Below are 56,209 nucleotides of genomic sequence, written 5' to 3' on the forward strand. Positions count from 1 at the left end.
CGCACTGGCGCAGCGTGCTGGCCGGTGTGGAAGAACCGACGCGTCTTGCGACGGCGCTGGTGCCACCGGTGACGCCGCGCTCGGGCAAGGCCCGCCAGCGCCTGGCCTTCGACACCGAAGCCACGCGTGGCCTGCGCGAGGCCGCGCGCGCCGCGCACGTCACCCTCAACACCTTTGTGCAGGCCGCCTGGGCGCTGCTGCTGGGCCAGCGCACGCGCACGGACACCGTCGTGTTCGGCGCCACCGTCGCCGGCCGCAACGCCGAGATGCCGGGTGCCGAGCACATGCTGGGCCTGTTCATCAACACGCTGCCCGTGGTCGCGCGCCTGCGGCCCGGCCAGTCCGTGGGCGACTGGCTGCGCGAACTGCAGGCGGCGCAGGTTGCGTCGCGCGAACACGAGCACACGCCGCTGCACGAGATCCAGGCCTGGGCCGGGCTGGGCGGGCAGGGGCTGTTCGACACGCTGGTGGTGTTCGAGAACTACCCGGTGGATGCGGCCTTGCGAGGCGACGCTGCGGCTGGCCTGAGCTTCGGCGCGGTGCATACGAAGGAAGAAACCTCGTACCCGCTGACGCTGATGGTGCATGACGATGCGGCGCTGCACATCGACCTCGTGCATGCGCTCGACGTGTGCGACGAGGCGCAGGCCGCCGCGCTCGTGGGCCAGTTGCGTGCGGCGCTGCTGGCGCTGGCCGGCGATGCGGCGCAGGCCGTGGGCCAGCTGACGTTGGCCGATGCGGCCGAGCGCGAGCGGTTGTCGTCTTGGTCGCGCGGTGCGTTCACAGCGGAAGCGGTCGCGCCTGTCCACCACCTCATCGAACAACAGGCCAAGGCCAACCCCGACGCACTGGCGCTGGTCACGGCCGAGCATCGCCTCACCCACGCCGCACTCAACCGACTCGCGAACCGCTGGGCGCACCGCCTGATTGCGCAGGGCGTGCGGCCCGACATGCCGGTCGCGATCGCGGTCGATCGCTCAGCCGAGACCGTCGTCGGCCTGCTCGCCGTGCTCAAGGCCGGCGGCGCGTACGTGCCGCTCGACCCGGCGTTCCCGCCCGAGCGGCTGGCCTACATGGTCGAGGACAGCGGCGCTTCGCTGCTGCTCACGCGCCGCGCGCTGATGCCGCGCCTGCCCGACGCAGCGAGCGTGCAGCGGCTGGCCTTCGACCTCGACGCGCCCGACGACGGCATGGCCGCCTGGCCCGACCACGACCCGGCGGTGCCGGTGCATGGCGAGCAGCTGGCCTATGTGCTCTACACCTCGGGCTCCACCGGCCGCCCGAAGGGCGTGGCGATGCGCCACGACGCGGTGGCGCGCCTTATCGCGTGGCAGCTGCAACGCCTGCCGGGTGCGAGCCGCACGCTGCTGTTCGCCTCGCCGTGCTTCGACGTGGCGTTCCAGGAAATGGTCAGCGGGCTTGCCGGCGGCGGCTGCCTCGTGCAGACCACCGACGCGCAGCGGCTCGACCTCGATGCGCTCGAGGCGTTGGTGCACGGAGAAGGCGTCGAACGCATGTTCCTCACCTTCTCGGTGCTGCAGCATTTCGCCGAACAGTCGCTGGCCTCGGGCCGGCGGTTGCCGGCGCTGCGGCAGATCCTCACGGCGGGCGAGCAGCTCAAGCGCACGCCCGCGCTGGCCGAGTGGCTGGCGCGCGAATCGCAGTGCACGCTCATCAACCAGTACGGGCCGACCGAGACGCACGTGGTGAGCGAGTTCGTGCTCGACGGGGCAGGCCATGAAGACCTGCCGCCCATCGGCACGCCCGCATCGAGCGCGCGCCTGCATGTGCTCGACGCGCAACTGAACCCCGTGCCTGTCGGCGTAGCCGGCGAGCTGTGCGTCGGCGCCGAGGTGCTGGCGCGCGGCTACCTGCACCGGGCCGGCCTGACGGCGCAGCGCTTCGTCGCCGACCCGTTCGACGCGCACGGCGGGCGGCTCTACCGCACCGGCGACCTCGTGCGCTGGCGCGCCGACGGCCAGCTCGAGTACCTCGGCCGGCTCGACCACCAGGTGAAGGTGCGGGGCTTCCGCATCGAACTCGGCGAGGTCGAGTCGCAGCTGCTCGCGCAACCCGGCGTGCGCCAGGCCCTGGTGCTGGCGCAGGACGGGCCGGGCGGTGCGCGGCTGGTGGCCTATGCCGCCGGCGCCGAAGGCCAGCCGCTGCGCCCCGCAGCGCTGCGTGCGGTTCTGGCGGCGGCGCTGCCCGACTACATGGTGCCGAGCGTCATCGTCGCGATGCCGCAGGGGCTGCCGCTGAACGCCAACGGCAAGGTCGACCGGCAGGCGCTGCCACCGCCCGAGGCGGCGGAAGAGCGCGCCCACGTGCCGCCGCAGGGCGCCACCGAAACCGCGCTGGCCGGCCTTTGGGCCCAGGTGCTGGGGTTGTCGCGCGTGGGGCGCGGCGACAACTTCTTCGAGCTGGGCGGGCATTCGCTCGCGGTGCTCAAGCTGCGCCAGCAGGTCAAGGCGCAGATGGGCATCGACCTGCCGCTGCAGCGCTACTTCGAGCTGCCAGACCTGGCGGCGTGCGCGCAGGCGCTCGACGCGCAAGGGCCGGCGCAGGCGCAGCAGGCCGCGCAGGCCGAGAGCGATCTCGATCGCATGGATGCATTGTTGGAAAGTCTGGGGGGTTGAGTGAGCAGTAGCGAACGCAGTAGGGCCATCGCACAACGGCTGGCGGGTTTGCCGCCGGCGCGGCAGAAGGAATTCATCGCCGCGCTGCGTGCGCAGGGCATCGATTTCGGCCGCCTGCCGATCGTGCCCGACCCGGCCGCCGTGCCCGGTGCGCCGCGGCCCGCCTCGTACGCGCAGGCGCGCCAGTGGTTCCTCTGGCAGATGGACCCCGAAAGCACCGCGCAGCACATCACGGCCGCGCTCACGCTGCACGGCGCGCTCGACCATGCGGCGCTGCGTGCGAGCCTGCAGGCGCTGGTGGCGCGGCATCCGTCGCTGCGCACGCGCTTCGGCATGAGCGACGACGGCGTGCCGCAGCAGACCGTGTCGCCCGAGGCGGTGCTCGACCTGCGCGAAGCCGATCTGCGTGCCCACCCCGCGCAGGTGCGCGACGAGGCCGCGCGCCTCGTGCGCACGCCCTTCGACCTCGCGAGCGGCCCGCTGCTGCGCGTGGGCCTGCTGCGCACCGGCGAGACCGCGCACCTGCTGGTGCTGGTGATGCACCACATCGTGTCCGACGGCTGGTCGATGCAGCTGCTGGTCGACGACTTCGGCGCGCTGTACCAGGCGCACCGTCAAGGGAACGACGCCGCCGTGTCGCCCGCGCCCGCCCTGCAGTACGCCGACTACGCGGCCTGGCAGCGCCACTGGCTCGAAGCAGGCGAGGGCGAACGCCAGCTCGCCTACTGGACCGAACGCCTGGGTGGCGAGCAGCCGCTGCTGCAACTTCCCGCCGATCGCGCGCGCCCGCCGCAGGGGCCGTACCTGGCCGCACGCCATCGGCTCGACCTGCCGGGCGAACTGGCACAGGCGCTGCGCCGCCGCGCGAGCGCCGAGGGCGCGACGCTCTTCATGGTGCTGCTGGCCGGCTTCCAGGCGCTGCTGCACCGCTACACGGGCCAGGGCGACATCCGGCTCGGCGTGCCCGTGGCCAACCGTGACCGGCCCGAGACGGCCGGCATCCTCGGCCTGTTCGTCAACACGCAGGTGCTGCGCGCCGAACTGGCCGGCCACACCACGCTGGCCCAGGCGCTGGCACAGGCGCGCGAGGCGGCGCTGGGCGCGCAGGCGCACCAGGATCTGCCGTTCGAACAGCTGGTCGAGGCGCTGCAGCCCGAGCGCAGCCTGAGCCACCCGCCGCTGTTCCAGGTGATCTTCAACCACCGGCAGCAGGACCTGGGCGCGCTCGACCGGCTCGAAGGCCTGCGCATCGAACCCTGCGAACTCGACGAACAGGCGGCGCCCTTCGAACTCGCGCTCGACACGCTGGAGCAGGCCGACGGCACGCTCGGCCTGAGCTTCACCTACGCCCGCGCGATCTTCGAGCCCGCGACCATCGAGCGCATGGCCGCGCACTACGTCGCCGTGCTGCGCCAGCTGGCCGACGACCCTTCGCGCACGCTGCGCGAGGTGGCGCTGCTCGGTTCGCAGGAACACGCCCAGTTGCGCCAATGGGGCGAGGGCCAGGACACCGACTGGGACGAGGTGCCCGTACACCGCCTTGTCGAGCGCCAGGCCGCGCTGCGGCCCGAGGCCACGGCGCTGATCGTCGATGGCGTGCCGATGCGCTTCCTAGACTTCGACCGGCGCGCCAACCGGCTCGCGCACGCACTCATCGCGCAGGGCGTGCAGCCCGAGGACCGCATCGGCCTCGCGGTGGAGCGTTCGCCCGAAATGGTGGTGGCGCTGCTCGGCGTGCTGAAGGCGGGCGCGGCCTATGTGCCGCTCGACCCCGACTACCCGCCCGAGCGGCTCGACTTCATGGCGACCGACAGCGGCGTGCGGCTGCTGCTCACGCAGGCGCGCGTGCGCGAACGGCTGGGTGCGTCGATGCAGGCGCTGCCCGCGCTGCTGCTCGACGGCGGCGTGCTCGACAGCGGGCCCGAAGACGCACCCGATGTCGCGGTGCATCCGGGGCACCTGGCCTACGTGATCTACACCTCGGGCTCCACCGGCCAGCCCAAGGGCGTGGCCGTGGCGCATGGCCCGTTGAGCATGCACATCCAGACCATCGGCCGCGCCTACGGCATGACGCCCGAAGACCGCGAGCTGCAGTTCGCGTCGATCAACTTCGACGGCGCGCACGAGCGCATCTGGACGCCGCTGGCCTTCGGCGCCACGCTGATGCCGCGCAGCCAGGAGCTGTGGACCGTGCACCGCAGCCGCGAGGAAATGCGGCGCCACGGCATCACGGTCGCCTGCTTCACGCCGGGCTACCTGCAGCAGATGGCCGACGAACTCGGCGAGGAAGGGCGCGTGCCCACGCTGCGCTCGTACACCGTCGGCGGCGAGGCCATGGGCCGCGTGGCCTGCGAGCGCGTGATGCAGACGCTGCAGCCGCCGCGCCTCATCAACGGCTACGGGCCGACCGAGACGGTGATCACGCCGACCATCGCCAAGGCCTACGCGGGCACCGCCTTCGACGCGGCCTACCTGCCCATCGGCGCGCCCGTGGGCGACCGCCGCGCCGTGGTGCTCGACACCGACATGAACCTGGTGCCGCCCGGCATGGCCGGCGAGCTGTACCTGGGCGGGTCGGGGCTGGCGCGCGGCTACCTGAACCGCGCCGGCCTGAGCGCCGAGCGCTTCGTGGCCGACCCCTTCGACACCGCGGGCGGGCGCCTGTACCGCACCGGCGACCTCGTGCGCTGGCGCGCCGACGGGCAGCTCGAATACCTGGGGCGCCTGGACCATCAGGTGAAGGTGCGCGGTTTCCGCATCGAACTTGGCGAGGTCGAGGCGCGGCTGCGCGCGCAGCCCGGCGTGCGCGAGGCCGTGGTGGTCGCGCGCGAGCGTGCAGGCGGGGCGCTGTTGCTGGCCTACGTGTCGAGCCTCGACGCGCAACGCCCGGTCGAGGCCTTCACGCTGCGCGACGGGCTGACGCAGGTGCTGCCCGAGTACATGGTGCCGTCGGCGATCACCGTGCTCTCGGCGCTGCCGCTGAACGCCAACGGCAAGGTCGACCGCGCCGCGCTGCCCGAGCCCGTGTTCGCTGCCGCGGCCGACACCTGGGAAGCGCCGCAAGGTGCGGCCGAGGAGGTCATGGCGGCCGTGTGGGCCGAGGTGCTCGGCGCGCCGCGCGTGGGCCGCAACGACAACTTCTTCGAACTCGGCGGCCATTCGCTGCTGGCCATGCAGCTGCTCGAGCGGCTGCGTCGCCAGGGCTTCGGCGCGCAGGTGCGCACGCTGTTCCAGAACCCGCGCTTTGCCGACTTCGCGCGCGCCACGCTGGAGGCCGGCGCGTCGTCGCGCCCGGCGCCGGTGGTGCCCGACAACGCGATTCCCGAAGGCTGCACGCGGCTCACGCCGCAGATGCTACCGCTGGTGACGCTCGACGAGGCGCAGCTGCGCCGCATCGAGGCTGCCGTGCCTGGCGGCGCGGCCAACATCCAGGACATCTACCCGCTCGCGCCGCTGCAGGAAGGCCTGCTGTTCCATCACCTGATGCAGGCCGAGGGCGACGTCTACGTGCAGTCGCTGCAGATGCGCTTCGACAGCCAGGCGCGGTTGAACGCGTTCATGGACTGCCTGAACCGCGTCATCGCGCGTCACGACATGCTGCGTACAGCGGTGCTGTGGGAAGGGCTGGCGGAGCCGGTGCAGGTGGTGCACCGCCATGCGCCCGCCGAGATCGAATGGCTACCGATCGACGCCGCCGCAGGCGATGTCGCCGCGCAACTCGAGGCGCATGTGCGCCCCGGCCACTACCGCCTCGACGTGCGCCGCGCGCCGATGCTGCGCGCCATTGCCGCGCACGACGCGGCGGGCAGCGGCTGGCTGTTGCAGCTGCCGAGCCATCATCTGGCGCTCGACCATGTGTCGCGCGACCTGCTGGTCGAGGAGATCACGCTGCTGCTGCAGGGCCGTGCGGATGCGCTGCCCGCGCCCGTGCCGTTCCGCAGTTTTGTCGCGCAGGCACGGCTCGGCGCCGACGTGGCCGAGCAGGAGACTTTCTTTCGCCGCATGCTCGGCGACGTGCGCGAACCGACCGCACCCTTCGATCTGTTCGATGCGCGCGGCGACGGCACGGCCGTCGAAGAAGCGCACCTCGAAATCGATGCGGCGCTGGCGCAGGCCGTGCGCACGCAGGCGCAGCGCAGCGGCGTGAGCGCGGCCACGCTGTTCCACCTGGCGTGGGCGCTGGTGCTGGCCAAGACCACGGGCAAGGACGACGTGGTGTTCGGCACCGTGCTGTTCGGCCGGCTCGCGGGCGGCGAGGGCGCGGGGCGCGCGCTCGGCATGATGATCAACACGCTGCCGCTGCGCGTGACGCTGGGCCGCAGCCATGCACTGGCCTGCGTGCGCCAGACCCACGCCGCGCTGGCTGGCCTTCTGCACCACGAGCATGCGAGCCTGTCGCTCGCGCAGCGCTGCAGCGCGGTGCCCAAGGGCACGCCGCTGTTCTCGACGCTGCTGAACTACCGCTATGTGGCGCAGTCGCCCAATGCGGGGGGCGATGCCGGCGGCTGGGAAGGCATCGAGACGCTCGGCGCGCAGGAGCGTTCGAACTACGCCTTCGCGCTGTCGGTGAACGAACGCGCCGACGGCTTCGCACTGACCGCGCAGGTCGATGCGGCGGTGGGCGCTGAGCGCGTGTGCCAGTACATGCACGATGCGGTGCGCCGCGTGGCCGACGACCTCGCGCAGGCGGCCACGCACCCCGTCGTGGCCTTCGACCTGCACACCGCCGACGAGGCGCAGCGCCTGCAGGCCTGGGGCGAGAACACGCCGGCCTACCAGCACACCCCGCCGGTGCATGTGCTGGTGGCACGCCAGGCTGCGTTGCGGCCCGAGGCCACGGCGCTGATCTTCGGCGACCGCACGTTGAGCTACGCCGCGCTGGACGCGCGCGCCAACCGGCTGGCGCACCACCTCGTGCGCGCGGGCGTGCGGCCCGAAGTGCGCGTAGGCCTCGCGGTGCGGCGCTCGGCCGACATGGTCGTGGCGCTGCTCGCGATCCTGAAAGCGGGCGGCGCCTACGTGCCGCTCGACCCGGCGTATCCGCCGCAACGTCTGGCCTACATGGTGGAAGACAGCGGCGTCGCGCTGCTGCTGGCCGACGACGCTGTGGTGCTGGACCGCATCGGCATGGCCGGTGTGAAGGCCCTGACGCTCGACAGGCTCGACCTGTCGAACGGCCCGTCGCACGACCCCGGCGTGGCGGTGCACCGCGACCATCTGGCCTATGTGATCTACACCTCGGGCTCGACCGGCAAGCCCAAGGGCGTGGCCGTGGCGCATGGCCCGTTGGCCATGCACGTGCAGTCCATCGGCGAGGCCTACGGCATGACGCCGGACGACCGCGAGCTGCAGTTCGCATCGATCAACTTCGACGGCGCACACGAACGCACCTGGGTGCCGCTGGCCTTCGGCGCGGCACTGATGCCGCGCGACGAAGAGGTCTGGCCGGTGGAGCGCACCTGCGCCGAAATTGCCCGCCACGGCATCACGATTGCCTGCTTCACGCCCGGTTACCTGCACCAGATGGCCGAGTTGATGGGCGAGGCCGCGAGCCGGCTGCCGATCCGTTCCTACACCGTGGGCGGCGAGGCGATGCCGCGCACCAGCTTCGCGCTGGTGCAGTCGGTGCTGAAGCCGCCGCGCATCGTCAACGGTTATGGGCCGACCGAGACGGTGATCACGCCGATGATCGCCAAGGCCGCGCCGGGCGAGGGTTTCGACGCGGCCTACATGCCCATCGGCCGCCTCGTCGGCGACCGCACGGCCTACGTGCTCGACGGCGCCATGAACCAGGTGCCGCCCGGCGTGGCCGGCGAGCTGTACCTGGGCGGCGACGGCCTGGCGCGCGGCTACCTGCAGCGCGCGGGCCTGAGCGCGGAACGCTTCGTGGCCGACCCCTTCGGCGCGCCGGGCGGCCGGCTCTACCGCACGGGCGACCTCGTGCGCTGGGAGGCCGACGGGCAGATGGCCTACCTGGGGCGCATCGACCACCAGGTGAAGATCCGCGGCTTTCGCATCGAACTGGGCGAGATCGAGGCGCAGCTGCTGGCGCTGCCGCAGGTGCGCGAGGCCGTGGTCGTCGCCAGCCAGGGCGCGGGCGGCGCGCGGCTGGTGGCGTATGTGTCGCCGTTGGCGAGCGAGCGCATCGAGCCGGCGCGGCTGCGTGCCAGCCTCGCGGCGCTGCTGCCCGAGCACATGGTGCCGGCGGCCATCGTCGTGCTCGACACGCTGCCGCTGAACATGAGCGGCAAGGTCGATCGCCATGCGCTGCCGGCGCCGGTGTTCGCCGGCGGCGACGGCTACGACGCACCGCGCGGCAGCACCGAGCAGGCGCTCGCGCGCATCTGGTCCGAGGTGCTGGGCGTGGCACGCGTGGGCCGCGACGACAACTTCTTCGAACTCGGCGGCGATTCGCTGCTGAGCCTGAAGGTGATGGCGCAGGCACGGCGCCTGGGCCTGCCGGCGCTGGACCTGAAGCTGCACGACTTCCTGCGCGCGCCGACCATTGCGGGGCTGCTGGGCGGGCGTGCCGATGCGCCGTCGCTGGTGGCCCTGAACGCCGTGGTGCCCGGTGCGCCGCCTCTGTTCTGCATGCACGCCGTCCTGGGCACGGTGTACGACTACGCGCCGCTGGCGCGCCGCCTGCAGGGCGTGCGCACCGTGTACGGCCTGCCGTGCCGCATGCTTGCCGACCCCGCGCACCGCGACGTGTCGCTGGCGCGCATGGCCGACGACTACGCCCGCATGGTCCGTGGCGTGCAGCCGCAGGGGCCGTACCACCTGCTGGGCTGGTCGCTCGGCGGCGCGCTCGCGGCGGCCGTGGCCGCGCGGCTCGAGGGCGAAGGGCAGGCGGTGGCGTTCCTTGGCCTGGTCGATCCCTACGTGCCCGAGCCCGACGCGCCCCTGCAGACGGTGGACGACGACGGCCGCCGCGACTTCGCCGACTTCGTCGCCTCGGCCTGGCCGGCAGCGCGCCTGGACGGGCTGCTGGACATCGACGACTTCGTCTGCGACGAGGCGACGGTGGCCGCGCTGATCGCCCAGGCGCGTGCCAAGGCGCAGGCCCGTGGCGATGCGCTCGACATGCCGGCGCACGCGAACCTGCCCGACGACGAGCTGGCCCGCATCTTCCTCGTGAGCCAGCAGCTGAAGGCGATCGAGACCGAGGCGCTCGTGCCGCTGCGTTGCCGCGCCGAGTGCTGGTGGATCGCGCGGCGCCCGGCGGCGGACCGCGCCGCGCTCGCGCTGCAACTGGGGCGGCCGGATCTCGCGAGCGCCGCGGCGCTCGACGAGGACCACCATGCGATCCTGCGCAGCCCGGTGTTGCTGGCGCAACTGGTCGAGCGACTGGGCGAGGCCGAAGCCCTCGCGGCCTGAGGCCTCGGCATAAAAAAACGCACGACCCGGAAGCCGGGTCGTGCGTCAAGGGCACCTTCTGCCGGTGCCGCCCTAAGTCAATTCGTTGGTGCGTGTCAGAGCTTGTAGCTGAGCTTCAGCCAGGCGTTGCGCGGGTTGCCCTGCGTGTAGCCGTTGTAGGCGCCCAGGCCGTTGTAGTAGCGCTTGTCGCCCAGGTTCTCGATGTGCAGCGAGGCGCTCAGGCGGTTGTTGATGTCGTAGCGCGCCATGAGGCCGAACAGCGTCAGGCCGCCTTGCGAGGCGCGGCCGAGTTCGTTGAACTCGTCGTAGTAGATGCCGCTCTGGTAGCTCACGCTGCCGCCGATGGTGAGCTTGCTCCACTCGCCCGGCAGGCGGTAGCTGGTGGCCACGCGGAACAGGCGGCGCGGGTACTGCGGGTTCAGCAGCACGCCGTCGGCATCGCGCTTGGCGTGGTAGGTGTAGCCCGCGAGCATCTGCAGGCCCGGCAGCACTTCGCCGGCGGCGGTGAGCTCGAAGCCCTTGCTCTTGGCGCCCTGCACCGCGCGGTACGGGATGCCGCCGTCGGGCAGCAGTGAGCCGGCGCCGGTGTCGATCACGGCCAGGTTGGTCTCGCGCGTCTTGAAGATCGCGGCGCTGGTGTTGAGCTTGCCGCCGAAGTGCTCGCCCTTCAGGCCCAGCTCGATGTTCTTGCCGCGCTGCGGCGCGATGAGCGAGTTGTTGCGGTCGCGCACCGTGTTGGGCTGGAAGATGTCGGTGTAGCTGCCGTACAGCGAGAGTTCCTTGCTCACGTCGAACACCACGCCCAGGTAGGGCGTGACCACGCCGTTCTCGCGCATCGAACTCACGCCGGTGCGCCGCCAGGTGGTCCAGTCGAGCGTGGACGCATCGGACTTGTACCAGGTGCCGCGCGCGCCGACGATGAGCGACAGCGGCTCGGCCAGCTTCAGCCGGGTCGAGGCGTAGATGGCTTTCTCGGTGGTGTTCAGCGGCGCCGTGTACAGCGGGTACGAGAAGGAGGTCGGCTCGGGGAAGCTCTGCAGCTGGTAGAAGTTCAGCGGCCGGCGGTCGATCATGCGCGGCACGGCGCCACGCGTGTACACGGTGGCGTCGTAGGTGTTGTAGCTCATGCCCACCACGGCCTCGTGCGTCTGGCCGAACGCCTCGAACGGGCCCTTCAGGTGCACGTCGAGGGCCTTGTTGGCGCCTTCGGCAGGGTTCTCGCGGATGTCGATGGTGGAGGCGCCGGTGCGCGCGTTGATCGCGCGGTAGATGCTCAGGTCACCCGAGGCACGCTCGCGCTTGCTCTTGAGGTAGCTGGCGTCCACCTTCAGCTGCCAGCCCGCGCCCAGGCGCTGGTCGAGGTTGGCGAACAGCTTGTCGGAGTACATGTCCCAGTAGCTCCACGGGGCGCTGGAGTTGAACGAGCGTGGCAGGTTCGTGCGTTGGCCGTTGCTGAAAAACAGCGGGCTCTGGCCGTAGTTGGCGCCGTCGATGGCGGTCTTCTGGTGCTCGAAGCCCACCGACAGGCGCGAGCCCGCCGCGAGGTCGACTTCGAGAATGCCGTACAGCGCGTCTTCGCTGCGCTTCTTGTTCTCGATGAAGCTCTTGCCGTCGGTGCGCGAGGCCATGAAGCGCCCGCGCACGCTGCCGTCGGCGTTGAGCGGACCGCCCACGTCGATCTCGGCGTTGTAGCGGCTCCAGCTGCCGATGCCGCCCGAGATGTGGCCGGCGAACTCGGAGGTCGGGCGCTTGCGCACGAGGTTGATGGCGCCGCCTGGCGAGCCCACGCCGTTGAGCAGGCCGGCCGCGCCGCGGATCACTTCGACGCGGTCGTAGAAGGCGGTGCTGATCATGCTCGACTCGCCGGCCACGCTGTTGAAGCCCAGCGTGGGCACGCCGTCGATCATGGTGCTCAGGGCGAAGCCGCGCGAGGAGAAGGTCACGCGCTCGTCGTTGCGGTCGGCCACGATGCCGGGCGTCTGGCGCAGCACGTCCTCGAGGGTGACGAGGTTCTGGTCGTCGATCTGCTGGCGGCCGATGACGCTGACCGACTGCGGCGTTTCGCGCAGCGACAGGTCCATGCGCGTGGCGCCGGCGGCGGCGCGCGTGGTGTACGAGCCCGTGCCTTCGGTGGTGCCGTCGGTGGCGGCCTGCGCGGCCACGGTCACGGCCGGCAGCGTGGACGCGCCGGCCGTGCTCTGGCGCTGGATGGTGACGCGCGTGGGGCCGTTGCGCACCGCCACGAGGCCGCTGCCGGCCAGCAGGCGGTCGAGCGCCTGCTGGAAGCTCAGGCGGCCCGATACGGCCGGTGCGGCCAGGCCCGAGACCACGTCACCCGCGGCAAGCACCTGCACGCCGGTCTGGCGCGACAGCTCGTTGAGCGCGGCGCCCAGCGGCTGGGCGGGGACGTTGATGTCGCGTGCTTGTGCAGCGGCCTGGTCGGCGCCCTGGGCTGCGGCGAGGCCGCTCCAGCTGGCAAGGGCGGTTCCGAAGGCGGCGGCAAGCGCGGCGCTCAGGAGTCGGTGGCGAGGCGAGAAACGCATGGGTGAAGGCTCCAGACAAATAAATCGGTGCGGCATGAAACGGGGGCGCGCCGCAGCCGTCGATCGGATGCGGGGTGCTTCTGGATGTAAGACGTTTGAACTCGAAAAAGAGAGACAGGCCCGTGACACGGCATCGGCCGCCGCGTCGATGCGGGGCGAAAAATGAGCGGAAAGAGGGAGCGGCGCGCCGGCGGGCACGCCCGGGTCAGCGCGCCTGCAGGCGCACGCTGCCGTCGGGCCGGGCCACCGCCACCAGCGGCAGGATGGCCGGCAGCGCGTCGAGCAGGCCGGCCGAGTCGTTGGTGCGAAAGCGCCCCGAGAGCCGCATCGCGTCGATGCGGGCGTCGGCACCGACGATGGGCGCGCTGCGGTAGCTGTTGACCGCGGCCAGCGCGTCGCCCAGCGGCGTGTTGTCGAACACCAGCCAGCCGTCGCGCCAGGCCGAGAGGGCGGCGGTGTCGGCCTGGCGCACCGGATCGGCGTGGCCGTCGCGCACCTCGAGCATGTCGCCGGCGCGCAGGTCGACCACTTCGCCGCTGCGTTCGGTGCCGGCGTGGCGCAGCACCTGCACGCGCACATGGCCGTGCTCGACGCCCACGGTGACCGGCCCGCCGCGGTCGCGCACGGTGAAGGCGGTGCCGACCACTTCGATGATCGCCTCGCGCGTGCGCACCACGAAGGGCCGGTCGGCGTCGGGCGCCACGTCGAAGCGGACCTCGCCGCGTGCCATGTCGATCATGCGGCGGCGGCGGTAGAGCGTGACGTCGACGGCGCTCTGGGGCGCGAGGTCGAGGCGGCTGCCGGCCGAGGCATCGGCGGCATCGGCCAGCGTGACCTTGAGCATCCGCGCGTTCGGCGTGCGGTACGTCGCCTGGAACACGGGCTGCTGCCAGTACCACTGCACGCCGCGCCCCGCGACCACGCCGGCGCCGAGCAGCCCGGCGACCGACAGCAGCATCTTGCGGCGCGAGGGGTTGCGTGGGGCCGGTGCGGGCACGGGCTCGTCGAAGTGCGCGCGCAGGTCGTCGGCCATGCCGCCCAGCGCGTTCCAGCGCTCGCGCGCCTCGCGCACGGCGGCGGCGTGTTCGGGCGAGCGCGTGCGCCACTGGTCGAGCGCGAGCCGGGCGCTGTTGGCGGCCGGGCTCGGCGGCGCGATCTCGTCCTCGACGATGAGCGCGAGCGCGCGTTCGATCAGCCGTTCACGCGGAACGACCGCTGTGGCCGCACGGCTCATGAAAAGTCTTCGGCCAGTGCGGTGTCGAAACCGGCGTGGCTGTTCACCGCCTGCGGCTCGATCAGTTCATGGCGCAGCTCGGCGAACACGCGCGAGCAGTCGATGGTGGCGCGCAGCAGGTGCTTGGCGACCGCCATCTCGGTGATGCCCAGGCGCTGCGCGATCTCGGCGCGCGAATGGCCGTAGGCGCGGAACAGCAGGAACACCTCGCGCCGGCGCGGCGGCAGCTGTTCCATGGTTTCCACCACGCGGCGCAGCACGCGGTGCTGGGCCACGACGTATTCGGACGAGGGGGCCGTGAGGTGCGTGCCCACGACGGCATGCGAGACGGCCCACTCCTGCGCCACCTTGCGGTGGCGGGCTTCGTCGATGCACAGGTTGCGCGCCACGCGAAACAGCAGGGCGCGCGGCGACTCGATGGCGGCGCCGTCACGCAGGCCGAGGGTGTGCGTGTACACGCGCTCGAAGCTGGACTGCGCGATGTCGGCCGCATGGTGCGGGTCGCGCAGGTCGCGCGTGAGCTGCCGGCGCAAGTCCGCGTAGTGAGACACAAGTTCCTGGACGAGGTCGCGCATCCGGTCGCCTTCTCGCAAGCATCGACAAAGGACCCCTGGGCCGATGGCTGGTGCGCGCCGGTGAAGAGGAGGCGAGGGCGCTGGCTTCGGTGACCCCGGGGATGGGGGTGAATAAGAACTATTCTTATTGAGTGTAGCACCGAAGCCTTGCGTTTCCGTGGCTAGACCACGGGCGCGGCGTGGGCGGGGCGCTCCGCGGCGGGGGCCTGTGGTGCCTGCGCCGTGTGCCGCGGCGTGGCGTTCAGCAGCGCCTGGCCGATCTCGTCGGAGCGGATGGCGGTGACCGACAGCAGCGTGTCGCTCAGGCCGTGGCTGGTCTCGCAGGCGCCCTGCAGGAAGATGCCCGGGCGCAGCGCCGGCGTGCCCTGCACGCGGTAGTCGCGGTCGACCGAAAAATCGCCCAGGTAGGGCGCCAGCGGTGCCAGCAGCGTGCGGTGCGCGTCGCGGGCGTAGCCGGTGGCGAGCACCACGGCGTCGTAGGCCTTGTCGTGGCGCGCGCCGGTGTTCAGGTCGTGCAGCGACAGGTGGATGCCGTCTTGCGCGGCGCGCACGGCCGACACCTCGTGCCGCCGCAGGAAGCTGTGGCGCGTCGAGCCGGCCACGCGCTGGCGGTAGAACACGTTGAAGATCTGCTGGATCAGCTCCAGGTCGGGCGCGGCGTAGTTGGTGTGCCAGAACTCCTCGAGCAGCTCGGCGCGCTCGTTCACCGAGCGGTTGAACACGAAGTCGGTGAAGTCGGTGTTGAAGATCTCGTTCACGAACGGGCTGTCATCCGAGGGCTTGATGGAGCGCGCCCGCATGATCAGGTCGACCTGCGGCTTGGCCGGGTGCGACTGCAGGTCCATGAAGATCTCGGCCGCGCTCTGGCCCGCGCCCACGATGGCGATGCGGTCGGCGCCGGGGTGGCGGGCGATGGCCTCCAGGTAGGTGCTCGAATGGAACACGCGGCCGTCGTCGCGCAGCGGCTGGAAGCGCGCCGGGATGTTCGCCACGCCGCCCACGCTCACCACCAGGTTGCGCGCCAGGCGCTCGCGCACCGCGCCGTTGGCATCGCGCGAGCGCACGCGCAGCAGCGAGACCTCGTTGCCCTTCATCTCGGGCACCACCTCGAACACGGCCTCGCCGTAGGCGCAGCGGTCCTCGAACTGCGCCGCGGCCCAGCCCAGGTAGTCGTTGAACTCGTGGCGGCTCGGGAAGAAGGTCTTGAGGTTGATGAAGTCCTGCAGGCGCTGCTTCTCGTGCAGGTAGTTCAGGAAGGTGAAGCGGCTGGACGGATTGCGCAGCGTGGCCAGGTCCTTCAGGAACGAGATCTGCATGTGCGCGTTGTCCAGCAGCATGTTGCGGTGCCAGACGAAGCCCGGCTGCTTCTCGATGAACAGCGCATCGACGAAGTGGCCCTTCTGGCGTTTCTCGTCGAGCGCGATGGCCAGCGCGATGTTGGACGGGCCGAAGCCGACGCCGATCAGGTCATGGATTTGCATGGATGTCCTCCAGGGAAGGCTCGTGTCGACGAGCCGGGGCCGGCGAAGCGGCGGTGGGGTCGGCGCGCGGAATCCACAGCGCCTCGCCGAAGAAACGCTCGCGCCACAGCACGCCCAGCAGGGCGCGCTTGTGCGGAAAGTCGAACTCCTTCACATGGGCGTAGCCGCAGCGGCCCAGGCTCCGGATCATTTTTTCGTTGTCGGCGCGCGGCTCGATCACCAGGCGCTGCGTGCGCGGGTCGTCCAGGAAGAGGTAGTGCGACACCGACGGCATCCAGGCCGTGAGAAAGGGCTTGCCGCGAAAGCGCGCCTCGCCCACCAGCGCATGCCAGCCGCGGTCGTGGTCGGCCGCGTCGTAGAAGGGCGCGATGCGGTCTTCCTTGGCCCAGTAGGCCTCGAAGTAGCCAAAAGGCTCGCCGTCGAAGCGGCCGACGAGGCCGGTCACGCGCGGGTCGGCTGCGATGCCTTCCAGGTACTGGCGGTGGCGCGCGAGGTCGCCTTCCTCTTCCCAGAAATGCGCGACTACGGGGTCGTTCATCCAGCGATGGAAGGCAGGCAGGTCGCGCTCGATGTCGACCGTGTCGAGCGTGAACGTCTGGTTCAGCCACGGGATGTGGCGGCGGTACACCGTGCCCTGCGGCTTGGCGGGGCGCAGCGGATGGCGCTTGCCCTGCGTGACGACGAAGCGCTGCGCGAAGGGCTCGCGCGGCTGCGGCAGCCAGGCGCGCGGCCATTGCCAGAAGGCTTCGCGCGCGACCGTGGGCAGCGCGCCCTCGGCCGGCGTGACGATGCCCGCGTCCACGAGTCGCGTGCCGCTCGGCAATGGCGATTGCAGCGCCAAGTGGCGCGCGGCCGGGTGGCGCTGGAAGGCCGCCTCGATCGCCGCCAGCAGGTGCGCTTCGTCAGGCTCGCCCGCGCACGCGCCCAGCCATTCGAGGCGCGGCTTGCCGGGCTGCTCGCGCAGGGCCCAGGTGCTGCTGTGGCGGTCGCCGTCGTGCGGCGTCACCTTGAGCGCGCTGCCTTCCAGCCGGACGTCCAGCACCCGGCCTTCGGGATGCGCGTGAAAGCGCCATGCAGTGTCGTGGGCGGTCAAGCAAAACCTCCGGGGTGTGGTCGATGTGTGGGATGCAGAAGGAAGACGCAGGCCGCGGCCAGATGTTTAGTCGGCGGTGCTTGCACAGCGCTCCCGTTCGAACTCGGGCGAGAGCGGACACGCGCCGCAGTAGCCCAGCCGTGGCACGAGGTAGTAGAGGCAGCACTGGCGGTGCAGCGTGACGGGCGGCGCGCTGCGGTCGGCCACGCGCACACCGCGGCGCGCGGGCATGCACATCGGGTTGTCGCGCAGCGTGCCGCACGGTTGCGGCCAGGTCGGGCGGTGCAGCAGATGCTCGAGGTCGGTGGCCACGGCGGGCGCCTGGCCGCTCATGCGCAGGCCTTCTTCCAGCACCGGCTCGAGGTAGCGCACGGCGTTGCCCCAGAGGATCTTGGGCGCCAGCCGCGTGAGCTGCGTCAGCCGCGCGAACAGGGGCGCCAGGTGCGTCCACAGCAGCACGTCGTAGCGCGCGGCCGTGTCGGTGCCGGGGCACGGCGTGCCGAGCTCGACGATGTGGAAGCACTCCGGGTCGCCGTCTGCGTCATCGAGCGACACCCAGACCTGCTCGGGCCGGACCGGAAAGCCGTGCTGCAGCAAGCTCGCCGCGGCGGCCACGGGCGGCAGCAGCGCGTGCAGGTAGTTCATGCTCCAGGCGGACGCGACCGCGCGCAGGTCGCGCTCCGGCATGTTCAGCGTGCGCGCCTTCAGACGCAGCAGCGCCAACAGGCGCGGCGGGTCGGCCAGCAGGTCGGCCACGCGCACGGCGTCGGGCGGCGGGTGTGGGGCGCAGGCCAGCGTTTCGCCGTAGGGCGCCCACTCGCCCTGGAAGATCGGCGCGAGCAGCGGGATCACGGGGCGGGGCCGAAGGTGGCGTGAAGAAGAAGGCGCACAGGCATGCAGCAGAAGACGCGCCGGCGGGCCGGAAATTTAGTCCGCGCAGGCCCCGCGCCTAAACAGCGTGCCCCACGGAGCGTCTACTCACTCATCGACAGCAGTGCAGGCGTGCGAATCCCCATGAGCTTCCCGAGACACCGTCCTTCCGATCCGGCCTTCAGCATGGCCTGGCGGCTTTTTCGCGAGCTGCACGACGCACCGTCGCCCGAGCGCGCCGAGCAGCTCGTGGCCTGGCTCGGCCAGGACCCGGGCCACGTGCGCGCGCTCGACGAGGCCCTGACGCTGTGGGCGCTGGCGGGCGCCTCGGTGGTGGAGGCCGCGCGCGAGGCGGGGGCGCAGCCGCTGCTGCAATAGGCGCCGCGCCTTCCTGCTAAACAAGCAGGCGCGCCGAACGTCATTGCAGGGAGCCCGTCTCCCTTTGCAACGAACCGTCCGCCGAATGAACCTCACACCCGCCAGCGCCCCCGCGTCCGAACTCGTCCGGCTGTTGCGGCCCTACTTCCCGTGGATCGCGCTGTCGACCGTGACCGGCATCGGCGCGGGCATCGCGACCGTGGCGCTGCTGGCGACCATCAACCAGGTGCTGCATCGCCCCGGCGGCCTGGCCGGCGGACTGCTGCTGACCTTCATCGGCCTGTGCGTGGTGGCGCTGGTCGGGCGCGCCACCTCCGATATGTCGAACAACGTGGTCGGCCAGCGGCTCGTGGCGCAAGTGCGCAAGAGCCTGGCGCTGAAGATCCTCGCGGCGCCGATCGATGCGCTCGAGCGTTACCGCATGCACCGCCTGATGCCCGTGCTCACGCAGGACGTCGACATGATCAGCGACGTGGCCTTCATGATGGCCTCGACCATGATCGCGCTGGCCGTCTCCTTCGGCTGCCTGGGTTACCTGGCCTGGCTCTCGCCGCCGCTGTTCGGCCTGCTGCTGGCGGCGCTGCTGGTGGGCATCACCGTGCAGAGCCTGGCGCATGCGCGCGGCATCTCGGGCTTCTTCAAGGCGCGCGAGCAGGAAGAGGCGCTGCACAAGGCCTACCGCGGTATCAGCGAAGGCGCGAAGGAGCTGCGCATGCACCGCGCGCGCCGCGCCAAGGTGTACGAGCAGCAGGTGGCGCACACGGTCGAGCGCATCCACGACATCAACCGCCGCGCCATCAACATCTTCGTGCTGGCCTCGTCCTTCGGCTCGGCGCTGTTCTTTCTGCTGATTGCACTCATCCTCGGCTGGGCCGCATTCCGCGACACCGCGCCGGTCGTGCTCAGCGGCTTCGTGCTGGTGCTGCTGTTTTTGAAGGGGCCGCTCGACCAGGTGGTGGCGGCGCTGCCGCACCTGGGGCGCGCGAAGGTGGCCTTCGAGCGCATCGGTGACCTGTCGGCCCGCTTCGCCACGCCCGAACCGCACCTGGACCTGCACGCGCCGCCTGCCACGCCGGTGCTGCACGACGCCATCGAGCTGCGCGGCGCGCGCTATGCGTTCCCAGCGGTGGAGGGCGCGGAGCCCTTCGTGCTCGGCCCGGTGGATTTGCGCATCGGGCGGCGCGAGATCGTCTTCGTCGTCGGCGACAACGGCTCGGGAAAGACCACGCTCATCAAGCTGCTGTTGGGCCTGTACGCGCCGGTGGATGGCGAGCTGCTGCTCGACGGCAAGGCCGTGACGCCGCAGACGCGCGACGACTACCGCCAGCTCTTCACCACCGTGTTCTCGGACTTCTACCTGTTCGAAGACCTCGTGGCCGGCGAAGAGGGCGGCCACCAGGCGCTGCCCGAAACCGCCTTGCCCTACCTGCAGCGGCTGGAGATCGCGCACAAGGTGTCAGTGAAGAACGGCGCCTTCAGCACCACCGACCTGTCGACCGGCCAGCGCAAGCGGCTGGCGCTGGTGCATGCCTACCTCGAAGGCCGGCCGGTGCTGGTGTTCGACGAATGGGCCGCCGACCAGGACCCGGCCTTTCGCCATCTGTTCTACACCGAGCTGCTGCCCGAGCTGCGCGCCAAGGGGCACTCGCTGGTGGTCATCTCGCACGACGACCGCTACTTTCATGTGGCCGACCGCATCGTCCACATGAAGGCCGGGCGCATCGCGCAGGCCACCGAGGCGCCGGCGCCGAGCCTCGCGGCTTGACCCGTTCGCGAAGCGGGTGCTAGTGTGGGGTTCGCTTCGAACGAACCTCCACAACAGAAAGAACAGGCTTCCTCATGCACCTTCGCTCCACCCCGCGTTCATGGACACGCGCCGCCTGCCAGGGCGCCGTGCTGGCCAGTGCCTTGCTCGCCGTCAACGCCATGGCCCAGAAGCCGCACCAGGGCGTGCTCGACGCCGCCACGCAGCAAAAGGACGAAATGCTGCAGCTGCTGGAGCGCATGGTCAACATCGATTCGGGCTCGACCAACACCGAGGGCCTGGCCAAGGTGCGCGAGATGGTGGCGGACGAACTGCGCAAGCTCGACGCGCGCATCGAGAGCTTTCCCGCCGAACCGCACCCGGGCACCAACCTGGTCGCGACGCTCACCGGCCAGGGCAAGAAAAAGATCCTCATCCTGGCCCACATCGACACCGTGTTCAAGGACGGCACGGCCGCGGCCAAGCCCTTCTACATCAAGGACGGCCGCGCCTACGGTCCCGGCGTGATGGACAACAAGGGCGGCGTCGTGGCCGGCCTGCAGGCGCTGAAGATCCTGCAGAAGATCGGCTTCAAGGACTACGGCCAGATCACCTTCCTCATCGACACCAACGAAGAGACGGGCTCGGTCGGCACCAGCGCGCTCATCGAACGCGTGGCCAAGCAGCACGACGTGGCACTGAACCTCGAGCCGGGTCGCCCGGCCGACGGCCTCGTGGTCGAGCGCAAGGGCTCGGCCACGGCGCTCATCGAGGTGAAGGGGCTCGCGTCGCACGCGGGCGTTGCGCCCGAGGCGGGCCGCAACGCCGCGATGGAAGTCGCGCACCAGGTGCTGCAACTGTCGAAGGTGGCCGACGCAGCGAAGAAGACCACGGTCAACTTCACGGTGCTCACGGCCAACGGACCGACCAACGTGATCCCCGCGTCGGCCAGCGCCAAGGGCGACGTGCGCGCCGCCACGCCCGAGGAGCTCGACCGCGTCGAGAAGGACCTCACGCGCATCGCGCAGAACAAGCTCATCCCCGAGACAGAGGTGCGCGTGCGCCTCGTGCGCGGTCTGCCGCCGATGCCGCGTTCGCCCGCGTCGGACAAGCTGGTGCGCATGGCCGAGGGCATCTACGGCGAGATCGGCAAGAAGCTCACCATCGAGAGCAGCGGCGGCGCCGCCGACGCCAGCCTCGTGGCCGGTGTCGGCGTGCCGGTGCTCGATGGCTTCGGCATCGTGGGTGGCGGCATCCACACGCCGGAGGAATACGCTGAGGTCGAGAGCGTGGTGCCGCGGCTTTACTTGCTGTCGCGGATGCTCATGGACTTGAGCGCGAACTGATTTCGGTTCCTGGGGACGCTGGCGTGGAGTGCCAGCGTCAGGTTTTCTCGAGCTCCAACTTCAGATCGCTTGCCTTGAAGGTTTGCGGTGAGTAGCGTTTGCCGGAGAGCCGCGACAGTGCATCGACGAGCACCTGTATTTGCGATTCATCGAAGTCCGCCTTGTCGCGCTGCTGGGGGTCGCGCAATTGAGTCGAGGATGTTTCGATCTTGGTTGCAACCGCGGCGAGCGCATTGACGGTTACCGCATCCAGGGCCTTCTTGTCACTCTTGGTGCCGTCGGGCCATTTCACGCTCTGTGCGAAATCGATCAACTTCTTCGCGTCTCGATAGCGCTGGTTCTTGTTGACGCTGGCTTTCAGCGCATCGATGACCGCGACGCGCTCGGCGGTGGAAGCCTGGGCCTCGGAAGAGAGTTTGGCGGTAAATGCAGCGAAGGTGTTGGCGGGGTCGAGTGTGGCCTCCTCCTTGGCGCGATTGATCTGCACCGTGAGGTAGGTGCGATTCTTCAGCACTGAATTGCATGTCGCGTCTTCGTAGATTCGCCCATTTTTCTGGTTGAACCACCAGCGTGTCCAGGGATGCGTAGAACTGCTCCCAGAGCCACCCGAGTCCGCGAATGGCATGCGCACGAACGCGTAGTTGCCGTATTCCAGCCGACCGGAATGCAGTGAATTGATCTGCTCCGCGCCCGGGAGCAACGAGGCGTGGTACTTGAACTCGATGTCGCTCTTGTTGGCTTTGAGCAAGCCGCCGCCGATCGTGTCGAGCACCTTCAGCACTGGCGATGCCGGCGGATAGGCCACGGCGCCCAGGCTGGCCGCTGCGGTGAGCAGGCCCGAGATTTCCGTGTTCTCCTTGATGTCGAGCTCCATGATGTAGAACTCCAGGAGCAGGGGCTTGCCGTGGTATTCGATGGGCCCGTAGATGGGTAACTGGCTGAAATTCAGGTACTGCCCAGGCGCGACGCCTTCCGAGTAGTAGATGAGGCGGCCACGATCCCTTCCGGCAACACTGAAATCGAAATCGGTCTGGGCGTCTTGCTCTGCGATGCGCGCAACGATGGCGATCTCGCCGCGCTTCTTGAAGCCGAGCAGACTGGCACCGCGCTCGACGAACTCGTTGATGAAGACCTGGCTCAGATGAACCGTGATCACGTCGCCCTTCTGTATGGCGGGGTGCTGGTTCTGTGTGACCGCACTACATCTCTCGCCAGTGGCCCGAATGTCATAGGCCTGAGCATCCGTGTCTGCGGAGAAATCGTTGCCGCACACCGATTGGTATTTTCTGACGAACGGGACGCAGGAATTGGCGGTGCTCCAGTGCGCCTTCGCGTAGTCGTTGACGCCTTGGTCGTCGGCGGCGTTCGCAAAAGTGCAGGCCTGCACCAGCACGACGGCCGCCGTGCGCAGGATGATTGCATTCTTCATGGCTTCCTCCTTGTGGTTCCACGTGGATGTCGAATCCGGTTTCGTGCGTGGAGGAGGGGAAGCGTGCGCCGTATCGCCGCAGGTGTGCGATCGCGTAATTTTTGTCAGCCCCCGCAACAACGCAGAGGGACTGTTCCAGTCGCCGGAAGGGTCAGGAATCCCACAAACGAGGGAGTCGCTCGAGCAACGGGCTCGGTACGGCCGCCGCCGATGCAGACGACGGCCCCGGCAGAGGGCCGATCGAGAGGGCCTCAGCCCCGCTTCGGAATGCCTAGGCCCTTCACCACCGCCGGCCGTGCCACGAAGGCCTCGAGCACGCGCGCGACGTTCTTGAACTCGCTGAAGCCCACGAGGTCGCCGGCCTCGTAGAAGCCGATCAGGTTGCGCACCCAGGGGAAGGTGGCAATGTCGGCGATGGTGTACGTGTCACCCATGATCCAGGCGCGGTCGGCAAGGTGCTTGTCGAGCACGCCGAGCAGGCGCTTCGACTCGGCCACGTAGCGGTCGCGCGGGCGCTTGTCTTCGTAGTCCTTGCCGGCGAACTTGTTGAAGAAGCCGAGCTGGCCGAACATCGGGCCAATGCCGCCCATCTGGAACATCACCCACTGGATGGTCTCGTAGCGGGCCGCCGCATCCTTCGGAATGAACTGGCCGGTCTTCTCGGCAAGGTACAGCAGGATCGCGCCCGATTCGAACAGCGCCAGCGGCTGGCCGCCCGGGCCGTTGGGGTCGAGGATGGCGGGGATCTTGTTGTTCGGGTTGAGCGACAAAAATTCCGGCGACATCTGGTCCTGGGTCTCGAAGCTCACGAGGTGCGGCTCGTAGGGCAGGCCGCTTTCCTCCAGCAGGATCGACACCTTCACGCCGTTGGGCGTGGGCAGCGAGTACAGCTGCAGGCGCTCGGGGTGCTGCGCGGGCCATTTCTTCGTGATGGGGAAATGCGAGAGATCGGTCATGGGGAAAGTCCTTGGAAGAGGGGCGACAACGGCGAGCGCCGGATTCTGCACGGGTCAGGCGGGCGGTGTGCGCGCATGGCCTTGCAGGTGCGGCAGCACCTCGCGGCCGAGCTCGTCGACCACGTCCTGCGCGGGTCGCCGGCTGCTGCGCGCGAGGTTCAGCAGCACGTGGGCGACGCCGGCGTCTTCCATGCGGTCGAGGTAGTCGACGAGCGCATGGCGTCCGGCGCGCAGGCCGAGTTCGATGGGCTCGGCGGGTGCGTCGGCATCGTCCAGCAGGTCGAGCTGCAACGACTGGATGAAGGGCTTGGCCTCGCCGCCCGCGCGCTCGCGCAGCGCGGTCTGCCACAGGCCGATGCGGCCCTGCTGGCGCGCTTCGTCGCGGTGGTAGGTGGCCCAGCCGTCGGCGTGGGCGGCGGTCCATTGCAGCGACTGGCGCGCCGAGCCCACCACCAGCATGCCGATGCGCGCGGCGGGTGGCGCCATGAGGTCGTGGCCGCCGGTGGCTTCGTGCAATGCGGCGCGGTCGCTCGCATCGGGCGAGAGCGCCGAGCGCACGAGGTTCCAGCGTTCGCGGAAGACGTCGCCGCGCAGCGCGATGTCCTGCTGGAAGATGGCGAACTCGGCTTCGCGGTCGCCCGAGCCCAGGCCGAGGATGAAGCGGTCGTTCGACAGGCGGTTGAGCGAGAGCGCGGCCTTGGCCACGTGCAGCGGATGGCGCAGCGGCAGCACGGCGGCGGCGGTGCCGAGCGCGATGCGCTGCGTGGCGGCGGCCAGCGCGGTGAGCCAGATGAAGGGCTCGTCGAGCACCGCGGTCTCTTCGCCCTGCGGCAGCATCACGGGCACGTCGCGCGTCCACAGCGCGGCAAAGCCGAGCGTGTCGGCCAGCCGGGCCAGTTGCAATTCGATCGCGGGGTCGGCCATCGCGCCGTGCGGGCGCGCCAGCGGCGTCATCAGGCCCAGGGTGAGGCGCCCGGCGAGCAGCGTCTGCCGGTAGGCGGTGTTGAACGGCGCCATGGCGGCGTCAGGCGCGCCGCTTGCGGGAGGCCGGCGCGGTGGTTGCGGCGGGGGCGGTGAACAGCCGCTCGATCGATTGCCGCACGTCGGCCTGCATGTCGGCGATGGCCTTGGTGTCGCCCGAGAGGTGCTTGAGCAGCGCCTGCAGGAACAGCCCGTCGAAGAGGGCGTAGCAGGCCGAGGGCGGCAGGCCGGGGGCTTGACCCGAGAGTTCGGCGAAGCGGCTCATGATGCGCCAGATCATGTCTTCGAGGCTCTTGTCGATCTGTACCACGTCGTCGTGGAAGGCCGCTTCGAACAGCGCCTGCGAACGCAGGTCGTACCAGAGCCGGTGCACGTGGCCTTCGCCCAGCAGCGTGTCGCCCAGGCTCTGCAGGAAGCCTTCCATGAGCTCGTCATACGTCGTGGCGGTGTCGACTGCGTGGTCGTAGCGCGTGACGCAGCGCGCCTTGTACTGCTTGACGCTGCAGACGATGAGGTCGACCTTGTCGCTGAAGTAGTAGTGCAGCACGCCATGCGAGAACTCGGAGTTCTGCGCGATCTCGCGCAGGCTGGTGCGCGCGTAGCCGAGCGTGGCCAGCGTGGTGAGGGCGGCTTCGCCGAGCTCGGCGCGGCGCTGCTCGAACTTGTCGGCCGGTGCCTTCTGCACCCGCCCGGCGTGCTTCTTTACCCGTGAATGAGTGGTCATTTCTAGCCAGGCCGCAGAGTGCCGGCCGCTGTGTTTCCTGGTGATCGCAAACCATAGCACGCGGCGTGGGAAATCCCTCGTACGTGCATTCCAGAGGCATTTTACGAAATTTGGGCAGTCGTCAAAAAAATTCTTGACACTCGTCAAGTCGATTCCTAGCATGACCGCTCCATCTCATACACATATCCACAGGAGACAAGTGATGGCCAAGTTCGACTTGACGGGGCGCAAGGCCCTGGTGACAGGGGGTGCGCGCGGCATCGGCGCGGGCATCGCCCAGGCGTTGGCGCAGGCGGGTGCGTCGGTGATGATCGGCGACGTGCTCGCCGACCTGGGCAAGGAGACCGCGCAGCGGCTTTCCGCAGAGGGAGCGAAGGTGGGCTTCGTCCCGCTCGACGTCACGAAGGACGGCGACTGGGCCTCTGCCACCGAAGCCACGGTGAAGGCGCTGGGCGGCTTCGACATCCTGGTCAACAACGCCGGTATCGAGATCACCTCGCTGGTGGTCGACGTCGACGGCGACGACCTGCGCCGCATGCTCGACGTGAACGTGGCCGGCACGCTGCTGGGCATGAAGCACGCCTTTCGCGCCATGCGCCCCGGCGGCAGCGCGGGCGGCGGCGGGGCGGTGGTCAACATCGCCTCGGTCGCGGCCACCATCGCCTTTCCCGCCATCGCCGGCTACTCGGCGACCAAGTCGGCGGTCGACCGCGCCACGCGCGTGGCGGCCATGGAGTCCGGCAAGCTGGGCTACGGCGTGCGCGTCAACTGCATCTACCCCGGCCTCGTGCCCACCGACATGGGCATGAAGCTCGCCAACGACATCGTGGCCGCGGGGCTCGCGCCCAGCGTCGAGGCCGCCGTGGGCGACGTCATCGGCCAGACACCGCTGGGCCGCCTCGGCGAGATCGGCGACATGGCCGACGTGGTGGTCTTCCTCTGCTCCGACGCTGCCCGGTTCATCACCGGCGCGGGCCTCGCGGTGGACGGCGGCATGGGCATGTGAACGATCAACAAGGAGAGAAACAATGAGCAGCAAGAAGAAACCCGTCATCGTCTACGGCGCCTCCGGCTACACCGGGCGCCTGGTCTGCGAGTACCTGCGCGAGTACCACATCCCCTTCATCGCGGCAGGCCGCAGCGCAGAAAAGCTCGAAGCCGCGATGAAGTCGAACGTGCCCGGCATCGAGACCGCCGACTACGAAGTGGTCGAGGTCGCGCACACGGTTGAAGCGCTCACCGAGCTCTTCACCGGCGCCTCGGTCGTGCTCAACACGGTGGGGCCGTTCGCCAAGTTCGGTCCCGAGGTGGTCGATGCCTGCCTGGCCGCCGGCTGCCACTACACCGACACCACCGGCGAGCAAGACTGGCTCATCACGCTCGACCAGAAATACGGCGCCAAGTTCGCGGCGGCCGGCCTGCTGCTCTCGCCCGGCCTGGCGCAGATGTACACCACCGGCGAAATCGCGGCGCAGCTGTGCCTGGAGACACCCGGCCTGGACACGCTCGACATCGCCGTGTTCTGGGGCGGCAGCCCGACCATCGCGTCGACGCAGACCATCCTGGTGAACGCGGCCACGTCCAAGGCCTTCTACCTGGAGCAGAACCAGTACGTCGAGTGGCAGCCCGACGCGGGCCTGTACCACCTGTCGATTCCCGGCCAGCATGAAGCCGCACTGGCCTTGCCCTGGGGCGGCACCTCGCACCCGGTGTGGTTCAAGCGCGATCCGCGCGTGGCCAACGTGAAGGTGCTCGGCGGCGTCTTCAACAAGCCGCTGATGCTGGGCGTGCCGCAGATCGTGGCCGCCGCGCTCAAGGCCACCGAAGGCATGAACGACGAAGACCGCTATGCCGCGCTGGCACAGACGGCCGCGGGCGTGATGAACACCATGCCGCCGCGCGAGAACCCGCGCATCAACAAGTCGGTCGATTCGGTGCATGCCTCCGGTCCGCTGGGGCGCGCGCATTGCGTGATCTTCGGCAACTGCAACTACAAGCAGACCGGCCTGCTGCAGGCCTATGCCGCGGCCTCGCTGCTGCAGCAGGCGCCGCGCCGCGCCGGCTTTGCCTCGGGCTGCCAGGCCTTCGGGCACCGCGAGCTGCTGGGGGCGCTGCGCAGCTTCGGGCTGGTGCAGGAACCCGTGCTCACGCGGATGGGTTGACGCGCATGCGCCTCGTCGACTACCTCGACAAAGGCGCCCAGCAGGGCGCCGATTCGCCGTGCCTCACCATGGGCGACGCCGACCTGAGCTACGGCCAGGTGCAACGCATCAGCTGGCGCGTGGCGCGCGGCCTGCAGCGCGCGGGCATCCAGCCCGGGGACAAGGTGGCGGTGCTCTCGAGCAACGACGCCCTGGCCTTCGCCACGGTGTTCGGCATCTCGCGCGCCGGTGGCGTGTGGTGCCCGATCAACCCGCGCAACGAAGCCAGCGAGAACGCCTTCGTGCTCGATGCCTTCGATTGCGCGTGCCTCGTGTTCCACAGCAACTACGCGCCCATGGTCGAGCAGATGCGCGCGCAGCTGCCGAAGCTGAAGGCGCTGGTGTGCCTCGACCAGCGGCAGGCCTTCGCGCCTTCGATGGACGAATGGCTCGACGGGCTGGACGATGCGCCGATCGACATCGCACCGCCCGACGACGTGGCCATGATCGCCGGCACCGGCGGCACCACCGGCCAGCCCAAGGGCGTGATGCTCTCGGGCGGCAACCTGGAGGCCATGTCGGCGCTGACCCTCATGGGCTATCCCTTCGAGGGCCGGCCCGTGTACCTGGCGCTCGCGCCGCTCACGCATGCGGCCGGCGTGCTGTGCCTGCCCGTGATGGCGCTGGGCGGGCGCGTGGTCATCATGCCCAAGCCCGACCTGAGCGAGTTCCTTTCGCTCATCGAGCGCCGGCGCGTCACCCACACCTTCCTGCCGCCGACGCTGATCTACATGCTGCTGCAGCACCCCGAACTGGCGCAGACGAAGCGCGATTCGCTGCAGTGCTTCTGGTACGGCGCCGCGCCCATGTCGGCCGCGCGGCTCGAAGAGGCGCTCGACAAGATCGGCCCCGTCATGGCCCAGCTCTTCGGCCAGACCGAGGCGCCGATGATGGTCTCGATGATGCCGCCGCGCGACCACTTCAACGCCGACGGCTCGGTGGCGCGCCAGCGCCTGGCCTCGGCGGGGCGGCCCGGGCCGCTGGTGCAGGTCGGCATCATGAACGGCGAGGGCGCCTTGCTGCCCACGGGCGAAAGCGGCGAGATCGTGGTGCGCGGCTCGCTCGTGATGCGCGGCTACTACAAGGACCCGAAGGCCACGCAGGAGGCCTCGCGCCACGGCTGGCACCACACGGGCGACATCGGCTACCTCGACGCCGACGGCTTCCTGTACATCGTCGACCGCGCCAAGGACATGATCATCTCGGGCGGCTTCAACGTCTACTCCGCCGAGGTGGAGCAGGTGCTGATGCAGCACCCCGACGTGCAGGACAGCGCCGTCGTCGGCCTGCCCGACGAGAAGTGGGGCGAGCGCGTGGTGGCGGTGCTGCAGTTGCATGCGGGCCGCAGCGTGGACGCCGAGGCGATCAAGACCTTCGTCAAGTCGCGCATCGGCAGCGTGAAGGCACCCAAGCAGGTCGAGGTGTGGGCCGACCTGCCGCGCTCCAAGGTCGGCAAGGTGCTCAAGAAGGAAGTGCGGGCGTCGCTGCTGCAGAAGCTGTCGTCATCCTGATTCAGTCGCGCTGGTAGTGCCCCTGGTGCGCCTGGCGCAGCTCGAACTTCTGGATCTTGCCCGTCGAGGTCATCGGCAGCGCGAGCAGGAAGACGATGTCCTTGGGCACCTCGAAGCCGCCCAGGTGCTCCTTGCAGTGCGCCGTGAGCGTGGCTTCCGAGAACTCTGCCGGTGCATCGGGCCGGCGCGTGACGAAGGCCGTGATGGCTTCGCCCCAGCGCTCGTGCGGCAAGCCGACCACCGCCGCATTGAGCACGGCCGGGTGGCGCAGCAGCACCTCCTCGACCTTGAGCGAGGGCACGTTCTCGCCGCCCGACTTGACCATGTCCTTGAGCCGGTCGAGAAAGATCAGCTGCCCGTCGTCGTCCAGCTTGCCCAGGTCGCCCGAGTGGTGCCAGCCGAAGCGCTGCGCGTGCGCCGTGGCCTGCGGGTCCTTGTAGTAACCGAGCATCACGTTCGGTCCGCGAAAGACGATCTCGCCGACCTGGTTCGGTGCGAGCAGCTCGCCCTCGTCGCCCATCACCGCGACCTCGTTCACCAGCGTGCCCACGCCCCAGTACGAGCCGAAGCGCTCGCGCTGCTGGTGCGTTTCGAAGATGGTGGCGCCGGGGTACATCTCGGTCTGCCCCGAGGCCAGCGCGAAGTTCGGGCACAGCGCGTCGAGCAGGCGCAGCAGCAGCGTGCGCGACATCGGCGCCATCGCATACACGCACAGCCGCAAGCTCGACAGGTCGCGCGATTCGCGCTGCGGGTGGGCCAGCAGCGCGCCGTACATCATGGGCAGCCCGACCGTCACGGTGATCCTGTGGCGCTCGATGGCCGCGAGCATCGCGCCGGGGTCGAAGCCGCGCAGGATGACGTTCGTGCCGCCCACCGCGAGCGCCGACATCAGCACCGTGTGCTGCCCGCAATGAAAGAGCGGCAGCACGTTGCTCCACACGTCGTGGTGCGCGGGGCCGCCGCCCCATTCGAGCATGTTGCTCTGGAGCACCGAGTGCACCGAGGCGTGCGAATGCATCACGCCCTTCTGCCGGCCGGTGGTGCCGCTGGTGTACATGATGAGCGCGAGCTGGTCGCTGTCGATGGCCACGTCGGGCAGCGTGGCGGGGCCCTGCGCGATGGCCTGCGCCACGGTGGGCACGCCGGGCGGCGGCGTGTCGCCGTCGAGCACGCACAGCAGCGGCGAGACACCCGCCGTGTCCAGCAGCTGGCGCAGCTCGGGGCGCGCGTGCAGCGCGGTGTCGATCACCAGGTGCCGCGCTTCGGCGTGTTCGAGGATGTAGCCGATGGCATCGACCGCCAGTGCCGTGTTGATCGGCACCCACACCAGCCCGGCCTTCTGGATACCGAGCAGCGCGACCACCATCTCGATCGAGTTGTTGCACAGCATGGCCACGCGCTCGCCGCTTGCGAGGCCCAGGCCCAGCAGGTGGTGCGCGAAACGGTTCGATGCGGCGTCGAGCTCGCTGTAGCTCATGCGGTGCTCGCCTTCGATGAGCGCGGTGCGCGCGCCGAAGCGCCGCGCGCTGCGGTGGATCACGTCGCCCAGTGCGATGCGGGCGATGCGTTGGAAGGAGGAGGGCGTGGGCTCGGGGCGGGCGGCGGGCATGGGGGCGTGTCTCCGGTCGTTGGGGGTGTTCGATCGGAGCGCAGACTAAGACCGGCACCGCCTGCCGGTCTTGCGAAGAGTGGCTATGCGGCGCCGGCCGCCCGCCGGGGCCGCGTCAGAAGCGGGCCTTGAGGAAGGCCGAAGGCCCCTGCAGCCGCACCTTGAGGCGCGAATCGGCGAAGCCGCCCTCGCGCGTGAGGTCGATGTTGGTCACGCCATACGACAGCACCAGGCCCACGTTCTTCACCGGGAACCACTCCACGCCGGCTGCGGCGTTGTAGATGTTGCCGTGGAAGCGGCCGCTGCTTTTCCACACGCCCGAGGCATCGGCGAACAGCCGAAGGTCGGGCGTGATCGCGTGGCGCACGCCGACCTCGAGCAGGGGCGCGATGGCGTTGTCGCTCGAGCGCTCGCTGACCGAACGCACCTGCCCGTTCACGCCGACCAGCGCACTGGCGCCGAGCGTCGCGCGGTAATAGGCCGCGCCGGCGCCCAGCCCGAAGACGGTGTTGCCCGAACCGAGCCACCACTTGTAGGCGAGCTTGGCGAAGTCGAGCTGGGCCGAGAGGTTCGCGTTGCCGATGGCGCTCAGCGAGCCGAAGCTGCCGAACGAGGTGTTGCCCGCCACCTGTCCTTCGTAGTCGCGCTTGTAGCGGTAGTAGTCGAAAGACAGGCCCTGGCTGTCGCCGATCAGCACGTCGGCCGAGATGCGCGGCATGGTCACGCGGCCCGGCTTGAGCTCGTTCGAGCGCAGCACGCCGTAGGGGGTTTCGACCGAGGCGCTGAACTTGGGGTCGGCACTGAAGGCCCCCACCGAGAAGCTGAAACGGTCCAGCGCCGGCGAGGGCTCGGCCGCAGCGGAAGGCGCGAAGCAAAGAAGGCAGAGGGCACCGGTTCCGGCCAGGGCGCCCAGGGCGCCGAATCTCGCGGTCCGGTCGAACGGACGCGAACGAAGCAACAGCATGAAAGAAATCCTTCGGGTGAAAGATGCCTCGGGCATGTGCATGGCGCGATGCCTCCGGGCTGAGGCTCCCTGAAACCGCATCACCTTAGTGACGGGGCACCGCGCTGCGCATGCGCCGTTGGCCGATGTGCCTGTAGGAAATTGCCGATCGCACGCCGATGCATGCCGCGGCGCTACAGTCCGCCCATGCGCCAACACCTTTCCACCACCACCGGTCCCCAACGCCTTCTCTATGGGGCTGCAGCGGCCGTCGCGGTGGCGCTGCTGCCGTGGCCGATGGGCTTCACGGCGCGCGCGCTGGCCGGCTGGTGCGCAGGCGTGGCGGTGTACCAGCTGCTCAGCTGGTGGCTGGCCGAGACCTTCGACGCCCAGCGCACGCGCGAGCGCGCGCAGCAGCTGGACCAGCCCAACGTCGTGATCCTGGTGTCGATGCTGGTGGCGGTGGGCGTGAGCGTGGTCGCGATCGCGATGCTGCTGCAGCAGGTGCGCCAGCTCAGCGGCTGGGCGCGCGGCGCGCACGTGGCGCTGGGGCTGGTGGCGCTGGCGGGCTCGTGGCTCATGATGCACACGATCTACGCCTTCCACTACGCGCACCGCTACTACATCGACCGCAAGGACAGCGCCTCCGACGGCGGGCTTGACTTTCCGGGCAAGGAAGCGCCCGACTACTTCGACTTCATGTACTACGCCTACGTGATCGGCATGACCTCGCAGGTGTCGGACGTGCAGGCCACTTCGCACGAGATGCGGCGCATCACGCTGGTCCACAGCGTGCTCGCCTTCGCCTTCAACATGCTCGTGCTGGCCCTGTCCGTGAACGTGGTCGCCGGCGTGGTCTGAAGAAAGCTCAGCCCGCGGCCTTGCGCAGCGACGGCAGCTTGACGATGCCGGTCGACAGCGCCACGCCGCACACGATCACGAAGGCGCAGATCAGCATCCACTGCGTGATCTGCTCGCCCAGGAACACAGCGCCGTAGAACAGCGCGAACACCGGCACGAGGAAGGTCACGGTGAGGGCGCGGGCCGGGCCGGCGCGTTCGATGAGCCGGAAGAACAGGATGTAGGCCACGCCCGTGCAGGCGATGCCCAGCGCCAGCAGCGCCAGCCATGCGCGCAGGCTGGGCATCTGCGCGGGCCAGAGCCAGATCGCGGGCAGCGCGAGGAACAGGCTGGCGCCGATCTGGCTGCCGGTGGCCGTGGTCAGCGCGGGCACGCCGGACAGGTGGCGCCGCGTGGCGCTGGCCGAGATGCCGTAGCACAGGCAGGCCGCCAGGCAGGCCAGCACGGCCCACAGCGCGGCGTGGTTGCTGGCGCCGGCATGCAGGCCGGCGCTGCGGCTGGCGAGCATCGCGACGCCCGCGAAACCGATCACCAGGCCGACGAGGCGCGAGCCGTTCGGCCGCTCGCGGAACCAGGCCCAGGCCACGAGCGCGCCGAACATCGGCGTGGTGGCGTTGAGCACCGCCGCCAAGCCGGTGTTGATGGTCAGCAGCGCGAAGCAGAACAGCGCGAAGGGCATGCCCGAGTTGAAGATGCCGACCGTGAGGCTGGCCTTCCAGTGCTTCGCGATCGACGGCCCCTGGCCGCGCAGCAGCGCGATCGGCAGCAGGAACAGCGCCGCGATGACCACGCGCACGGCGGCCGTCGGCAGCGCGCCGAACTCCGCCGCGCCGATGCGCATGAACAGGAAAGAGGCGCCCCACAGCGCGCCCAGAAGCACGAGATCGATGAGCCACGCCTTGGGCGCGAGCGCGGCGGGGGCGGGCGAAGGCGAGGGGGCGACGGTGCTGTTGTTGTTCGTTGTGGTCATGCGTCTCTTTGGGGAATGGCGCGGCGCCACATCGAGGGGATGTGGCGCTGTGCCATGGGCGGTGTTTTCTTCTGTCTTACTTGCCGGTCTCGAGTTCGAGCAAGGCGGTCTTGCGCTCGAGCCCGCCAGCGTAACCGGTCAGCGAGCCGTCCGCACCGAGCACGCGGTGGCAGGGCACGATCACGCTGATCGGGTTGCGCCCGACCGCCGCGCCGACCGCGCGCACCGCGGCCGGGTTGCCCACGCGCTGGCTCAGCGCGCCGTAGGTCGTGGTCTCGCCGGCCGGGATGGCGAGCAGCGCCTGCCACACGCCCTGCTGGAAGGCCGTGCCGTGGGACAGGTCGAGCTGCATGTCGAAGTGGCTGCGACGGCCCGCGAAATAGTCGTGCAGTTGCGCGGCCGCCTCGACCAGCGCGGGGTGGTCGTCCTGGGTCTGCCAGCCCGTGGTGTCGGGCCAGTGGCGCTGGTGGTCGAACCAGACACCGGCCAGGCCCTGGTCGGTGGCGGCCATCGTGACGCCGCCCAGCGGCGTGTCGGTGTGCGAGGTGTAGATGACGGTGCGCTTGAATTTCATGGTCTTTCAGGCACGGGGCCTGCCGTTGCGAGGTCGGAAGAAGTGACGGTCGGCGCGGCGGCCGATGCCGGTTCGGAGGGCGCGGGCGGCGTGTGCCAGGCCCGCAGCACCGCGTAGCTGCGCCAGGGGCGCCAGGCCTGCGAGGCCTCGCCCGCGGCGCGCGCGGTGGTCACGCCCAGCGCCTTCTGCAGGGCCACGTCGCCGGCGGGAAAGGCGTCGGGCCAGCGCAGCGCGCGCATCGCGATGTACTGCGCGGTCCAGGCGCCGATGCCGGGCAGTTCCTGCAGTGCCGCCAGGGTGGAGGGCACGTCGGCGCCCGCATGCAGCGCCAGCCGGCCCGAGGCCACTTCGCGCGCGATGGCCTGCAGCGCGGCCTGCCGCTGGCGCACGATGCCCAGCTGCCCGAGCGCATCGCCGCTGGCCGCTGCCAGCGCGGCGGGTGTGGGGAAGAGGCGGCTCAGGCCGTCGATGGGCGTGTCGATGGCGTCGCCGAAGGCCTCGACCAGCCGCGAGCCCAGCGTGCGCGCCGCGGCCACGGTGATCTGCTGGCCCAGCACCGCGCGCACCGCGAGCTCGAAGCCGTCGACCGTGCCCGGCACGCGCAGCCCGTCGCCGTGCGGAAAGGCCGCATGCAGCGCGGCGTTGATGGCCATCGGCTCCGCGTCGAGGTCGAACAGCGCGCGGGCGCGGCTGATGACGATGGGCAGCACCGCGGCCAGCGAATCGCTCACGGCCAGCAGTACCTGCTCGCGTTCGAGGTCGAAGCGCAGCTGCAGCCAGCCGGCGTGCGTCTGCCCGCCTTGTTGCACGCGCAGGGTGCGCGCCAGCCGCACGTAGGTCGGCGTGCTGCCCTTGGCGGGCTCCTTGCCGTCGGCGGTGTGCACGGTCTCGACGCCGCGCAGCGCGCGCCGTGCGAAGAAGCCGAGCATGGCGTTCGCGTCGTAGGGCGGGCGAAAGCCCAGCCGCACCTCGATGGCCTTGCCTTCGCCGCCCTCGGTGCCGCCCGCGCGGCGCAGCGCGCTCGGGTTGAGCCCGTAGTGCTCCACGAAGGCCGCGTTGAAGCGCCGCACGCTCGCGAAGCCGCTGGCCAGCGCCACCTGCGTCATCGGCAGGCGCGTGTCGGCGATGAGCTGCTTGGCGGCCAGCAGGCGGCGCGTCTGCAGGTACTGCAGCGGCGACACGCCGAACTGCGCCTCGAAGATGCGCCGCAGGTGGCGGTCGCTCACGCCCAGGCGGGCCGCGATCTGCGCCGCGCCGGGGCCTTCCTCGGACCAGGCATCGGGCTCGTCGATCAAGCGCGCCGCCTGCAATGCGAGGATGCGCGAGGCATCTTCGGTCGACCAGCTGGCCGCGCGTGGTGCCAGCTCGGGCCGGCAGCGCAGGCAGGGCCGAAAGCCTGCGGCCTCGGCCTGGGCCGCGTGGCGGAAGAAGCGGCAGTTCTCGCGCCGCGGCAGCTTCACGCGGCACACCGGCCGGCAGTAGATGCCGGTGGAGGTCACGGCCGTGAAGAACGAGCCGTCGAAGCGCGCGTCGTGCGTCTTCATCGCCAGGTAGCAGGCGTCGCTCTCGAGCACTTCGGAGGGGGCGTGGGCGGTAGACATGGGGAAATGATACGGTTTCGACTCGTTTCAACTGGCCGTTTTCGGACATCGATGTCTACAACGCGTTGCCTACAATGCCCGACTCCGAACCAACAGTGACCCCGCCCTTCATGCAGCTCAGCGCATCGATCTTCAAGGCCTATGACATCCGCGGCGTCGTGCCCCTCAGTCTCGATGTCGAAGTGGCCGAGGCGCTGGGCCGTGCCTTCGGCAGCGCGGCCCGCGCGGCCGGCGAGACCGCGGTGGCCGTGGGCCGCGACGGGCGCCTGTCGGGCCCGGCGCTGGTGGACGCGCTGATCGACGGCCTGGTCGCCACCGGCGTCGAGGTGATCGACGTGGGCGCGGTCACGACCCCGATGCTGTACTTCGCGGCCCACACGCTGTGCACCAGCGGCATCCAGGTCACGGGCAGCCACAACCCGAAGGACTACAACGGCTTCAAGATGGTGCTGGCCGGCCGCGCGATCTACGGCGACGAGATCCAGGGCCTGCGCAAGACCATGGAAGACGGCACTGCAAAGCTCGCACCGGGCGGCAGCGTGCGCAAGGTCGACGTGACCGAGGCCTACGTGCAGCGCATCGTGGGCGACATCAAGCTGGCACGCCCCATGAAGATCGTGGTCGATTCGGGCAACGGCATCGCGGGCGCGACCGCACCGGCCATCTTCCGCGCCATCGGCTGCGACGTGGTCGAGCTGTTCAGCGAGGTCGACGGCAACTTCCCCAACCACCACCCCGATCCGAGCAAGCCCGACAACCTCCGGGACCTGATGGCCGAACTGGCCAAGGGCCAGGCCGAGCTGGGCCTGGCTTTCGACGGCGACGGCGACCGCCTGGGCATCGTCACGAAGGACGGCCAGAACATCTTCCCCGACCGCCAGATGCAGCTCTTTGCGCAGGACGTGCTCTCGCGCGTGCCCGGCGGCACCATCGTCTACGACGTGAAATGCTCGCAGCGCCTGGCGCCGGCCATCGAGGCCGCGGGCGGCACGCCGATGATCTACAAGACCGGCCATTCGCTCATCAAGGCGAAGATGAAGGAAATCGATTCGCCGCTGGGCGGCGAGATGAGCGGCCACATCTTCTTCAAGGAGCGCTGGTACGGCTTCGACGACGGCACCTACGCCGGCTGCCGCCTGCTCGAGATCCTGAGCCAGCACCCGGACGCGAACGCCGTGCTCAATGCGCTGCCCACCAGCTTCTCGACCCCTGAACTGAACGTCGCCTGCGCCGAAGGCGAGCCGCACGCGCTGGTCGCCCAACTCGTGCAGAACGCGCGCTTCGACGCGCCCGCCCAGGTCTCGACCATCGACGGCCTGCGCGTGGACTGGCCCGATGGATTCGGGCTGATCCGCGCTTCCAATACCACCCCCGTGCTGGTGCTGCGCTTCGAAGGCCAGACCGAGGCGGCGCTCCAACGCATCGAGACCGAGATGCTTGCGGTGCTGCGAACGGTCAAGCCCGACGCCACGCTGGCCGCTGCTGCCCACTGAAGAACCTGTGCGTTCCCTGCTGCTTCGCCTCTACGGCGTCTTCACCACCGCCGTCCAACCGCTGGTCCGCCGCAAGCTGCGCCGCCGCGCCGTCGCCGAGCCCGGCTATGCCGTGGCCGTCGAGGAGCGCTTCGGCCACTACGACGACGCCACCACCGGCTTTGCCCAGTGCTGGGTGCATGCCGTCTCGCTGGGCGAGACGCGCGCCGCCGCCATCCTGATCGCCGAGCTGCGGCGCCAGTACCCGGGCATTCCGATCCTGCTCACGCACGGCACCGCCACGGGCCGCGAAGAGGGCGCCAAGCTGCTCGAGCCCGGCGACACGCAGGTCTGGCAACCGTGGGACACGCCGGGCGCCGTCGCCCGCTTTCTCGACCGCTTCCAGCCGCGCATCGGCGTGCTGATGGAAACCGAGGTCTGGCCCGAGATGGCCGCCGCCTGCGCCGAGCGCCGCATTCCGCTGGTGCTGGCCAATGCGCGGCTCAACGAGAAATCGCGCGCCGCGGCCGAACGGCTCAGCGGGCTGGCGCGGCCGGCGTACTCGGCGCTCGCCGCCGTGTGGGCGCAGACCGAGGCCGACGCGCACCGGCTGGTGTCGCTGGGCGCCAAGGTGGCCGGGATCTACGGCAACCTCAAGTTCGACGCCACGCCCGACGCGCGGCAACTGGCCACGGCCGTGTCGCTGCGCGAGCACCTGCCGCGGCCGATGGTCGTGCTGGCCAGCTCGCGCGACGGCGAGGAGCGGCTGCTGCTCGAGGTGCTCAAGCGCTTCGGTGCCACCTCGCCGGTGCCGCCCGAGCAGGGCGCGATCCGCTCGATCGCCAAGCGCGTGCACGACGTGCAATGGATGATCGTGCCGCGCCATCCGCAGCGTTTCGACGAAGTGGCGGCGCTCATCGAGGCCGAAGGCTTCGCGGTGGCGCGCCGCAGCGCGGCCGGCCAGCCGGCCGAGGCCGAGATCTGGCTCGGCGATTCGCTGGGCGAGATGGCGCTGTACTACGGCCTGGCCGACGTGGCCTTGCTCGGTGGCAGCTTCGAGCCGCTGGGCGGACAGAACCTCATCGAGCCGGCGGCCTGCGGCTGCCCGGTGGTGATGGGCCCTTCGACCTTCAATTTCGCCGAGGCGGCGCAGCTGTCGCTCGCGGCGGGCGCGTCGCTGCGCGTCGAGGGCATGGAGCAGGCCGTGACGGCCGCGCTCAAGCTGGTCGAGAACCCGGAGCGCCGCGCCGTGATGGCGCAGGCCGCGCTGGCCTTCTCGTCGTCGAACCGTGGCGCAGCCGAACGCACGGCCGCGGCGGTGCTGGCGATTGCGCAGGCGGCGGAGCCGGTGGGAACGCCGGCAGCCGACGACGACGGCGCCCCGCCGCCCGAGGCGGTGCGGGCCGAACCCACGCTCGATTGAGATTGGTTGGGTGACCCGTTGCCGGGTCAGCGCACCAGCGGGTTCAGGATCACCGGCGGCGGCGGTGCCGACGGCATCGTCGGCGCAGGCGGGTTGAACGGCTGCACCGGCACCGGCGGCACCACCGGAATGGCCGGCGGCGTCACGGGCACCACAGGCGCGCCCGTCGTCGCGGCAGGCACCGCAGGCGTGCTGCCATTGCGCGCCAGCGTCGCGTTGATCGCGTTCATGTCGTCGGTGGTCAGCGTGCCGTTGGCCTGGCGCAGCTTCAGGTTGCCCAGCAGCACGTTGTAGCGCGCCTGCGCGAGGTCGCGCTTGGTCTGGAACAGCTGGCTCTGCGAGTTGAGCACGTCGATGTTGATGCGCACGCCCACCTGGTAGCCCAGCTTGTTGGCGTCGAGCGCGCTCTGGCTGGAGGATTCGGCCGCTTCGAGCGCCTTCACCTGGCCGGCGCCCGACACCAGCCCGAGGTAGGCCGCGCGCGTGGCCTGCGCCACGCTGCGGCGCGTGCCCTCGAGCACGCTGCGCGACTGGTCTTCGAGGGCCAGCGTTTCCTTGATGCGGTTCTCGGTGGCAAAGCCCGCGAACAGCGGCAGGTTGAAGGTGACGCCGACCGTGGCGGCGTTGACGCGTGTGCCCACGGTGCTGGTGCTGGTGCCGGTCGGGTTGCGCGTGACGTTGTAGCCCAGGTTGGCGTCCAGCGTGGGCTTGTGGCCGGCCTGCGCCTTCTGCACCTCGAGCCCGGCCACGTCCAGGCCCAGGCGCGCCTGGCGGATCGCCGGATGCACCTCGTCGGCCTGCGCCACCCAGGCGTTGATGTCGGCGGGCTGCGCGGTCGGCAGCACGACCGGCGCGGCCAGCGGCACGGGCACGCTGCCCGGGCGGCCGACCAGCTGGTCGAGCACCACCTTCTTGACCTGCAGGTCGTTCTCGGCGGCGATTTCCTGGGCGATCACGAGGTCGTAGCGGGCCTGGGCCTCGCGCGAGTCGGTGATGGTGGAGGTGCCGACCTCGAAATTGCGCTTGGCCGAGGCCAGCTGCTCGGCCACGGCCACCTTCTGCGCGCGCACCAGGGCCAGGCCGTCCTGGCTGGCGAGCACGTCGAAGTAGGCCTGGCTCACGCGCACGATGAGGTCCTGCTCGGCGATGGTGAGCACCGCCTGCGCCACCTCGGCCTGGCGCTTGCCCTGCTCGTAGGTGGCCCAGTTGGCGGGGCGGTACAGCGGCTGCGTGGCGTTGATGCCGACGTTCTGCGTGGTGAAGTCGCGCGAGGCGCTGCTGCCGCGGCCGGTGCCGGTCAGGGTGTCGATGTCCAGGTTGCTGCGGTTCACGCCCGCGGTGAGCCCGACGGCCGGCAGGATGCCCGCCTTGGCCTGCGCGGCGCGCGCCAGGTTGGCCTCGTACTGGGCCCGCGCGCCCTGGTAGGTGGCGTCGAAGCCGCGCGCGGAATCGTAGAGTTCGTTCAGTGTCTGGCCCTGGGCCGGCAGTGCGAGCAGGCTCGCAATGGCGCTTGCGAGGGCTGCGGAAAGAGGCAGAAGCCGGGGCCTGGGAGGCATTGAACGTCCTTGGGAGGGAAAGAATCAGTAGCGCGGCACGCTCGGGTCGTGCTGCGCGGACCAGGCGTCGATGCCCCCCGCCACGTTGGCGAGCGAGTCAAAGCCGTTCTGGTGCAGAAAAGCGGCCACGCGCTGGCTGCGGGCGCCGTGGTGGCACAGGCAGGCGATGCGGGGCGCGGGCTGTCCGTCGCCGGCGGCGAGTTCGGCCAGCCGGCCGGGGATCTCGTTCATCGGGATCGCGACCAGCGTGAAGCCCTGCGGCGCGACGCTCGCCGTCTGCAGCTCCCAGGGCTCGCGCACGTCGAGCAGCACGGGGGCGGCGTCGGCGTCCTGTGCGAACCAGGCGGCCAGGTCGGCGGGGCGGACTTGATCGATCATTCGGTGGGCCGCTCGGTCAGAAGGCGAAGCGCGAGGGCTCGGGGAAGTTCAGCAGGCGCGGCGCCACGGTGTCCCAGGGCTGGATCGTCTCCCACTTGCTTTCGCTGGTGCGGGTCACGAAATGGGCGCGCATCATGGGCTCGTCGCCGACGATGGCCGACAGGCGGCCGCCGACCTTGAGCGAACCGAGCAGGTTCTGCGGAATGCGCGCAACCGAGCCGCTGAGCACGATCACGTCGAAGCTCGGGCCGCTGGCCAGCGGCACGGCGCCGTCGGCGTGGCGCACTTCGACGTTCGTCACGCCGTTGCTGCGCAGCGTGTCGGCGGCGCGGGCGGCCAGCACGGGGTTGATCTCGAGCGACAGCACCTGGGCCGCGCGGGCGCCGAGCAGGGCGGCCATGAAGCCGGAGCCGGTGCCGATCTCGAGCACCGATTCGTGCTTCTGGATGTGCAGGTCCTGCAGGGTGCGGGCCTCGACCTTGGGCGACAGCATGAATTCGCCGGGCACTGAGCCGTCGAGCAGGGGCAGTTCCATGTCGAAGAAGGACAGCGTGCGGTGCGCGTCGGGCACGTAGTCTTCGCGGTGAATCTCGGCCAGCAGCTCGAGGATGTCCGACTCCAGCACGTCCCAGGGACGGATCTGCTGTTCGATCATGTTGAAGCGCAAGCGCTCGAGGGTGGGCGTGGGGTTCATGGCGTGGCTTTCCTTGAAGGCTCTGGACGGGACAAACCTTCAATTTTAGGTCGCGCCGATGACGCCACCGCGCCAGTCGGCCATCCGGCGGGCGTCATGCGGGGCTCCCGGGGCGCACGCACAGGCCGTGAAGCACGGTTTCGCACTGGGTGGCGATGAATTTTTCGGGGTCGAGCGTGCTCACGCCGTCGACGCAGACCATGGCCGAATGCTTCCAGAGCATGAGGAACACCATGGGGGCGACCACCGAATAGATGGCGTGGTCGATGTCCATTTGCACGAACTCGCCGCGGTCGATGCCGCGTTGCAGGATGCGCCGCAGCAGCTCGTGGCCCGGGCGCACCACCTGCTCGCGGTAGAACTCCGCCAGCTCGGGAAAGTTGCCGCCTTCGCTCATCATCAGCTTGGTCAGGCCCGAGGCTTTGGTCAGGCCGACGCGCTCCCACCAGACGTTCATGCAGTAGCGCAGCATCTCGGCCGTCGTGCCCTCGAAGGCCTCGAACTCGGCGTTCCACTCTGTGAAACGGCCGCCGAGGTTTTCGATCACCACGGCCTTGAACAGCTCTTCCTTGCTCGGAAAGTACAGAAAGAGGGTGCCCTTGGACACGCCGGCGCGGGCCGCCACTTCTTCCGAGCGGGTGGCGGCAAAGCCCTTTTCGACGAACAGGTCGAGCGCCGCCGCCAGCAGCTCGCCCGGACGCGCCTCCTTGCGCCGCTCGCGCTTGGACGGCAGCGGGCAGAACTTGTCGACGAGGGAGCGGGGGGAGGCCATGGTGTTAATGACTGACGGGTTAGTAATGTAGTGACCGGCATCCGGCCCGTCAAGCCGCGACAATACCGGTCCCCGCTTTTTCCAACCCACCCGGAGCCGCGCCATGTCTTCCTCACCGTCGCCCACCGAAACCATCGTGCTCGGCGGAGGTTGCTTCTGGTGCACCGAGGCGGTGTTCGACCGGGTGCAAGGCGTGCTGGACGTCGAATCGGGCTACAGCAACGGCCAGACCCTGAACCCGAGCTACGAGCAGATCTGCACCGGCCGCACCGGCCATGCCGAGGTCGTGAAGCTCGAATTCGACCCGGCGCAGATCAGCCTGCGCGAGCTGCTCGAGATCTTCTTCGTGGTGCACGACCCCACCACGCTCAACCGCCAGGGCAACGACGTCGGCACCCAGTACCGCAGCGGCATCTACACCACGAGCGACGCCCAGAAAGAGGTCGCCGACTCTGTCATCCGCGAGATCGAGGCCAGCAAGACCTACAGCTCGCCCGTGGTGACCGAAGTGGCGCCGCTGGCCAACTACTCGACCGCCGAGGCCTACCACCAGGACTACTTCCTGAACCACCCGAACCAGGGCTACTGCGCGTTCGTGGTCGGCCCGAAGGTCGAGAAGTTCCAGAAGACCTTCGCCTCGCGCGTCAAGGCCTGAGCCTCTTCTTTCACGCCCCGTGTCCGCCACCCTGCGCCAGACCCCGACCCGCATGACGCGCGCCACCCGCGCGCTCGTCGTCGCGCTGGCGTTCGCGCTCTGGTTCGCCGGCACGATGGGGCTGATGCACCGTTCGCTGCACGTGCCGGGCCTGCCCGTCGCTGCGGCGGCGGCGCAGGCACAGGCCGCGCACCGGCACGACAGCGGCCATACGCTGGCCAGCCTGTTCGGCGTGCACGACGACGCCGACTGCCGCCTGTACGACCAGCTCGCGCACGGCACGGGCATGCCCGGCGTGCCGCTGGTGGTGCTGCCGATGCTGCTGCCGGCGGCCACGTTTGCTTATCTGCAGGGCGAAGCCATCGCCCGCTGGGTCGCGCTCTTCGACGCGCGCGGCCCGCCGTCCACTCGCTGAATCCCCCGTGTTCCGGTTGCCGCACCCGCTTCGGGCGGGTGAGGGCGGCCGGTCGTTCCCCGATTCAACGAGTGTTCCTTCTTCATGACCCCCCAATTCCGTCGCAACGCCATCGGCGCTGCCGTTCTTTCGCTCGCCTCGGTGGCGAGCCTGGCCCAGACCGCCGACACCGCCGCCGCCCCGGCTGCTGACTCAGCCAGCCTGCGCGAGGTCACCGTCACCGGCAACCCGCTGGGCGCGAGCGACCTGATCGCGCCGACCACCTCGCTGTCGGGCGACCAGCTGCTGCTGCGCTCCGAATCGACGCTGGGCGAAACGCTGAACAACCTGCCCGGCGTGAGCAGCAGCTACTTCGGCCCCAACGCCAGCCGCCCCAGCATCCGCGGCCAGGACGGCGACCGCATCCGCATCCTGCAGAACGGCGGCGGTGCGCCCGACGCCTCGGCCCTGAGCTACGACCACGCGGTGCCCGTCGACGCGCTGGTGACCGAGCGCATCGAGGTGCTGCGCGGCCCCTCGGCGCTGCAGTACGGCGGCAGCGCCGTGGGCGGCGTGGTCAACGTGATCGACAACCGCATCCCGACCGAGCCCATCAACGGCTTCGGCGGCCGTGCCGAACTGGGCTACGCCAGCGGCAACAAGGAAAAGAGCGGCGGCGTGCTGCTCGAAGGCGGCAACGACCGCTTCGCCCTGCACGTCGACGCCTTCAACCGCGATTCGAAAGACATGTCGGTGCCGATCGACCTCGAATGCAGCAAGCCCGGGCGCCCGTCGCTCGCGCGCCGCATCTGCAATTCAGAGAACCAGGCGAACGGCGGCGCGGTCGGCGGCACGCTCTTCTTCAGCCAGGGCTGGATCGGTGCCTCGGCCAGCACCTACCGCAGCAACTACGGCACCGTGGCCGAGGATGACGTGACCATCGGCATGAAGTCCGACCGCTACGCGCTGGAAGGCGAATGGCGCCCGGGCGGCTTCATCCGCAGCATCCACGCCAAGGTGAGCCGCACCGACTACCGCCACACCGAGTTCGAGGGCCGCGAGGCCGGCACCACTTTCTCGAACCTGAGCAACGACCTGCGCATCGAGGCGCGGCACGAGAAGATCGGCAACCTCGAAGGCCTGGTCGGCTTCAGCCGCGAGACCAACCGCTTCGCCGCCGACGGCTCGGAGGCCTTCGCGCCGCACAGCCGCACGCGCTCCAACGCGCTGTTCCTGCACGAAGAGCTCGGCACCTCGTGGGGCCGCCTGAGCTTCGGCGCGCGCACCGAGAAGGTCACGGTGCGCTCGCTGGGCTACCCCGACGACCTGTCGGTGACGCGCTTCGCCATCGGCGAGCGCAGCTTCAACCCGCACAGCGCGGCGTTCGGCGCGCTGGTCAACCTCACGCCGCAGTGGCAGCTGACCTCGAACCTGGCCTACACCGAGCGCGCACCGAAGGACTACGAACTGCTCGCCAACGGCCCGCACGTGGCCACGGCGGCGTGGGAGGTGGGCGACCCGAACCTGGGCAAGGAAAAGTCCACCGGCTTCGATCTGGGCGCGCAGTGGAAGTCGGGCCCGAACACGGCCCGCGTGAACGCGTACGTCACGCGCTTTCGCAACTACATCGGCCTGACCGCGTCGGGCCGCACGCTCGACGAGGAAGGGCAGGTCGTCACCGACCCCGAAGCGACCGACACGCTGGCCGAGTACCGCTATGGCGGCATGCGCGCGCGCTTCACCGGCATCGAGGCCAACGGCAACCTGCGGCTGCTGGGCACCGACGGCTTCGCGCGCATGGCCGACGCGGGCACGCTCGACCTCGAATGGCGCGGCGACATCGTGCGCGCGAAGAACCTCGACACCGGCGAGCCGCTGCCGCGCATCGCGCCGCTGCGCCTGGGCGCCACGCTGGCCTACGGTAACGGGCCGTGGACCGCGCGCGTCGGCTTCGACTACAACGCGGCGCAGCGCCGGGTGCCGAGCGTGGGCGCGCGCGAGACGGACGCGTACACGCTGTGGAACGCGTCCATCAGCTACCGCATGAAGGTGCAGCGCGCCAACCTCACCTGGTACGCGCGCATGGACAACATCGGGAACACGCTGGCCTACACGCCGACCTCGATCCTGACGACCACGGTGTTCCCGAAGGCGCCGCTGCCGGGGCGTTCGCTGAAGGTGGGGCTGCGCGTCACGTTCTGACGTTCCGACCTTTTGAGCGACGGGCGCGCGCTATCCTCGCCGGGTGAATTCGTTCGTCATTTCTTCCCTGCTGCCCGTCGTTCTTCTCATTGCCGCCGGCTACCTCGCCGGACGGCGCCGGTGGATCGGCGGCAATGCGGTGAAAGACCTGTCGAACCTCATCTTCCTGCTGCTCGCGCCCGCGCTGCTGTTTCGCGCCATGAGCACGGTGCACGTGCAGGAGTTGAGCCTGAAGCCCGTGGCGGCGTACTTCATCGCCTCGGGCCTGCTGTTCGCGGCCACGCTCGCGTGGCGCGGCTTCAACCGCACGGGCGCGGTGCTCGCGCTGGCCAACACCTACAGCAACACCGTGATGATCGGCATCGCGCTGATCGGCCTGGCCTACGGCGAGCCCGGCATGGTGGTGCTGCTCACGCTGATCTCGCTGCATTCGCTCGTGCTCATGACCAGCGCCACCGTGGTGCTCGAGCTGGCCGTGGCGCGCGAGCACGCGGCGGTGAGCGGCGCCGACCGGCGCTCCATGGCGCGCACCGTGGGGCGCGCGTTGCGCAACGCCATCATCCATCCGGTGCCGCTGCCCATCATCGCGGGCCTTCTGTTCGCGCAGACGGGCCTCGTGATGCCCGAGGTGATCGACAAGCCGATCCAGCTGCTGGGCCAGGCCTTCGGGCCGGTCGCGCTGGTGATGGTGGGCATCACGCTCGCGCTCACGCCCATCGGGCGCCACTGGCGCGGCGCGCTGGTGCAGGCGCTGGTGAAGAACCTCGTGCACCCGCTGCTGGTGGCGCTCATCGGCTGGCTGCTGGGCGTGCGCGGCATTCCGCTCACCGTGATGGTGGTGGCGGCGGCGCTGCCGATCGGCGCCAACGTGTTCCTGTTCTCGCAGCGCTACCGCAGCGCCGAAGACCTGGTCACGGCCAGCGTCGCCGTGTCGACCGTGCTGGCGCTGGGCACGCTCACCCTGGTCATGGTCTGGGTGCAGTGGTTGCCCTGACGGCCCTCATTTCTTCCGCGCCTTTCGCGAACTTTTGCCCGACTGAGCGACAGCGCTAGCCCTATGCCGTTTGGCAGGGGTGGCCGTTTGGTGGGCTGGCGAGCGGCGTTCGCGCCCCTACATTTGCCGGCTGATGACGATCTACCCGGCGCGTGTTTCGCCCCTTGCCCTTGCAGTGACGGCGGTGGTCGCGACGGTGATCGCGCTGCACGGCGCACGCGCGCATGCGGCAGGCGAGGCCAAGCCATGCCGCACGCCCTGCCTGGCCGTTCCCGTGCCGGTTGAGGCGCCGCCGGCCAGGGACGCGGAGCCCAAGCCCGCCGTCGTGCGGCCCGCGCCGAAGCCGCGCCCGCAGATCACCGCCACCGCAGCCCCGGCCCCGGCGCCCGAGGCGCATCGCGAACCCGTCGAGCGGCGCCCCGCGCCATCGAAACGCTGCAGCGAGATCAACATGCGCGCCGCCGTGGGCGAGCCGCTGTCGGACCAGGACATGACCATTTTGAGGAGCCAGTGCTGATGACCACGACCACCACGAACACCGCCGTCCCCCGAACCCTGTGGCGCGTGCTGGCGCTGTGCACCGCCGCGCTGCTGGCCGCCGCCTGCGCGCACCGCCCCGCGCCCAGCAGCGCCATGCCCTTCGACCAGGCCGTCACCCAGGCGGTCGACGACCTCATGGTCCAGACCCAGAAGCTGCCGGCCTTCCTGGCCAAGGTGGAGTCCACGCTGACGCAGCGGCGCATCGTGATCGACCCGCTGCTCGAAGGCGCCAGCGGCCAGCAGACCGAGGTGACGCGCGTGGCCGAGCAGCGCATCGTGCAGCGCATGCAGGCGCAGTTCAAGCAGTTCACCGTGACGCCGTTCAACGCCAACGAGATCGGCAACGCGCAGTACGTGCTCAACGGCACGCTGGTGCGCGACAAGGACGCCTCGGGCGCGCCGTACCGGCTGAACCTCGCCATGACCGAGATCAAGAGCGGCATGGTGATCGCGCAGTCGGTGGCGCGCATCAGCGATGCCTCGCTCGACACACGGCCCACCGCCTTCTTCCGCGACAGCCCCGTGAACGGCAAGGACCGCGGCGTGGAGGGCTACATCCGCACCGCCGAGACGCCGGCCGGGCAGGCCGCCGACGCGCTGTACCTGGAGCGCCTGCCGACCGCCACGGTGCTGCAGGAGGCCACCGCCGCCTACGAGGCCGGCCGCATGAGCGAGGCCCTGAGCCGCTACGAGGCCGCGTCGAAGCGCGCCGACGGCCAGCAGCTGCGCATCTACAGCGGGCTGTACCTCACGCAGTCGCAGTTGGGCCGCACGGCCGATGCCGAGCGCACCTTCGGCACGCTGGCGCGGCTGGGGCTCGAGAGCAACAACCTGAGCGTCAAGTTCCTGTTCAAGCCGGGCTCGACCGACTTCCTGGCCGACCCGAAGATCAGCGCGGCCTACCCGATGTGGCTGCGCCAGATCGCGCGGCAGGCGGCGCAGATCGAGTCGTGCGTGGTGGTCACGGGCCACACGAGCCGCACGGGCTCGGAGGCGGTCAACGAGCGGCTGTCGCTGCAGCGCGCGACCAGCGTCAAGGCGCGGCTGGTGGGCGAGGCGCCGCCGCTGTCGAAGAAGCTGCGCGAAGCCGGCATGGGCTTTCGCGAGAACATCGTCGGCACGGGCGCCGACGATGCGAGCGACGCGCTCGATCGGCGCGTCGAATTCAAGGTCGCGACTTGCGAGGCTTGAGCCAGGCTTAAGGGGCCAGGCGTTCGCGCACCCAGTCCGCGCCTTCGAGCCGGTAGCGCAGCCGGTCGTGCAGCCGGCTCTTGCGGCCCTGCCAGAACTCCCAGCGGTCGGGCACCAGCCGGAAGCCGCCCCAGTGCGGCGGCCGCGGCGGCGAGAGCAGGTGCCTGGCGGCGTAGACGGCGGCGTTCTTCACCAGCACGTCGCGCCCGCTGATCACTTCGCTCTGCGGGCTGGCCCAGGCGCCGATGCGTGAATCGAGCGGGCGGCTGGCGTAGTAGGCGTCGCTCTCCTCGGCACTGACGCGTTCCACGCGGCCTTCGATGCGCACCACGCGCTCCAGTTCGACCCAGTGGAACTGCAGCGAGGCATACGGGTTGCCCGACAGCTCGCGGCCCTTGCGGCTGTCGTAGTTGGTGTACCAGACGATGCCGCGCGCGTCGTAGCCCTTGATGAGCACGATGCGGCTGGACGGCCGCAGGTCGCTGCCCACGGTGCACAGCGTCATCGCATTGGGCTCGGGGATGTGCGCGTCGACGGCCTCGGTGAGCCAGCGCTCGAACTGCTGGATCGGGTCAGCGGCGCTGCGGGTCTCGTCGAGCTCGGCGCGCTCGTAGCTCTTGCGCAGCGCGGCCAGCGCGTCCTTGGAAAGAGGGGAAGAAGTCATGCCGGGATTGTTGCGCACATACTTCGCCCATGACGACGACAGAGGCGAACTCCCCGACCGTGATCGTGCTGGCCTCGGGCCGTGGCGAGCGTTTCATCGCGGCCGGCGGCACGGGCTCCAAGCTGAAGGCGCTGCTCGCGGGCCGGCCGGTGCTCGAGCGCACGCTCGACGCGGTGCGCGCGAGCGGCCTGCCGTGGCACCTGGAAGACGCGGGTCACCCCGGCATGGGCGATTCGATTGCCGCGGCCGTGCGCGCCACGCCCCACGCTGCGGGCTGGCTGATCCTGCCGGGCGACCTGCCGTTGGTGCAGCCCGCGACGCTGCGGGCGGTGGCCGCCTCGCTCGGCGGGCGGGTGAATGCCGTGCAGCCGGAGTACCGGGGCGAGCGCGGGCATCCGGTGGGCTTTGCGGCGGGCTGCTGGGCGCAGCTGGCGGCGCTGGAGGGGAATCTGGGCGCATCGTCCGTCCTGCGTGCGATGCGTGCCATCGATTCGGTCATCGATCTGGCCGTGGACGATGCCGGCGTCGTGACCGACATCGACACGCCCGAGGCCCTGGCGCGGGCCGAGGCGCTCTGGCAGGCGCGCGTGGGCGCCTGACCATTCACACTTTTTGCTTAGTTCTGGGCAACGACCGCGCAGAGCACGCGCGGGCCGGAATTGCCGGCGGGCTGCGTCGTGAAGTCGTCGCGGTCGCGGTGCACCACGAGCGCACGGCCGCGCACGTTGTTGGCGGTGCCGTCGGTCAGCGAGATCGCGTGGTTGTCGACGCTGAAGCGCGCCACGCCGCTGGCATCGGCCACGAGGCTGGGCAGCTCGCCGGCATGGCTGCCGGGCGCGGAGAACTTGCCGTGCGTGCCGCCGGCCGGGTTGAAGTGGCCGCCCGAGGCGTTGCCGTTGTTGCCGCAGTCGCCCTTTTCATGGATGTGGAAACCGTGCTCGCTGCCCGGCGCCAGGCCGCGCACCTCGCCGGACACGCGCACGCCGTGGTCGAGGGCGGTGAGCGTCACCGAGCCGCGCGCGGGGTTGGGCGTGACGGCGGCGGTCGGCGTCAGCTCGACTGTGGTGCTCGGCTTGCCGCCCATGCTGCCGCAGGCGGCGAGCACGGCAGTGGCGAGGAGGGCGGTGCCAGTGGCGAGGAGACGGCGATGGATCATTGGTTTTCCTTGTTGATGAACGGGGTGGAGGGTTGAGAGGACGCGGTGTCCGAAGACCCCGCAACGTATACCGGAGCCGGGGCTGTCCCGCAATCGGCGGGTGTCTGAAATGGCGGCTCGGTGGCCAGCGCCACCAGCCGGGCCAGCGCCGCGTCGTGGATCGCGTGGCGCTGCAGCTCGAGCAGGGTCTGGCGCGCGTAGTCGAGCGAACTGCCGTAACGGCCCACGGCATTCGCGAAGATGTGGCGGTAGCGCTCGTCGCTGAGCTCGCCCGTGAAGTTGGGGCTGCGTCGCGACAGCGTGAAGGCCAGCGCGCGCACCGACCCTTCGGCGGTGCCGCATTGCAGCCACTTGGGGTCGTACACGCCGGTCGGCATCTCGCGCAGCCAGAGGCGCTTCAGCGTCTCCAGGCCCTCGGCCTTCGGCACGCGGAACACCACGCCTCGGCAGCTGCCGCCCGAGAGCAGCCCGAACACCAGGCCCGGCGTCTGCACGCTGCCGCGGTTGACGCGGCTCCACATCTTGAGCGCGCGGTGCCAGCCGTGCACCGAGGCCGCGCGCCGTTCCGCAAAGCCGAACTCGGGCCGCCAGATCAGCGAGCCGTAGCCGAACAGCCAGAGATCGTCGCGCCCGCCCCAGTCGGCGATCGCGCGTTCCAGCATCGGCTGCGGGTCGCGCAGCGGACGGGGCATGGGGTCGAGCCCCGGCGGACCGGGGTCCGGCGCGACGGCTGACACGGGGGTGTCGGGGGTGGCGCCTACAATTTCGTGATCATGGTTCACCGCACCATTATTTACCGACCCCTTTCCTACGGAGACCGCGCTTCCATGAACAACGACGACAGCCAGCAGAATTTCGCCCTCGGCTTCCTGGTGGCATTGATCGCGCTCGTGATCATGTTCGTGATCGGCGTTGCCTTCTGGCACAAGGGTCTGGGCGCGACGGCCGCGCAGGCCAAGCCCGCTGTCGCGGCTTCGGCTTCGGCTTCAGCGGCGCCGGGCGGCGCGGTGCAGGTGACCGAAGTCACCGAGACCGTCACCGTGGTGATCCCCGACGGCGCGAGCATCCGCGTGGTCGGCGGCGTGGTGAACTTCTACTTCGCGACCGGCAGCGCCGACCTCGCACCGGGCGCCGCCGAGGCGCTGGCCCTGGTCATCAAGGGCGTCGAGGGCGGCCGCAAGGCGGTGGTCTCGGGCTTCCACGACGCCACCGGCGATGCCGCCGTGAACGAGGAACTGGCCAAGAAGCGCGCCCAGATGGTGCGCGAGGTGCTGGCAGGCCTGGGCGTGCCGGCCGAGAAGATCGACCTGCAGAAGCCCGCCGTCACCGCCGGATCGGGCAACAACGCCGAGGCGCGCCGCGTCGAGGTCCGGCTGATCGACTGAGCGATCCGGCCTTCCGCATCCCCCCATCAAAAAACCCGGCATGGCCGGGTTTTTTTGTGCCTGCACGCGGCCGGGTGCATGCCTGAGTAATTTCGTATCGTTCTGCGGCCGGATTTCATCGGGGCGTCGCGCTCGAATTGGTACGATGGGCCTCCAGGCCCACAGTCGCGCCGGCGACACGCAGCAAGAGCCAACTTCCCCATGAGCAGCACACACCCCACCGTCCGCGACGTCACCGATCGCATCCGCGCGCGCAGCCGCGACACGCGCAGCACCTACCTCACGCGCCTGGCCGAGATCCGCGCCCGCGACCGCGGCTCCGACCGCATGGGCTGCGCCAACGTGGCGCACGCCGTGGCGGGTATCCCGGCCAACGACAAGTTCAAGGTGGTGGCCGAGCGCGCGCCCAACCTGGGCATCGTCACCGCCTACAACGACATGCTCTCGGCCCACGCGCCGTACCAAGGCTACCCGGACATCATCAAGCACGAGGCCCGCCGCCACGGCGCCACCGCGCAGGTCGCCGGCGGCGTGCCCGCCATGTGCGACGGCGTCACGCAGGGCACGCCCGGCATGGAGCTGAGCCTGTTCAGCCGCGACCTGATCGCCATGAGCACCGCCGTCGCGCTCACGCACGACATGTTCGACGGCGCGCTGATGCTCGGCGTGTGCGACAAGATCGTGCCGGGCCTGCTGATCGGCGCGCTGCACTTCGGCCACCTGCCCACCGTCTTCGTGCCCGCCGGGCCGATGCCCTCGGGCCTGTCGAACACCGCCAAGTCGAAGGTGCGCGAGCAGGCGGCGCAGGGCCTCGTGGGCCGCCAGGGCCTGCTCGAGGCCGAGATGGCCGCCTATCACACGGTCGGCACCTGCACCTTCTACGGCACCGCCAACAGCAACCAGATGCTGCTGGAGGCCATGGGCCTGCACGTGCCCGGCACGGCCTTCATCCAGCCCGGCGACGCCATGCGCGAGACGCTCACGCGCGAGGCCGTGCGTTCGGTGCTCGGCAAGGCGAGCGACGCGGCCTTCAACTGCCCGCCCATCGGCGAGATGGTCGACGAGCGCTGCATCGTCAACGCCATGGTCGCGCTGCTGGCCACCGGCGGCTCCACCAACCACCTGATCCACTGGGTGGCCGTGGCGCGCGCTGCCGGCATCCTCATCGACTGGGACGACTTCTCCCAGCTGTCCGACGTGGTGCCGCTGCTCACGCGCGTGTACCCCAACGGCAGCGCCGACGTGAACGAGTTCCAGGCCTGCGGCGGCCCGGGCTTCGTGATCGGCGAGCTGGTCGAGGCCGGCCTGATGCACGCCGACGTGCTCACGGTGCGCGCCGGCGGCATCCGCGAATTCGCCAACATCCCGTCGCTGGCCGGCGAGAACACGCTGCAATGGACGCCCGCTGCGCCGCTGCAGAAGGAAGCCGTCACGCGCCCGGTGGCCAGCCCCTTCAGCGCCACCGGTGGCCTCAAGCTGCTCAGCGGCAACCTGGGACGCAGCGTGATCAAGGTGTCGTCGGTGCCCGACGACCGCCACATCATCGAAGCGCCCGCCCGCGTGTTCGACTCGCAGGCCGCGCTGCAAAAAGCGTTCACGGCCGGCGAGCTGGAGCGCGACGTGGTCTGCGTGGTGCGCTGGCAGGGCCCGCAGGCCAACGGCATGCCCGAGCTGCACAAGCTCACGCCGCCGCTGTCGGTGCTGCAGGGCAAGGGCTTCCGCGTGGCGCTGGTGACCGACGGCCGCATGAGCGGTGCCTCGGGCAAGATCCCCGCGGCCATCCACGTGTCGCCCGAAGCCGCTGCCGGCGGCCCGCTGGCCAAGGTGCGCGACGGCGACCTGATCCGTCTCGATGCCGTAGCGGGTACGCTCGCCGTGTTGCTGCCCGAAGACGAATGGGCCGCGCGCGAGACCGCGACGCTGTCCGACGCACAACGCATCGCGGACGGCCACGGCCTGGGCCGCGAACTGTTCGCCGGCATGCGCCGCAACGCACTGACCGCCGAAGAGGGCGCCTGCACCTGGATGTGACGGGGCCCACGCGGGCCGCAAGAAACTTTTGGAGCCATGAGATGACAGACAGACTCACCCCCCTCGACGTGATGCGCGACGCACCCGTCATTCCGGTCATCGTGCTGAACGACGTGAAGCACGCCGTGCCGCTGGCGCGCGCGCTGGTCGCAGGCGGCATCCGCATGCTCGAAGTCACGCTGCGCACGCCGCAGGCGCTGCAGTGCATCGAGGCCATCGCCAGGGAAGTGCCCGAGGCCGTCGCCGGCGCGGGCACCATCCGCAGCGCGGCCGACGCACAGGCCTCGGCGCTGGCCGGCGCGAAGTTCGGCGTGAGCCCGGGCTACACGCGCGCGGTCGGCAAGGCCTGCCACGACCTCGGCCTGCCGCTGCTGCCCGGCGTGGCCACCGGCAGCGAGATCATGACGGCGCAGGAAGACGGCTACACCCAGCTGAAGTTCTTCCCCGCGCTGCAAGCGGGCGGCCTGCCGATGCTCAAGGCCTGGCAGGGCCCGTTCGGCGACGTCACCTTCTGCCCCACGGGCGGCATCCATGCGGGCAACGCGGCCGAGTTCCTCGCGCTGTCGAACGTGGCCTGCGTGGGCGGCTCGTGGATCGTGCCGACCGACGCCATCCGCGACGGCGACTGGACCCGCATCGAGCAACTGGCGCGCGCCGCGAGCCAGCTGCCGCGCTGAGCATGTCGGCCGATTTCGACGCGGGCGACCTCAAGGTCATCGCGTTCGACGTGTTCGGCACGGTGGTCGACTGGCACAGCGGCATCGCGGCCGAGGTCGAGCGCGTGCTGCCCGGCGTGGACGGCGCGGCCTTTGCGCTGGCCTGGCGCGCCGGCTACCAGCCCGCCATGAAGGCCGTGATGGAACGCATCGCGGCCGGCGAGGGCGGCTTCACGCTGCTCGACGAGCTGCACCTGAGCATGCTCGAACAGGTGCTGCACGACTTCAGCCTGGCCGACCACCTCGACAGCGCCGCCAAGCGCGACCTGAGCCGCGCCTGGCACCGCCTGCCGGCCTGGCCCGACGCGGTCGAGGGGCTCACGCGGCTCAAGAAGAAGTTCACCATCTGCACGCTCTCCAACGGCAACATCGGCCTGCTCACCGAGATGGCCAAGCGCGCCGGCCTGCCCTGGGACTGCGTGCTGTCGGCCGAGGTGTTCAAGGCCTACAAGCCCGACCCGCGCACCTACCTCGGGGTGGCGGGCGTGTTCGACGCGACGCCGGGGCAGGTCATGCTCGCCGCGGCGCACCACGACGACCTGGCGGCCGCGCGCGTGTGCGGCCTGAAGACGGCGTACATCGAGCGGCCCCACGAATTCGGCCGCAACCAGCCGAAGGACGTGTCGCCGCAGCCGGACAACAGCCTGCATGTGCGCGACATCGTCGCGCTGGCCGACCGGCTGGGCTGCTGATCAATCAGTCCGTGATGAGCTTTTCCACCGTGCGCAGGTTGCGCGTGGTGGTGCTCGACTTGTAGCGGGTCTTCGCGAGCAGCTTGGCCACCGGCGTCTCCAGGCTTTCGCCGCGCGGGCACTGCCAGTACAGCACGCCATCGCCGCGCACCAGCCGCTCGACCTTGGAATCGACCGCGCCGGCCTTGTCCATGATCTCGTCGAGCATCGCGGCGTCGGAGCCGAACACGAGGTACGGGTGGTGCGTGTCGTCGATGCGTTCGAAGGGGTAGCTCGCGGCCATGTCGGCCACGCGCTGCTGTGTGAGCAGCACGATCCACGCCTCGTAGCCGAAGCACTGGCGCAGCGCCTGCTCGATGCGCGTGCGCAGCGCGGCGGCATCGGGCGCGTCGGTGTCGAACAGCACGTTGCCGCTGGCGAGCACCGTGCGCACCGCGCCGAAGCCGAGTTCGTCGACGAACAGCGCCTTCAGGTCGGCGCTCTTGATCGTGATGCCGTTGACGTTCACGCCGCGCAGCAGGGCGACGTAGCGCGTCAGCGGCGCGTCTTTCTTTTTCTTCGGGCTTGCCATGGTGTGGGGTGCGGCCCGAAACGGCTCAGCGCAGGCCGCCGCCCGCGGCGTTCTCGTTGCGTTGGATCAATTCAATCTTGTAGCCGTCAGGGTCCGTCACGAAGGCGATCACCGTCGTGCCGCCCTTGACCGGACCGGCCTCGCGCGTCACGTTACCGCCGGCGGCCTTGATCTTGTCGCAGGCCGCGTAGGCGTCGGGCACGCCGAGCGCGATGTGGCCGTAGGCGGTGCCGAGCTCGTAGCGCTCGGTGCCCCAGTTGTAGGTGAGCTCGATCTCGGCCTGGTCGGGGTTGCCGTTGCCGTAGCCGACGAAGGCGAGGCTGTACTTGTATTCGGGGTTTTCCGACGTGCGCAGCAGCGTCATGCCGAGCACCTGCGTGTAGAAGTCGATGGAGCGCTGGAGATTGCCAACGCGCAGCATGGTGTGGAGAAGTCGCATCTCGTGGGTCGTGTCGTTATGGGGGGAAGGGGGCTATTGTCGCCCTCTGCTTCTTGCGATCAAGCCGCCAGCGTCAGCAGGTGCGCCTGGTACTTTTTCAGAAAATCCATCAGATGCTGTGGGTACTCGGGCACCACCGCCGCGCGCACGCTGGGGCGCGCCGCCAGCGCATGGCGCCAGGCATTCACCTTGGGCAGCGCGTCGAACAGGTGCGAATCGCTGATCGCATCGAACACCTCGAAGTAGCGGAACACCGGTGCGAACACTGCGTCGACGAGGCTGAAGGCTTCGCCCGCGAAATAGGGGCCTTGCGCCAGTGCGGCCTCGACGCGTTCGAACTTAGCGGCCAGCGCGTCGCGCTTCTGCGCGAACACGGCGGCGTCCTGCGTGGTCTCGTAGCCCCACAGGTCGGCGAGGATGGCCGAGCCGAACTCCATCCATGCGCGGTGTTGCGCACGTGCGAGCGGGTCTTCGGGGTGCAGGCGGGCGCCGGGTTGCGTCTCCTCGAGGTACTCGCAGATCACGTTGCTCTCGAACAGCACGGCCTCGGTGCCGTCGGTGCGCTGCACCTTCAGCAACGGCACCTTGCCCAGCGGCGAGATGTCGAGAAACCACTGGGGCTTGTTCGCGAGATCGATCACGACGCG

Annotated in this window: 47 protein-coding genes (2 of these 47 running past the window's edge); 22 read left to right on the forward strand and 25 right to left on the reverse strand. The window is 70.0% G+C overall.

All coding sequences use genetic code 11. The features are described 5' to 3' along the window. Nucleotides 1-2,636 carry the final stretch of an amino acid adenylation domain-containing protein gene (locus AC07OX_RS30185; protein ID WP_495263126.1) on the forward strand. Its footprint begins 5,116 nt before the window's first position, so only the last 2,636 of its 7,752 coding nucleotides appear in the window; its start codon lies off the left edge, out of view; the stop codon is at nt 2,634-2,636. A gap of 48 nt (nt 2,637-2,684) precedes the next feature. Then, nucleotides 2,685-10,013 (forward strand): amino acid adenylation domain-containing protein, encoded by a 7,329-nt coding sequence (locus AC07OX_RS30190; protein WP_495263127.1) that lies wholly within the window; start codon nt 2,685-2,687, stop codon nt 10,011-10,013. A gap of 95 nt (nt 10,014-10,108) precedes the next feature. On the opposite strand, the gene AC07OX_RS30195 is transcribed toward AC07OX_RS30190, so the two are convergent. The 6 genes from AC07OX_RS30195 to fhuF all read right to left on the reverse strand — a co-directional run bounded on the left by AC07OX_RS30195 (nt 10,109) and on the right by fhuF (nt 17,791). After that, nucleotides 10,109-12,556, reverse strand: coding sequence for a TonB-dependent siderophore receptor (locus tag AC07OX_RS30195; protein ID WP_495263128.1), 2,448 nt, complete (start codon nt 12,554-12,556; stop codon nt 10,109-10,111). 205 nt (nt 12,557-12,761) lie between these two features. Beyond that, complete coding sequence (locus AC07OX_RS30200; RefSeq protein WP_495263129.1) at nt 12,762-13,790, reverse strand: FecR family protein; 1,029 nt, start codon at nt 13,788-13,790, stop codon at nt 12,762-12,764. Continuing rightward, entirely contained in the window at nt 13,787-14,365 is a 579-nt protein-coding gene (locus AC07OX_RS30205; protein WP_070062439.1) for an RNA polymerase sigma factor, read from the reverse strand. The genes AC07OX_RS30200 and AC07OX_RS30205 overlap by 4 nt, the downstream gene beginning before the upstream one ends. 161 nt (nt 14,366-14,526) lie before the next feature. After that, the gene (locus tag AC07OX_RS30210) at nt 14,527-15,846 is read right to left on the reverse strand and encodes a lysine N(6)-hydroxylase/L-ornithine N(5)-oxygenase family protein (RefSeq protein ID WP_070062440.1); all 1,320 of its coding nucleotides are present in this window, start codon (nt 15,844-15,846) and stop codon (nt 14,527-14,529) included. Next, nucleotides 15,833-16,939 (reverse strand): GNAT family N-acetyltransferase, encoded by a 1,107-nt coding sequence (locus AC07OX_RS30215; protein WP_495263130.1) that lies wholly within the window; start codon nt 16,937-16,939, stop codon nt 15,833-15,835. Before AC07OX_RS30215 ends, AC07OX_RS30210 begins: the two co-directional genes overlap by 14 nt. 66 nt (nt 16,940-17,005) lie before the next feature. Then, a complete protein-coding gene (gene fhuF, locus AC07OX_RS30220; protein ID WP_495263131.1) occupies nt 17,006-17,791 on the reverse strand; it encodes a siderophore-iron reductase FhuF in 786 nt (261 codons plus the stop codon). Nucleotides 17,792-17,953: 162 nt separating this feature from the next. Here fhuF and AC07OX_RS30225 point away from each other — a divergent pair, with 162 nt between their 5' ends. The 3 genes from AC07OX_RS30225 (at nt 17,954) to AC07OX_RS30235 (ending at nt 21,277) form a co-directional block, all read left to right on the forward strand. Then, a complete protein-coding gene (locus AC07OX_RS30225) occupies nt 17,954-18,187 on the forward strand; it encodes a hypothetical protein (protein WP_062469860.1) in 234 nt (77 codons plus the stop codon). Nucleotides 18,188-18,272: 85 nt separating this feature from the next. Continuing rightward, complete coding sequence (locus AC07OX_RS30230) at nt 18,273-19,952, forward strand: cyclic peptide export ABC transporter (protein WP_495263132.1); 1,680 nt, start codon at nt 18,273-18,275, stop codon at nt 19,950-19,952. 74 nt (nt 19,953-20,026) lie between these two features. After that, the gene (locus AC07OX_RS30235; protein ID WP_495263133.1) at nt 20,027-21,277 is read left to right on the forward strand and encodes a glutamate carboxypeptidase; all 1,251 of its coding nucleotides are present in this window, start codon (nt 20,027-20,029) and stop codon (nt 21,275-21,277) included. A gap of 37 nt (nt 21,278-21,314) precedes the next feature. On the opposite strand, the gene AC07OX_RS30240 is transcribed toward AC07OX_RS30235, so the two are convergent. The 4 genes from AC07OX_RS30240 to AC07OX_RS30255 all read right to left on the reverse strand — a co-directional run bounded on the left by AC07OX_RS30240 (nt 21,315) and on the right by AC07OX_RS30255 (nt 25,367). After that, entirely contained in the window at nt 21,315-22,706 is a 1,392-nt protein-coding gene (locus AC07OX_RS30240) for a hypothetical protein (RefSeq protein ID WP_495263134.1), read from the reverse strand. A 251-nt stretch (nt 22,707-22,957) separates the two neighbouring features. Next, complete coding sequence (locus AC07OX_RS30245; RefSeq protein ID WP_495263135.1) at nt 22,958-23,662, reverse strand: glutathione S-transferase N-terminal domain-containing protein; 705 nt, start codon at nt 23,660-23,662, stop codon at nt 22,958-22,960. 54 nt (nt 23,663-23,716) lie between these two features. After that, complete coding sequence (locus AC07OX_RS30250) at nt 23,717-24,679, reverse strand: TIGR03571 family LLM class oxidoreductase (RefSeq protein ID WP_495263136.1); 963 nt, start codon at nt 24,677-24,679, stop codon at nt 23,717-23,719. Between the two features lie 7 nt (nt 24,680-24,686). Continuing rightward, nucleotides 24,687-25,367 carry a TetR/AcrR family transcriptional regulator gene (locus AC07OX_RS30255; RefSeq protein WP_493193592.1) on the reverse strand — a complete coding sequence of 227 codons (681 nt, stop codon included), beginning with the start codon at nt 25,365-25,367 and terminating at the stop codon, nt 24,687-24,689. A gap of 202 nt (nt 25,368-25,569) precedes the next feature. Here AC07OX_RS30255 and AC07OX_RS30260 point away from each other — a divergent pair, with 202 nt between their 5' ends. Genes AC07OX_RS30260 through AC07OX_RS30270 form a run of 3 tightly spaced genes read left to right on the forward strand, consistent with a single transcriptional unit; the run spans nt 25,570 to nt 29,079 of the window. Then, nucleotides 25,570-26,373 carry an SDR family NAD(P)-dependent oxidoreductase gene (locus AC07OX_RS30260; RefSeq protein WP_369629680.1) on the forward strand — a complete coding sequence of 268 codons (804 nt, stop codon included), beginning with the start codon at nt 25,570-25,572 and terminating at the stop codon, nt 26,371-26,373. Nucleotides 26,374-26,395: 22 nt separating this feature from the next. After that, nucleotides 26,396-27,529 carry a DUF5938 domain-containing protein gene (locus AC07OX_RS30265; protein WP_062469831.1) on the forward strand — a complete coding sequence of 378 codons (1,134 nt, stop codon included), beginning with the start codon at nt 26,396-26,398 and terminating at the stop codon, nt 27,527-27,529. Between the two features lie 5 nt (nt 27,530-27,534). Then, on the forward strand, nt 27,535-29,079 hold the full coding sequence (locus tag AC07OX_RS30270; RefSeq protein ID WP_495263137.1) for an acyl-CoA synthetase: 1,545 nt from the start codon (nt 27,535-27,537) through the stop codon (nt 29,077-29,079). A 1-nt stretch (nt 29,080) separates the two neighbouring features. On the opposite strand, the gene AC07OX_RS30275 is transcribed toward AC07OX_RS30270, so the two are convergent. Both AC07OX_RS30275 and AC07OX_RS30280 read right to left on the reverse strand, forming a co-directional pair. Next, complete coding sequence (locus tag AC07OX_RS30275; protein ID WP_495263138.1) at nt 29,081-30,688, reverse strand: class I adenylate-forming enzyme family protein; 1,608 nt, start codon at nt 30,686-30,688, stop codon at nt 29,081-29,083. Between the two features lie 115 nt (nt 30,689-30,803). Further along, nucleotides 30,804-31,652 carry a hypothetical protein gene (locus AC07OX_RS30280; protein WP_159270830.1) on the reverse strand — a complete coding sequence of 283 codons (849 nt, stop codon included), beginning with the start codon at nt 31,650-31,652 and terminating at the stop codon, nt 30,804-30,806. 186 nt (nt 31,653-31,838) lie between these two features. Between AC07OX_RS30280 and AC07OX_RS30285 the strand changes: the two genes are divergently transcribed. Then, entirely contained in the window at nt 31,839-32,492 is a 654-nt protein-coding gene (locus tag AC07OX_RS30285) for a DUF1345 domain-containing protein (RefSeq protein WP_495263139.1), read from the forward strand. A gap of 7 nt (nt 32,493-32,499) precedes the next feature. On the opposite strand, the gene AC07OX_RS30290 is transcribed toward AC07OX_RS30285, so the two are convergent. The 3 genes from AC07OX_RS30290 to AC07OX_RS30300 all read right to left on the reverse strand — a co-directional run bounded on the left by AC07OX_RS30290 (nt 32,500) and on the right by AC07OX_RS30300 (nt 35,637). Further along, nucleotides 32,500-33,462 (reverse strand): DMT family transporter, encoded by a 963-nt coding sequence (locus tag AC07OX_RS30290; protein ID WP_095950807.1) that lies wholly within the window; start codon nt 33,460-33,462, stop codon nt 32,500-32,502. Nucleotides 33,463-33,538: 76 nt separating this feature from the next. After that, nucleotides 33,539-34,036, reverse strand: coding sequence for a methylated-DNA--[protein]-cysteine S-methyltransferase (locus AC07OX_RS30295; RefSeq protein WP_495263140.1), 498 nt, complete (start codon nt 34,034-34,036; stop codon nt 33,539-33,541). Beyond that, complete coding sequence (locus tag AC07OX_RS30300; RefSeq protein WP_495263141.1) at nt 34,033-35,637, reverse strand: DNA-3-methyladenine glycosylase 2 family protein; 1,605 nt, start codon at nt 35,635-35,637, stop codon at nt 34,033-34,035. The genes AC07OX_RS30295 and AC07OX_RS30300 overlap by 4 nt, the downstream gene beginning before the upstream one ends. Before the next feature lie 110 nt (nt 35,638-35,747). On the opposite strand from AC07OX_RS30300, the gene AC07OX_RS30305 reads away from it, so the two are divergent. Further along, on the forward strand, nt 35,748-37,130 hold the full coding sequence (locus AC07OX_RS30305; protein WP_495263164.1) for a phosphomannomutase/phosphoglucomutase: 1,383 nt from the start codon (nt 35,748-35,750) through the stop codon (nt 37,128-37,130). A 7-nt stretch (nt 37,131-37,137) separates the two neighbouring features. Beyond that, nucleotides 37,138-38,532 carry a 3-deoxy-D-manno-octulosonic acid transferase gene (locus AC07OX_RS30310; protein ID WP_095746278.1) on the forward strand — a complete coding sequence of 465 codons (1,395 nt, stop codon included), beginning with the start codon at nt 37,138-37,140 and terminating at the stop codon, nt 38,530-38,532. 26 nt (nt 38,533-38,558) lie between these two features. On the opposite strand, the gene AC07OX_RS30315 is transcribed toward AC07OX_RS30310, so the two are convergent. The 4 genes from AC07OX_RS30315 to AC07OX_RS30330 all read right to left on the reverse strand — a co-directional run bounded on the left by AC07OX_RS30315 (nt 38,559) and on the right by AC07OX_RS30330 (nt 41,932). Further along, a complete protein-coding gene (locus AC07OX_RS30315) occupies nt 38,559-40,088 on the reverse strand; it encodes a TolC family outer membrane protein (RefSeq protein WP_495263142.1) in 1,530 nt (509 codons plus the stop codon). 24 nt (nt 40,089-40,112) lie between these two features. Continuing rightward, entirely contained in the window at nt 40,113-40,466 is a 354-nt protein-coding gene (locus AC07OX_RS30320; RefSeq protein ID WP_070062458.1) for a rhodanese-like domain-containing protein, read from the reverse strand. 16 nt (nt 40,467-40,482) lie between these two features. Further along, nucleotides 40,483-41,160, reverse strand: a complete 678-nt coding sequence (locus AC07OX_RS30325) for a protein-L-isoaspartate O-methyltransferase family protein (RefSeq protein WP_495263143.1) — start codon at nt 41,158-41,160, stop codon at nt 40,483-40,485. 94 nt (nt 41,161-41,254) lie between these two features. After that, nucleotides 41,255-41,932 (reverse strand): TetR/AcrR family transcriptional regulator, encoded by a 678-nt coding sequence (locus AC07OX_RS30330; RefSeq protein WP_487848212.1) that lies wholly within the window; start codon nt 41,930-41,932, stop codon nt 41,255-41,257. Nucleotides 41,933-42,035: 103 nt separating this feature from the next. On the opposite strand from AC07OX_RS30330, the gene msrA reads away from it, so the two are divergent. The 6 genes from msrA (at nt 42,036) to AC07OX_RS30360 (ending at nt 47,908) form a co-directional block, all read left to right on the forward strand. Then, nucleotides 42,036-42,587, forward strand: coding sequence for a peptide-methionine (S)-S-oxide reductase MsrA (msrA, locus tag AC07OX_RS30335; RefSeq protein ID WP_070062460.1), 552 nt, complete (start codon nt 42,036-42,038; stop codon nt 42,585-42,587). Nucleotides 42,588-42,606: 19 nt separating this feature from the next. Then, nucleotides 42,607-43,002 (forward strand): hypothetical protein, encoded by a 396-nt coding sequence (locus AC07OX_RS30340; protein ID WP_495263144.1) that lies wholly within the window; start codon nt 42,607-42,609, stop codon nt 43,000-43,002. An 84-nt stretch (nt 43,003-43,086) separates the two neighbouring features. Then, nucleotides 43,087-45,183, forward strand: coding sequence for a TonB-dependent receptor (locus AC07OX_RS30345; RefSeq protein WP_495263145.1), 2,097 nt, complete (start codon nt 43,087-43,089; stop codon nt 45,181-45,183). Nucleotides 45,184-45,226: 43 nt separating this feature from the next. Next, nucleotides 45,227-46,177 (forward strand): AEC family transporter, encoded by a 951-nt coding sequence (locus tag AC07OX_RS30350; RefSeq protein WP_070062462.1) that lies wholly within the window; start codon nt 45,227-45,229, stop codon nt 46,175-46,177. A gap of 133 nt (nt 46,178-46,310) precedes the next feature. Continuing rightward, a complete protein-coding gene (locus AC07OX_RS30355; protein WP_495263146.1) occupies nt 46,311-46,694 on the forward strand; it encodes a hypothetical protein in 384 nt (127 codons plus the stop codon). Beyond that, complete coding sequence (locus AC07OX_RS30360; protein WP_495263147.1) at nt 46,694-47,908, forward strand: OmpA family protein; 1,215 nt, start codon at nt 46,694-46,696, stop codon at nt 47,906-47,908. The genes AC07OX_RS30355 and AC07OX_RS30360 overlap by 1 nt, the downstream gene beginning before the upstream one ends. Nucleotides 47,909-47,915: 7 nt before the next feature. Here the strand turns inward: AC07OX_RS30360 and pdxH are convergent, their stop codons facing one another. Further along, nucleotides 47,916-48,572 (reverse strand): pyridoxamine 5'-phosphate oxidase, encoded by a 657-nt coding sequence (pdxH, locus tag AC07OX_RS30365; RefSeq protein WP_095746271.1) that lies wholly within the window; start codon nt 48,570-48,572, stop codon nt 47,916-47,918. A gap of 29 nt (nt 48,573-48,601) precedes the next feature. On the opposite strand from pdxH, the gene AC07OX_RS30370 reads away from it, so the two are divergent. Beyond that, entirely contained in the window at nt 48,602-49,171 is a 570-nt protein-coding gene (locus tag AC07OX_RS30370; protein WP_495263148.1) for a nucleotidyltransferase family protein, read from the forward strand. A 17-nt stretch (nt 49,172-49,188) separates the two neighbouring features. On the opposite strand, the gene AC07OX_RS30375 is transcribed toward AC07OX_RS30370, so the two are convergent. Next, the gene (locus tag AC07OX_RS30375) at nt 49,189-49,728 is read right to left on the reverse strand and encodes a superoxide dismutase family protein (RefSeq protein WP_159270842.1); all 540 of its coding nucleotides are present in this window, start codon (nt 49,726-49,728) and stop codon (nt 49,189-49,191) included. Then, complete coding sequence (locus tag AC07OX_RS30380) at nt 49,725-50,420, reverse strand: gamma-glutamylcyclotransferase (protein WP_495263300.1); 696 nt, start codon at nt 50,418-50,420, stop codon at nt 49,725-49,727. Before AC07OX_RS30380 ends, AC07OX_RS30375 begins: the two co-directional genes overlap by 4 nt. Before the next feature lie 135 nt (nt 50,421-50,555). Between AC07OX_RS30380 and AC07OX_RS30385 the strand changes: the two genes are divergently transcribed. The 4 genes from AC07OX_RS30385 to AC07OX_RS30400 all read left to right on the forward strand — a co-directional run bounded on the left by AC07OX_RS30385 (nt 50,556) and on the right by AC07OX_RS30400 (nt 54,552). Continuing rightward, nucleotides 50,556-51,113 (forward strand): OmpA family protein, encoded by a 558-nt coding sequence (locus AC07OX_RS30385; protein ID WP_495263150.1) that lies wholly within the window; start codon nt 50,556-50,558, stop codon nt 51,111-51,113. 201 nt (nt 51,114-51,314) lie between these two features. Next, on the forward strand, nt 51,315-53,144 hold the full coding sequence (edd, locus tag AC07OX_RS30390; RefSeq protein WP_495263151.1) for a phosphogluconate dehydratase: 1,830 nt from the start codon (nt 51,315-51,317) through the stop codon (nt 53,142-53,144). Between the two features lie 41 nt (nt 53,145-53,185). Further along, complete coding sequence (gene eda / locus AC07OX_RS30395; RefSeq protein WP_495263152.1) at nt 53,186-53,821, forward strand: bifunctional 4-hydroxy-2-oxoglutarate aldolase/2-dehydro-3-deoxy-phosphogluconate aldolase; 636 nt, start codon at nt 53,186-53,188, stop codon at nt 53,819-53,821. Between the two features lie 2 nt (nt 53,822-53,823). Next, nucleotides 53,824-54,552, forward strand: a complete 729-nt coding sequence (locus tag AC07OX_RS30400; protein WP_447746308.1) for a haloacid dehalogenase type II — start codon at nt 53,824-53,826, stop codon at nt 54,550-54,552. Between the two features lie 4 nt (nt 54,553-54,556). Here AC07OX_RS30400 and AC07OX_RS30405 read toward each other — a convergent pair whose 3' ends face one another. The 3 genes in view from AC07OX_RS30405 to AC07OX_RS30415 are tightly spaced (at most 59 nt apart) and all read right to left on the reverse strand, a layout consistent with a single transcriptional unit that may run on beyond the window. Next, nucleotides 54,557-55,123 (reverse strand): DUF1697 domain-containing protein, encoded by a 567-nt coding sequence (locus AC07OX_RS30405; RefSeq protein WP_495263153.1) that lies wholly within the window; start codon nt 55,121-55,123, stop codon nt 54,557-54,559. Nucleotides 55,124-55,148: 25 nt separating this feature from the next. Further along, entirely contained in the window at nt 55,149-55,562 is a 414-nt protein-coding gene (gene gloA / locus AC07OX_RS30410) for a lactoylglutathione lyase (RefSeq protein ID WP_307587386.1), read from the reverse strand. A 59-nt stretch (nt 55,563-55,621) separates the two neighbouring features. Beyond that, on the reverse strand, nt 55,622-56,209 hold the 3' portion of the coding sequence (locus tag AC07OX_RS30415) for a glutathione S-transferase family protein (RefSeq protein WP_369646251.1). The gene runs 93 nt beyond the window's last position; the window shows 588 of its 681 coding nt (coding positions 94-681); the start codon falls outside the window, past its right edge; it ends in the stop codon at nt 55,622-55,624.

Source organism: Variovorax sp. GW821-FHT09D07 (assembly GCF_059416345.1).

Excerpts from the sequence above, each read along its gene's own strand:
- AC07OX_RS30195 (WP_495263128.1), bottom strand. The coding sequence starts at position 12,556 with ATGCGTTTCTCGCCTCGCCACCGACTCCTGAGCGCCGCGCTTGCCGCC.
- AC07OX_RS30200 (WP_495263129.1), bottom strand. The coding sequence starts at position 13,790 with ATGAGCCGTGCGGCCACAGCGGTCGTTCCGCGTGAACGGCTGATCGAA.
- AC07OX_RS30205 (WP_070062439.1), bottom strand. The coding sequence starts at position 14,365 with ATGCGCGACCTCGTCCAGGAACTTGTGTCTCACTACGCGGACTTGCGC.
- AC07OX_RS30210 (WP_070062440.1), bottom strand. The coding sequence starts at position 15,846 with ATGCAAATCCATGACCTGATCGGCGTCGGCTTCGGCCCGTCCAACATC.
- AC07OX_RS30225 (WP_062469860.1), top strand. The coding sequence starts at position 17,954 with ATGAGCTTCCCGAGACACCGTCCTTCCGATCCGGCCTTCAGCATGGCC.
- AC07OX_RS30230 (WP_495263132.1), top strand. The coding sequence starts at position 18,273 with ATGAACCTCACACCCGCCAGCGCCCCCGCGTCCGAACTCGTCCGGCTG.
- AC07OX_RS30235 (WP_495263133.1), top strand. The coding sequence starts at position 20,027 with ATGCACCTTCGCTCCACCCCGCGTTCATGGACACGCGCCGCCTGCCAG.
- AC07OX_RS30240 (WP_495263134.1), bottom strand. The coding sequence starts at position 22,706 with ATGAAGAATGCAATCATCCTGCGCACGGCGGCCGTCGTGCTGGTGCAG.
- AC07OX_RS30245 (WP_495263135.1), bottom strand. The coding sequence starts at position 23,662 with ATGACCGATCTCTCGCATTTCCCCATCACGAAGAAATGGCCCGCGCAG.
- AC07OX_RS30250 (WP_495263136.1), bottom strand. The coding sequence starts at position 24,679 with ATGGCGCCGTTCAACACCGCCTACCGGCAGACGCTGCTCGCCGGGCGC.
- AC07OX_RS30255 (WP_493193592.1), bottom strand. The coding sequence starts at position 25,367 with ATGACCACTCATTCACGGGTAAAGAAGCACGCCGGGCGGGTGCAGAAG.
- AC07OX_RS30260 (WP_369629680.1), top strand. The coding sequence starts at position 25,570 with ATGGCCAAGTTCGACTTGACGGGGCGCAAGGCCCTGGTGACAGGGGGT.
- AC07OX_RS30265 (WP_062469831.1), top strand. The coding sequence starts at position 26,396 with ATGAGCAGCAAGAAGAAACCCGTCATCGTCTACGGCGCCTCCGGCTAC.
- AC07OX_RS30270 (WP_495263137.1), top strand. The coding sequence starts at position 27,535 with ATGCGCCTCGTCGACTACCTCGACAAAGGCGCCCAGCAGGGCGCCGAT.
- AC07OX_RS30275 (WP_495263138.1), bottom strand. The coding sequence starts at position 30,688 with ATGCCCGCCGCCCGCCCCGAGCCCACGCCCTCCTCCTTCCAACGCATC.
- AC07OX_RS30280 (WP_159270830.1), bottom strand. The coding sequence starts at position 31,652 with ATGCTGTTGCTTCGTTCGCGTCCGTTCGACCGGACCGCGAGATTCGGC.
- AC07OX_RS30285 (WP_495263139.1), top strand. The coding sequence starts at position 31,839 with ATGCGCCAACACCTTTCCACCACCACCGGTCCCCAACGCCTTCTCTAT.
- AC07OX_RS30290 (WP_095950807.1), bottom strand. The coding sequence starts at position 33,462 with ATGACCACAACGAACAACAACAGCACCGTCGCCCCCTCGCCTTCGCCC.
- AC07OX_RS30295 (WP_495263140.1), bottom strand. The coding sequence starts at position 34,036 with ATGAAATTCAAGCGCACCGTCATCTACACCTCGCACACCGACACGCCG.
- AC07OX_RS30300 (WP_495263141.1), bottom strand. The coding sequence starts at position 35,637 with ATGTCTACCGCCCACGCCCCCTCCGAAGTGCTCGAGAGCGACGCCTGC.
- AC07OX_RS30305 (WP_495263164.1), top strand. The coding sequence starts at position 35,748 with ATGCAGCTCAGCGCATCGATCTTCAAGGCCTATGACATCCGCGGCGTC.
- AC07OX_RS30315 (WP_495263142.1), bottom strand. The coding sequence starts at position 40,088 with ATGCCTCCCAGGCCCCGGCTTCTGCCTCTTTCCGCAGCCCTCGCAAGC.
- AC07OX_RS30320 (WP_070062458.1), bottom strand. The coding sequence starts at position 40,466 with ATGATCGATCAAGTCCGCCCCGCCGACCTGGCCGCCTGGTTCGCACAG.
- AC07OX_RS30325 (WP_495263143.1), bottom strand. The coding sequence starts at position 41,160 with ATGAACCCCACGCCCACCCTCGAGCGCTTGCGCTTCAACATGATCGAA.
- AC07OX_RS30330 (WP_487848212.1), bottom strand. The coding sequence starts at position 41,932 with ATGGCCTCCCCCCGCTCCCTCGTCGACAAGTTCTGCCCGCTGCCGTCC.
- msrA (WP_070062460.1), top strand. The coding sequence starts at position 42,036 with ATGTCTTCCTCACCGTCGCCCACCGAAACCATCGTGCTCGGCGGAGGT.
- AC07OX_RS30345 (WP_495263145.1), top strand. The coding sequence starts at position 43,087 with ATGACCCCCCAATTCCGTCGCAACGCCATCGGCGCTGCCGTTCTTTCG.
- AC07OX_RS30355 (WP_495263146.1), top strand. The coding sequence starts at position 46,311 with ATGACGATCTACCCGGCGCGTGTTTCGCCCCTTGCCCTTGCAGTGACG.
- AC07OX_RS30360 (WP_495263147.1), top strand. The coding sequence starts at position 46,694 with ATGACCACGACCACCACGAACACCGCCGTCCCCCGAACCCTGTGGCGC.
- pdxH (WP_095746271.1), bottom strand. The coding sequence starts at position 48,572 with ATGACTTCTTCCCCTCTTTCCAAGGACGCGCTGGCCGCGCTGCGCAAG.
- AC07OX_RS30370 (WP_495263148.1), top strand. The coding sequence starts at position 48,602 with ATGACGACGACAGAGGCGAACTCCCCGACCGTGATCGTGCTGGCCTCG.
- AC07OX_RS30375 (WP_159270842.1), bottom strand. The coding sequence starts at position 49,728 with ATGATCCATCGCCGTCTCCTCGCCACTGGCACCGCCCTCCTCGCCACT.
- AC07OX_RS30380 (WP_495263300.1), bottom strand. The coding sequence starts at position 50,420 with ATGCCCCGTCCGCTGCGCGACCCGCAGCCGATGCTGGAACGCGCGATC.
- AC07OX_RS30385 (WP_495263150.1), top strand. The coding sequence starts at position 50,556 with ATGAACAACGACGACAGCCAGCAGAATTTCGCCCTCGGCTTCCTGGTG.
- edd (WP_495263151.1), top strand. The coding sequence starts at position 51,315 with ATGAGCAGCACACACCCCACCGTCCGCGACGTCACCGATCGCATCCGC.
- eda (WP_495263152.1), top strand. The coding sequence starts at position 53,186 with ATGACAGACAGACTCACCCCCCTCGACGTGATGCGCGACGCACCCGTC.
- AC07OX_RS30400 (WP_447746308.1), top strand. The coding sequence starts at position 53,824 with ATGTCGGCCGATTTCGACGCGGGCGACCTCAAGGTCATCGCGTTCGAC.
- AC07OX_RS30405 (WP_495263153.1), bottom strand. The coding sequence starts at position 55,123 with ATGGCAAGCCCGAAGAAAAAGAAAGACGCGCCGCTGACGCGCTACGTC.
- gloA (WP_307587386.1), bottom strand. The coding sequence starts at position 55,562 with ATGCGACTTCTCCACACCATGCTGCGCGTTGGCAATCTCCAGCGCTCC.